The following is a 49140-nucleotide window of genomic DNA, read 5'->3' as shown; positions in this document are numbered from 1 at the left end:
CGCCCAGATTGTGAGACTCAGGGGCATTGAACCCCTTCGTCTCACCGCCTATCCTCCAGCCCGCCAAGCTGCGCTGTGGCGGGAGTACCCCGGAGGTTCTGATGGAGAATATAGCCTCGAGGAGCAGCGACTTATCGAAGATCTCATCCGCTTCGACTGGCCGGAAGACCAGGGGAAAGATCTCGCTCCCCTCTCCCCTGAGAGGAGCTGGCGGCCCAGCTGCAGCGGGAGTTGCGGGAAGATTTCCTGCGCACGGCGGTGATGACAGCCGTTGCCGACGGGGTATATTCCGAGCCGGAGGACCGTCTGTTGCACCAATTGGCCGCTGCCTTCGGACTGGAGCTTCCCCAGCTCCACCTGCTCGGGGCCACGCTGGTCAATAAGGGCGCCACCTCGCCATTGCCGGCAGAGGCTCAGGCCGAGAGCGGCTATACCGACCTTTTGGCTCCCTTGCAGAAGTGGCTGGACGGCATCCAAGTCTGCGACGCGAAGGTAGCCCGCTTCTTGTGCCGTATGATCCCCGGCCAGTGCCCCTTTGAGCGGGAGGTGGTGCTGTTTGGCCGCAAGGTGATGCACATCCCCCCATGTGCAAGCTCAACCCTCTCTACGACCAGGTGGTGGCCTTGCGCTGCCGTGCCCTCTCCTTCCTGGCAGAAGCCGGGGAAGACATCAGCCAGTACACAAAAGGATAGCTTGGTAGCCCCGCACTTTAGTGCAGGGCGGAAAAGCCCGCTAGCCACTTTAGTCGCTTACCCATGATGTGGGCCGTTGATATAGTTTTGAATTACCTCAGCCCTAGCATTCCCCGCGGTACAGAAACAATAACTTCTGCTCCAAACGCTAGGCAGTTTTCGCAGGTTAGCAAACTCCTGCCTTAAATATTTAGAAGCTCTACTTTTGAATGCTTTACGAAGCGATGGGCAAGCTATGGTGAGCTTTGCGCTGAGATGGCGAGAACCCAAAACAAGCACTTTATCGCAATGTATGTTTCCGCCGCACAACAGACCTGTAAGTCTGTAGCTGGAGTGGAGCTATGCTAAGCCTGCCCAGCCCCAATCGCTGGATCCGGGAAAAGCTCTAGCAATTGACCACGGAGTCAACAACTGGCTTACGTGCGTTAGCAACTTAGGACATAGCTTCATCATTGGTGGCCGCAAAGTCAAGTCCTTCAACCAGTGGCACAACAAGGAGCTGGCTAGGCTCAAGACTCACAAGCTGCGAGGGTTTTGGTTGCAAAAGCTTCGTCGAATTACGGAAACCGGAGAATGCGGTCCACAAAGCTGCGGGCAAGGTCATTGACTTCTGTTTACACCACTCAATTGGGAGAATCCTCTTCGGTTGGAACAAAGAACAAAAATAAGAATGCGGTTTTAACCAAAACTTTGTTTTCATTCCAACAGGTCGGTTCAAGGAGCGTATCGCGCAATTATGTTGGCATTATGGCATGGAGTTTATTGAGGTAGAGGAAGCGTACAGCTCGCAGGCAAGCTTCCTAGATGGAGATGAGCTACCTAATTATGGTGAAAAACCCGACGGGTGGAGACCCTCTGGAAAGCGTATCAAGCGGGGCCTGTACCAAACGGCAAAGGGGTGGTTGGTCAACGCTGATGCGAATGCTGCCGCCAACCTGCTTAAGAAAGTCAGCAGAACCTTGGGGCTTTGCCTTCAGGAACTGTCTAGAGGCGCTTTGACAACGCCGTTGCGGGTTCTTTTGTGGACTGCGTAAGAATCCCCCGCCTTTAGGCGGTGGGAGTCTCAATTGATAGTTCGCACTCAAGCATGGCGAAGCCGAACGCCGTCTCCACCTCTAGCTCCTCTCTCCCTCTGGGAGAAGAGCTGGGGGTGAGGGGTGCCTCTAGGAGTGCGTCTGATTGGCAGCCAGCCCCTCAAGAATAGGTGATGTCCGTCTGTCCCAAAGGGATTGCCTCCATCCCTGCCTCGGCCTCTTCCGCGCGCACCTCCTGCAAAAAGGCTTCGAGAGAAGCGTGGGCTTCCGCCTCCAGATCTGCTCCCCCTTCCGGCAGCCAGCCCAAAAGCGGCAGGGGCAAGAGGGTGGACAGGTTGGTCAATAGCAGCAGCAGCCCCAGATGGCTGAAATCGCTCTCGGTTACCCCCAGCGCGTGCATGAGCAGGGATCCCAACTCTTGAGAGAGAAACCCCGCCAGGTTAAAAGCCGACATCAGCAAGGCGAAGAGGGTAGCTTCGATTCCCGGCGGGCAGAGGCGGGCAGCCAAGACCAACACCGGCATAAAGGCAATCTGCCCTGCCACCGTCAGCACCAGGCTATCCCCCAGACTAAACCAGTGATCGTCGATGCCCCAGGCCCGGTTGAGGTGATAGACCAAAATGAGGCTGGTTAGGCCCAGCCCTGCCGAGAGAACCGTCATCCAGCCAAATAGAGGCCGCAGCGGGATCCGCCGCAGATACACCTGAAAGATCGCCACCCCCACCAAGCTGGCGACGCTGGTAACCAGCCGCACCTGGCCTAAAAACCCCGGCCCAAAGCCGAGATCGCTGGTAAAAAAATAAAACAGGGCCACGTCGGCGCTGGGGGTTGCCTGCCAGATAAAGACAAACAACACCGGCAAGAGAATGCTGGGTTGCCGCAGCGCCCGCCACACCTGTCCCACCTGCTGCCGCAAGGGATCCCAGCCAAAGGAGCAGGCCACCGGCTGATCCACAATCACCCAAGCCGCCAGGGCGATCAGCAGCGGCAACAAGGCCGTCAGCCCAAACACCACCTGGGGGGGATAGTGGGCTAGGAGTGCCCCTCCGGCATAGGCCGTGAGCAGAGATCCCAGCGCCGTCGCCCCCCAGGACAAAGACTGCAGCGTGCCCGTCCCCGCCCAGTCGCTGCCGTGAACCCGCTCCACCACCAGCGAATCCACAATGACATCCCCCACCGCCACCGCCAGGGATCCCAAAACCATCCACAGCATCGCCAACTCAGCCGTTGGCGCCCACAGGGCCATCCCTAGCCAAGCCCCACACCCCAGCAGCCCGGAGAGCAAGAGGTAGGGACGGCGGCGGTAGCCTGCCAGCGGCAGCGTATCGGAGAGGAGGCCGTAAAGAGGCTTGAGGGTCCAGGGAATGACGGCAAAGCCCATCAGCGCCGCCGTCTGCGCCGGCCCCAGGCCCAGGCTATCCTTCAAGTAAAAACTGGTGGCCAGCCGCGCCAGCCCCACCGCCCCCTGCACAAAGTACACCAGCAGGATCCCGATCAGTTCCGGCGTCCAGCAGATCTCTTGCAGGGGATCCAAAGTGGATCGGCGCAGCTGTTGCAGCAGGAGGTGAAGCATGGGCAATCTTGTCCTTGTCGCTTCCTGTCTTGGCCGTTGTCCCGTAGGACTGCTCTTGCAGCATTGTCTTGCCGCAACAATAGCAACAGCAGGAAATGAGAGTTAAGAACTTCTTTACACTGTAACCTGCTCAACTGTAACCTGCCCAACCGGCCCACGGCTGCGATCCTCCAGACCCCCGCCTGTCAAGGCGCCGGCGGCACTTCTGTAGAGATTCCAAGCCGTGAGCTGCCTCGGGCGAACATGACTGACAATGCGAGGGATCCTTTTTTGAACTGCTCATGAGCTGGCAACGCCCCGATGGTCGCACGGCTGCCCAATTGCGCCCGATTTCCTTTCAGCGCCACTTCACCCGCTACGCTCCGGGCTCAGTGCTGGTGAAGTTTGGCGATACCCATGTCCTCTGCACCGCCAGTGTGGCCGAAGAAGTCCCCCCCTTTTTGCAGAACACCGGCCAAGGCTGGCTGACAGCAGAGTACCGCATGCTGCCCACCGCCACCCAACAGCGCCAGCCGCGAGAGACGCTAAAAGTCTCAGGCCGCACCGCCGAGATCCAACGGCTCATCGGGCGTAGCCTGCGCGCCGCCTTGGATTTCCACAAGCTGGGATCCCGCACCATCACTGTCGATGCCGACGTCCTGCAGGCCGATGGCAGCACGCGCACCGCCGCCATCACCGGTGGCTATGTGGCCCTGCACGACGCCATCACTTGGCTTTACAAACAGGGGCTGCTGGATCCGGCGCAGGGATCCCCCTTGCGGCAGCAGGTGGCAGCCCTTTCGGTGGGGATCGTGCGAGGCGAGGTGCTGGTGGATTTGTGCTACGAGGAGGACAGCCAAGCGGAAGTGGACATGAACATTGTCATGAACGAGCAGGGAGCCTTGATCGAGATTCAGGGCACCGCCGAAGCCGGCTGCTTCGACCGCTCGCAACTGTTGCAAATGTTGGATATGGCCCAGGCCGGCATCCAAGAATTGCTCCGGGCCCAGCGAGAGACTCTAAACTTGTAGCCGACGGGATTGTTGCAGCCGCGAGCCCAGCCTGAGCCTTGCAGCGGTTCCGGTCGGGCGGCTGCTGGTAGGGTTCCCAGAGTTCTGCCTTTGACACTCCCACCCAGGGGATTCTTACGCAGCCCAAAATGGACTCGCGAAGGCGCTGTCAAGACACCCCTAGACAGTCCTTTGAGGCATAACCTCAAAGTTCTGCTTACTTCGGACTGAAGTTCCTCCAGGTTAGTTATTGCCGCGCCGGTTTTGCACCGCAGTAGGTTGTTTTCCTGGAGAAGCTCTATATAACAAAGAAGCAACTAAAGTGGCTCAAGGGCTTTTTCGCCCCGCACTCAAGTACCGGGCTACCAAGCTATCCTCTTGTGTTTCTTTTTGGTAAAGAGACGATAATGAGATGAAGCAGCCGTGAATCACGGCTGCCTCTGCAAGCTTGGGTGTGTGGCCGAGGTGAATCCCTGCGCATTTGGACTGCAGAGGCTGGCCGGGAGGATGTCCCATGTCCCATTTTGTGTTTGCAGCGGGGGAACTGGCGCCCCTGCTCCGGCAGCAAGGTCGGCAGTTTAGCACCGGCTATCTGCACCTCCACCTCAAAGGGGGGGATCCCGCCGAGGGCACGGAGCCTTGGGTGCTGACCTACTACTACGGCAGACTGCTCTTTTCCGCCGATCAGCCCCTCAACCCTCAGATCCTGCTAAAGCGCCTATCCCGCTTTATTCCCCGCCTCAACTTGGAATGGTCGCAGCGGGCTATCCGAGTGCTGCAGGAGCGGCTGATAAAAGACAACTCCCTGCCGGAACTGCTAGAGGCCATCGCCCAGTTGGGCCTGATCAAGCCAGGTGAGCTGGAAGACGCGCTCTGGCTCAACCTGCTCACCGATTTCGATCGCTATCTCTTTGAGCGGGCAGGCACCTGTTCCTTTGAAGTGCAGGAACGGGTTGCCCAAGAGGCCCCCATTGGCGGGTTTGAGTTGGAGCCGCTGCTACAAGAAGCGGCTCGCCGCCACGATCGCTGGGCGGAGTTGCGGCTGGCTGTTCCCACCATGCTGGCGGTGCCGGTGGTCAACTGGGATCGGGTCAACCGCTATCGCCTTACCGACGAACAGCGGCAAAAGCTACACGCCCTCACCAAAGATGGCCAGTCGCTAGAGGCCATTGCCAAGAAGCTGTGTCGGGATCGGCTGGAGGTGGCCGGCCTTTTCGCTGCCTGGGCCAAAAAAGGTCTGGTGAGCCTGCAAACGCCCCCAGAACTGCTGCAGGCTAAGCGCCACGCTCCCACAACTCTCTTGGCGGTGGACGACAGTGTCGTGATGCAAGAAATCCTGCGGCAGTACCTATCCAAATATCACGTGATCACAACGGGCAACCCCGCCGAGGTGCTCCCCCTTTTGTTTCAGCACCGGCCTCACCTGTTGTTGATGGACATCGCCATGCCCGGGATCGACGGCATAGAACTCTGCCGCATTGTGCGTAGCCTGGAAGAGTTCAAGTCTCTCCCTATCCTGATGGTTACCTCGCGGGATAGTTTGCTGGATCGCATCCGCGGCAAGTGGTCGGGAGCAACCGGCTACCTGACCAAGCCTTTTAGCGAAAGCCAGCTCGTCGCCGAGGTGGAGCGGCTTTTGGCCCAGGCCCAGCAGCAAGAGCACACCCCCTACTCTCCCCGAGGAGCCAAAACCAACCCGCCCAGCCCATGGCGGGGATCCCCTGCCCCCCTTGGGGATCAGGCCAAAGCTTAGAAAGCGGGCCAAGGAGGCCGAAACTATGTTTACGGGTCTGGTGCGCAGTTTGGGTACAGCTCAGTTGATCTCCTCTTCCCAAATACGGGTTATCTGTCCAGAGCTACAGCCGCAGTTGGCTTATGGCGACAGCGTGGCAGTGGACGGCCTCTGCCTGACGGTGGTGGAGATCCTGCCCGATGGCTTTTTGGCCGATGTCTCGCCGGAAACGCTGCGGCGCTCGGTCTGGGGCCAGGGATCCGGCCCGCGCACCGTTAACCTCGAGCCGTCCCTGCGGGTGGGAGACAAGCTGGGGGGGCATTTCGTCAGCGGCCATATCGATGGGGTGGGACAACTGTGGGAGCAAGCGGCCACCGGCAACGCCTGGGAGCTGAGCTTCAAGGTGCCGGCGGAGATCGGTCGCTACATCGTGCCCAAAGGCAGCGTGGCCGTCAACGGGGTCAGCCTGACCGTTGCCGAGGTGCGCCAGGGGGGCTGCTGGTTCAAGGTGGCGGTGATCCCGCAGACCTACCGCGAGACCAACCTCTCCTTGCTGCAGGTGGGGGATCCGGTGAACGTGGAGGCGGACATGCTGGGCAAGTATGTGGAAAAATTGTTGGGCCTGGCTCCGCCGGAGAGCGGCCTTTCTCTGGAGTTTCTGGCCGAGCACGGATACGTTTAAGTCCCTAGCGGATCTTTGCCCATCTCATGATTCAGCCGGAAGAAGCCGAACGCCTGCGTGGCGTGACCGTCTATTTGATTGGCATGATGGCCAGCGGCAAGTCCACCCTGGGAGCTGAGCTGGCCGCCCAGTTGCGCCGCCCCTTCTTCGATACCGATGCCCTGGTGGAGCAGGTGGCGGGCTGCTCGATTGCCCAGATCTTTGCCGAGCAGGGGGAGGCCCACTTCCGGGAGCTGGAAACCCAGGTGCTGGCTCAGCTCAGCGGCTACACCCGCCTGGTGGTTGCTACGGGGGGCGGCATCGTGCTGCGGCCCAAAAATTGGAGCTACCTGCACCACGGCCTCACCGTTTGGCTGGATGCGGCCCCTGAGCTCATTTGGCAACGCCTAAAGCGGGATCCTGGCCAACGGCCCCTCTTGCAAACCCCCGATCCCCAAGCTGCCCTGCAGAGGCTGATGCAGGAGCGAGAACCCTTCTACGCCCAGGCCGACGTGCGGGTGCCCATCCATTCAGAAGCCAGCCCGTCCCAGTTGGCGGAACAGGTTTGGCAGGCCATTTGCGCCCGCCTGCGAGCCCAGCCGCCTTGCAACCGATAAAAAAAGGGATCCGCAAACCTCTGGGATCCCTAGACTTGCCAGGAGCGGATCCCTGGCAAGGGGCAGGCAACGATTCCTTAGAGCGCGTTGCCGCGGGGCAGGACTTCCTCGGGGAACTCAAAGCGCTCGTGCGGCTGGTCCTGCGGCGCCATCCAGGCCCGAATCCCCTCGTTGAGCAAAATGTTCTTCGTGTAGAACGTCTCAAACTCAGGGTCTTCCGCCGCCCGCGTCTCCTGACTGATAAAGTCATACGCCCGCAGGTTCAGCGCCAACCCCACCACACCAATGCTCGACATCCACAATCCCGTTACCGGCACAAACAACATGAAAAAGTGCAGCCACCGCTTGTTGGAAAACGCTATCCCAAAAATCTGGCTCCAGTAGCGGTTCGCCGTCACCATCGAGTACGTCTCTTCCGCCTGCGTCGGCTCAAATGCCCGGAACGTGCTCGCCGCTTCCCCATCCTTGTAGAGCGTGTTCTCCACCGTCGCCCCATGGATGGCACACAGCAGCGCTCCACCCAACACGCCGGCCACCCCCATCATGTGGAACGGGTTCAGCGTCCAGTTGTGGAACCCCTGGAAAAACAGCAAAAACCGGAAAATCGCCGCCACCCCAAAGCTGGGCGCAAAAAACCAACTGCTCTGCCCCAGCGGGTAAATCAAAAACACGCTCACAAACACGGCAATCGGCGCGCTGAAGGCAATGGCGTTGTAGGGCCGCACCCCCACCAGCCGGGCAATCTCAAACTGCCGCAGCATAAAGCCAATCAGGCCCAGCGCCCCATGGAAGGCCACAAAGGTCCACAGCCCGCCAATCTGGCACCAGCGGGTAAAGTCCCCCTGGGCTTCCGGGCCCCACAGCAGCAGCAGGCTGTGCCCCATGCTGTCGGCGGGGGTGGACACGGCCACCGTCAAAAAGTTGCACCCCTCCAGGTAGGAGCTGGCCAACCCGTGGGTGTACCAAGAGGTTACAAACGTGGTGCCGGTCAGCCAGCCGCCCAGGGCCAAATAGGCGCAAGGAAACAGCAGCAGCCCCGACCAGCCGATAAACACGAATCTGTCGCGCTTGAGCCAGTCGTCGACGATGTCGAACCATCCTCGCTCCTGGCGCGCGCGCCCTACTGCGATGGTCATAGGACAATTTTCTCCAGAAAAAGACAACCAACCAAAAATGCAGTGCAGCACCGCCCCCAGCATTTCTGAGCGGCACCGCCCTTCTATCTTACGAAAAATTAATAAATTGCAACACTTCTCAGGATGAGGCTCTGCCCCAGCTTGGCCGGCACAGGGATCCCTTGTGTTTTAGGATGGGAAGGGTTTTGCCGGGATCCGCTTGCCTCAGCAGGACGAGGGTCATCGCAACACGGAGGGCATTGTGGTGCAAGCCAGGATTTTGTTTGCAGCGGCGGAGGCTGCCCCCATTGCCAAGGTGGGGGGTATGGCGGATGTGGTGGGATCCCTGCCCGTCGTTTTGCGCAAGCTGGGGCAGGATGTGCGCATCATCATGCCCCTGTACGGGTTTCTCTGGGACAAGTTCGGCCCGGAACCGGGGCAATACCCCCGCTCCAAGGATCCCATCTGGTCTAAACAGGTCATGGGGCAGGTGGCCGATATTTACGAAAGCGTTTTGCCCGGCACCGATGTGCCCCTCTACTTGGTCAGCCACTATTGTTTTGCTCCCCACCGCATCTACTACGGCGAGGACGAGTTCTGGCGCTTTACTTTTTTTGCCAACGCCGTGGCTGAATTTGCCTGGACCTACTACCCTTGGAAACCCAACATCATCCACTGCCACGACTGGCACACCGGCATGATCCCGGCCTGGATGCACCAGGCTCCCGATATCGGCACCGTCTTTACCATCCACAACCTGGCCTATCAGGGGCCTTGGCGTTGGCAACTGGAACGCATGACCTGGCTGCCCTGGTATTTTTCCGCCCACAACACCATGGCTGCCGGGATCCTCTACGCCGACCAAGTGAATACGGTTTCGCCCACCTACGCCCTGGAGATCCGCACCAGCCTCCATGGAGAGGGCCTCCAGGATCTGCTGGCCTGGAAAGGGGAGCGCCTGCGGGGGATCCTGAACGGCATCGACACCGAGAAGTTCGATCCCCGCACCGATCCCGCTCTCGAGGCCAACTTCAGCATCGACGACCTCAGCGGCCGGGCGGTGAACAAGGCGGCGCTCCAGTCTCGCTTGGGTTTGACCGTTAACCCCGACGTGTTCTTGATGGGCATGGTAGCGCGTTTGGTGGAACAAAAGGGGATCGATCTGCTTATCCAAACCCTGGATCGCTTTTTGGCCTATAGCGATTCACAATTTGTCTTGCTGGGCAGCGGGGAAGCCTACTACGAGGGGCGGATCCGGGAGATGGCCGAGCGGCACCCGGGCAGAATGGCCTATCAACAGGGTTACCAGCCGCAACTGGCTCAGTTGATCTATGGAGGAGCAGACGTCTTTTTGATGCCCAGCCGCTTTGAGCCCTGTGGCATCAGCCAGATGATCGCCATGCGCTACGGCTGTGTGCCCATTGCCCGCCGCACGGGAGGGCTGGTGGATACGGTCAGCCATCACATTCCCAGCAAGGGGATCGGTACGGGCTACTGCTTTGATCGCTACGAAGCCCTGGACTTCTACACCTGCTTGGCGCGGGCTTGGGAGGCCTTTCAGCACAAAGACACTTGGCAGGCGCTGCAAAAGCGGGGCATGGCCACCGACTTCAGTTGGCAGCGCTCGGCGCTGGAATACCTGCGCCTGTACGAGCTGATTATGAACTTGCCGCTGAGGCCGGAAAAGACCTCCTCTGAGAATCAGCCCGCCCCCACTTAGCTCTACTCCGTCCAAACAGCCAGCCTCCCAGCAACTTCTGGCTGAGGGGATCCCTGAGCTGCGGCGGAGGCACCCAGAGTGAGATAAAGTAGAACGGGTTAACGAGGTTTTGAGGACTGCCTGCCAATGTTCGGACGACGTCCCGCTGTTATTGGCCAAGGTCGGCGCCAAGACGCCACTGTCCAAGGGCTCAACTTTCTGCGCCGTTCTTGGGCGCGGTTGGCTTTCGGCTTGTTGCTTGGCCTTGTCCTGGGCGTCGGCTCGACTCTCTGGGCCACGGCTCAAGAGCTGCCCCCTGGCCAGCAGCTCATTCCCAACCCGCAGCAGTTTCGGGCCCTAGAACAGCCCAACAATGCCCTCAGCGTGTTGCGGGCTGAACAACTGGCCGCCGAAGCCGATGCCGCCATCCAAGCGCAAAACTACGACCGGGCCATCGAGCTGCTGCAACAGGTGTTCAACGCCTACAACCAGCGCTCCAACTACCACCAAGATCTCTCCCGGGCTTTTGCCGGGATCCAAAACCGCATCTCCGAAGAGCAGCGGGAGCTGGCCCGCGTTGCCGCCCAGGCCCGAGATGAGGCTGCCTACGATCTGGCCGTGGTCTATCGGGCTGCCGGGCGCCCCGAGGAGGCCGTAGCCTGGCTGATTCAGGTCATCAAGAGCCAGACCCCAACCCGGGAGCTAGGCACCCAGGCCTACCAGCAGCTTCTGGAGATCGGCTTCGTCAGCACCCCCTTCCCCTAGCGCTCCTCTCCCAGATGCCGGTAGAAAGCCAGCGCTGTTTGCCCGTAGGCCCGCTGGTCAAAGCGCAGCAGGGATCCCACCTGGTCGGGCAGCTCGTGGCTGCTGCGGTGCTCGACGATCAAAGTTCCGCCTGGCTTGAGGAGGGGCGGGATCAGCGGCAGCAGGGGGGCATACAGACCCGCCTCGTAGGGGGGAGCAAAGTAGACGTAATCAAAGGGATCCAAACCCAAGCCTCGGCTGAGCAGCTTGCGGGCATCTCCCTGGATGACCTGGAAAGATTGCCCCGGCTGCGCCACCTTGGCCCAGTTGGCTCGGATGATGCGACAGGCAGGGGCGGCGATCTCGATCCCGGCCACAAAGGCCGCCCCATGGCACAGGGCCTCTGCCCCCACTGTGCCGGCTCCACAGCAGAGATCCAGCCAGCGACAGCCCTCCACCTGCCCCCGCAAGATGTTGAACAGGGCCTGCCTCACCCGCCCAGGGGTGGGTCGAGTGCCCAGGCCGGCAGGGGTCTGCAGCGCTCGTTTGCCGCTGATACGCAGGCCCATTAGTGTTAGGGGGAGGGAGTCGGTGTAGGCAACTGGCCGGTTAACCCGCTGCGCTGGGCGGCACGATCCCGTTCCATCTGGATCTGCTCCACCAAAGCTTCAGGCAACTGGGCAGCAGCCTGCAGGGCTTGGTCGAAAAGGGGAACTGCCTCCCGGTCTTGGCCCTTGGCAACCAAAATTTGCGCCTTGAGGTAGTAGAGCTCAGGGTTGTTGCAGGAAGCAGCAATGGCCCGCTCCACCGCCTCCAGCGCCTCGTCAAAGCGTTTCATATCCCGATAGGCCAGGGCTTGGCCGCGGTAGGACAAATAGTCAGGCGCTGCCAGGCGAAATTGATTCAACGCTTTCTCCCGATAGGTCAGCAGCAAATCCATATAGCCGTTGAGGAGATTCAGCTCTGGGTCGCTGCTGTCCACGGCCTGGGCGGCCCGGATGGACGCAAACAATTGATTGAGGGTGGGCAATGCCTTGGGCAGCCCGATCACCACCCCCTCCCGCACCACAGTGTTGGCCGCCTCCAGCCCATAGCCCACGCCCTCATACAGGTTGCCGCGCAAGGGATCCGTCTTTTTCAGCTCGGCAGCCACTTGTCGGGTTTGGGTGGCCAACTGGGCAAAAGCATCCAGATCCCCCTCCTGGTAGGCCAGCGCCGCCAACAGGGCATAGACCATTGGCTCGTCGGGGGAAGCTTTCTTGGCTATTTCCAGCTTCTCTCGGCTCTGGGTGTAGCGGCCTGCGCAGAAAAACTCCTCAAACGCCGCAGCCACCTCAGGGCTGATGGGGCGGGCATTGGCCCCGCTGCGAAAAGGATCCTGCGCCCAAACCGGCAAGGCGGATCCCCACACCCAACACAGGATCCCTGCGAGCTTGGCCCCTCTGCCGAACTTGTCGCTTCTCATCCCCTGGCCTCAGCACCCACTACGAACTTTTAGCGAATCGACGCGTCCTTGACCTGCTCTTCAGCGCAGCATTTGCGCAATCGCAGCAATGGCTGCGTCCTGAACCAACTCATTGGTCTCGTGGGCCAGGAGAGCGTGCAAGGGATCCAGGGCGCGCGGATCCCCGATTTGGCCGAGGGCGCGGGCTGCCGCCTCCCGCACCGCCGGTTCGCCGTCAGAAAGCTTGGTCAGCAAAGCCGGCACCGCCTCAACTGCACGCATTTGACCCAACTGATAGATGGTTTGCAGTTGGGCCTCAAGAGGGGTTGTCGCAGCTGTAGGAACAGAGCCGTACACAGAGATGCCAGGAGAGTAGCCGTAGGAGCCCCGGCCCGCCATGGCGATGGCCGAAAGGGCCTGCAACGCCTCTAGGGCATGATACCGCTCTGCCTCGTTCATATGCGGCAATTGGGCCACCAGGTTGTCAAAGGCTTGCTGTACAGGGTCAGCAGCCGCAGCCTGTTGGACAATGCGAGCAAGGTTTTGGTCGGCCCGCATCTGTTGCCAAGACTGGAGCATCGCCAAGCCGGCAACCACCAAAGCAGCATCGGCCAAAACAGCCAGCAGTGCCATCCCGCCCCAAATCTTGCTGCGACGGCTGAGCTTTCGCATCTGCTTATCCAGGTAGACGAAAGCCTGGTGCTGCCGCTCCCAAAAGTCAGGGGCCACCTGCAGAGTTTGGGCGCTCAGATCAGGAGACAGAAGGTTTTCCTCGCGGGCCACCTCCAAGCTTTGCAGCCTCTGGTTTAGGCGAGAAAAGTGTTTCGTCCAGAGCCAAGTAAACATCAGATCCCATCCTCTCTCCGAGCCTGCCAATGGAGCCAAATCTCCCTGACACAGCAATCTAGGGACTCGTGCTTGCATCCGTTAAGCGACAGGATAACAAAAGCCTCGGCCCCCCACCACCCGCTCTCGAGCGAAAAAGCGCAGCGCGGAAGCAAGCCATGGCTGCGGTGAAGCGCTCGGTGGTGACCCCCCCATAGACAGCCGCCCGCACCTTAGGCAGGCGGGAGCATAATCCGCTCCGAAAGACCTAGGAACACCGGGTACTGAGCACAGCCGAGCACCGTTCAGCGCTGCATCGAGATCGTCATCCTTCTCTAAGCGATCTTTCTGGCAACGAAGCAATTTTCGGCCCGGCGGCATTTCCCGCCGGAGCAGCATCGCGTTTGCGCCAGCAGACTGTGGGCCCTACGCAGTTGGCTGGACGGACAAAACAACCTGTCTTGTCCACTTCCAGTTCCCCAAACAGAGGATTCCCAGGGGCAACCGAATCCTGGCAGATTCCTTACAATCTACGCTCAGATCAGCTCGCTTACCGGGAAGCGATCCAGCAGTTTTTGGGCTTCGCGAGCGTTTTCCCGCAACTCGGCTGGCAGATGGGGTATGTAGGGAATCTGGGAGAGCAAATCCAGCGTGCGGCGAATCAGGCGCACAATATCCCCAGCATCCAGGTTGGTGCTGGCCTCTAGCTGTTCCCAAGGGATCCCTTGCGCCCAGTGTTCCACGATCCCGGCCAAGCCAGGCTCAAACCCAATCGGCACGTGAAACACCTGGTGTTGCCGCTGGCTGCGGAACAGTTGCCGCCGCAAGCCTCGTAAGCCATGCAGCACATCCTCGACTAGCCCGGAAGTACGCAGCCGGCTGTAGGTACCCGAACGGGGAGGCTCGGCCACCAGGGCAGCGATCACCCCAGCGAAGTGATGGGGAGCACAGCCTAGACATTCGCCAGATAGCAAAGCCAGCGCCAGCCAGAGCTCGTTATCTCCCCGCAGAGCGGCTACCACCTCTCCGCTGGCGGTAGGTTGATACTCCCGCAAACAGTCGAACTCCTGCAACACCCCCACCAAGGCCATAAATTGCTGCCAGCGCAACTCCTGTACCGAGTCGCTTTGCCGCTCCAGGTGCTGCAGACGCTTGCGCAGGCGCTGGCGCTTTTCCTGTAAACCCAGCAGCTTTTTCCCAACCCTGTGGGCAGGGTTGACGCGGATGCGGGCTTCTAGGGCGCGGATTTTCTCCTCTTGGGCTTGGATGTGGGGAAAGGCCAATAGGCGCAGGGTGGGATCCGGCTCGGCTTCTCGCTGTTTGAGCAGGTAGCGCAAAAGGCGCCGCTCTTCCCGCCGTTGCGCCTGCATTTTCTCGTAGCGGGCGATATCTTCGTCGGAAATCCCCTCCAGGAGGCGGTCAATTTCCTCCAGCTCGGCGCGAGTGCGCTGGAGCTCCTGTTGTTCGGGCAGCTTTTGCAGCGAGAGCAAATACTGGCCAAAGCTGCGGTTGATGAGATCCCGCGCCGCCTCCAGAGAATGCTTTTGCAGCAGGTTCAGCACCATGCCATAGGTGGGAGTAAACTGGCTCACCAGGGGATCTGCTCCTGCCGTGGCCAGCCGCGCCGCCTCTTGCGCCCCTTCAAAGGGAGATTGCAAGGTCACCACATGCCCGATCACATCTTTGCCCCGTCGTCCGGCCCGGCCCGACATTTGCATAAACTCAGAGGCAGTCAGGAGGCGATGGCCGTCGTCGGTGCGCTTGGAGAGGGAGGAAATCACCGTCGTGCGGGCGGGCATGTTGATCCCGGCAGCCAGCGTCTCGGTGGCAAAAACTAGCTTCACCAGCCCCTGCTGAAACAGGTGCTCGACCAGGCCCTTCCAGGCGGGCAACAGGCCGGCATGGTGGGCGGCAATCCCCCGGTAGAGGGCATCCAGTTGATCCCGGCGCACTGCCTCTGGCATTTCCTGGCAGAAACGGTCGATCTGCTCGGCCAACTGCCGCCGCTCTTCTTCAGAGCTAATTAAGTCCAAGTTTCCCAAACTGGCCACCGCCAGGTCACAGCCCTTGCGGCTGAAGATGAAATAGATGGCCGGCAGCATATCCCGTCGGCGCAGGTTTTCCACCACCTGGGCCATATCCGGTACTTCTCCGTAGGGAGCCTGGCCTGACTTGGAGGGCTTGCTTCTCAGGCGGCGATTGCAAACCCACTGGCCTGACTCGGTTTGCTCCAGCAGGGGGAACAGCCCTTTGCGATTGGCAAAGTGAAATTGCAGCGGCACTGGGCGATGGCTGGAATCGACCAGTCGCGTGGGGCCATGCACCTGGTTCATCCAGTCGGTAAGCTGGTCGCTGTTGGCCAGGGTGGCCGAGAGGGCAACAAGCTGGATGTGGGCAGGGCAGTAGATAATTGCCTCTTCCCAGACAGTGCCCCGCTGTTGGTCGTTCATGTAGTGGCATTCGTCCAGGATCACCGCCTGCACGTCCCGCAAGGGATCCCGGCTTAGAGCCTCCGCCTCTTCCCACGCATCCCTCTCGCTGCCGTAGGGCCCGCGCTGGACAGCCAGAGAGAGCGGCGTGCCGTAGAGCATATTGCGGAAGATCTCGGTGGTCATCACCAAGATCGGCGCTTCCCGGTTGATGGAGATGTCGCCGGTGAGGAGGCCAACCCGCTCCGGGCCGAATTGCTGGCTGAAATCGCGAAACTTTTGGTTGGAAAGAGCCTTCAGAGGGGTTGTGTAGAAAACCCGCTTGCCTTGGGACAAGGCCCGGTGGATGGCATACTCTCCAATCAGGGTCTTGCCGGATCCTGTAGGCGCACAGACCACCACCGATTCCCCAGCGGCCAGAGCTTGAATCGCTTGGATCTGAAACTCATCCAGCTCAAAAGGGAAAAGCCTGCGCAACTCGTCCAGCAAGTCGGTCGCCGGAGAGAGAAGCAAGTTCATGGGATCTGAAAAATCAAAAACAACCTAAAAGCTAGCCACCTTGCTGCTGCTTGTGTGCTATACCTCCCAGGATACAAGCTTGACTTGGGTGTTGGCTCCGGGTTGCGGGCCCTGAAGCCTGGGCAATGCTAAAATGGGGTGCCGTTGCCGGGTACCATCGTGCTGGTTGTTATCGACAACTACGACAGCTTCACCTACAACCTGGTGCAATACCTGGGGGAGCTAGGCGCAGGGGTACGAGTTTTTCGCAATGACGAGATTTCAGTGGCCCAGCTGCGCCAGATGCGTCCCCAGGCGGTTGTCATTTCTCCAGGGCCAGGACGGCCCGAAGATGCCGGCATCTCGCTGGAGTTGATCCGCGAGCTGGGGCCGGAGCTGCCGATTTTGGGCGTCTGTCTGGGTCACCAGTGCATTGGACAGGTCTACGGCGGTCGGATCGTGCGCGCACCTGAGCTGATGCACGGCAAGACTTCCCTCATCTATCATCGAGGGGTGGGAGTGTTTGAGGGGCTGAGCCAGCCTTTTGTTGCAACCCGCTACCACAGCTTGGTGATTGAGGCTTCCACCTGTCCTGACGAACTAGAGGTGACGGCCCAAACTCAGGACGGCATCATTATGGGGATCCGCCACCGCCGCTATCTTCATGTACAGGGCGTGCAGTTCCACCCGGAGAGCATTTTGACCGCGGAGGGCAAACGCCTGCTGAGCAACTTCCTGCGCTTGGCCCAGATCCCTACCTCGGGATTGCTCCAGCCGGCGGCTGCCGGGGTTGTGTCAAGGATCCCCACCCGATGAAGCGTCGCCAACTTTTGCAAGCCAGCGCCAGCTTGCTGGGATCCCTTGCCGCAGGGGGTCAATGGGCAAGGGCGCAAACTGATCCTTCTCCAGGGGGATCCCTGGAGTTTACCCCCGGCTCCAGCGCCCAGGGCCTGCAGCTGACCTGGCTGCACCACAGTTGCGTTTTGTTTGAGGGGGAGGGCAAGCGCTTTCTGGTCAACCCCTTCCGCCCGGCGGGCTGTACAGCCGGCTACCCTGCTCCCAGCGTTGCTGCCGATCTGGTGCTGCTCAGCAGCCGTCTCCTGGACGAAGGGGCTTTGGACGTGGTGCCGGGCAACCCCAGGGTGCTGTTTCAGCCGGGGGACTACTTCATCGACGGGATCCGCGTGCAGGGGGTGCGCATGCCGCGGGGCCCCCGCTTTGGCCTCAACGTGGGCTGGCGCTGGCGCATGGCCGGGATCGACATTGTCCATTTGGGAGGGGCACTGCAGCCCATTGGCCGGGAACAGTCCATCCTGCTGGCTCGCCCTGACCTGTTGCTGGTGCCGGTGGGGGGTGGGCCGAAAAACTACGATCCCGCCGCGGCCAAGGCGGCCATCGAAGCGCTGCAGCCCAAGTTGGTCATCCCGACTATGTACCGCACCGCCGCCGCCGAGGAGTCCCAGTGCGAGCTGCAGCCTCTAGAAGCGTTTTTGCGCCTCTTTCCCGCCGCTGCCGCGCAACCTGCCCTCAGCAACCCCTTGCTGCTCTCGGCCCAGGCCCTGCCCAGCCAAGGGATCGCCATCCTGTTCTTTGAGGAGTAGGGCCATGAGGCGCAGGCGGTGGGCTGTAGGTGTCGGGTTGGGATCCCTGCTGCTAGGCGGTCTGGGGCTCTATGGGTACAGCTTGCCGGCAGATCCCCAGGCTCTGGCCACTGCCAACCCGCTGCGGCTGCAGTTGGCCCTCTGGCTGGGGAAAGACGCCAACGCCGTTGAGGAGCGGGGCAAGACGGCTCTGTTCTTCGTAGAAAGCGGCCTCAACACCCGCCTTTTGCTGGCTGCCGGGGCGGATCCCAATCAACTAGACCATGGGGGAGCTAGCCCACTGCACCAAGCCGCTCGCCTGGGCAACCCTGAGGTTACGAAAGCCCTGCTCCAGGGAGGGGCGGAGGTGAACGCTCGTTTTGGCGCCGGTGGCCTTCCCCTGCATTTTGCCGCTTGGTCCGGCAACCCCGAGGTCGTTCGGCTGCTGCTGGAACATGGCTCCGAGATCGACGAGCCGGACGGCTACGGCCTCACGCCCCTGCGCATCGCCCAGGATCTGCGCCGCTGGGAAGCTGCAACCCTGTTGTCCCGCTGGCCCCGCTCCGCCTCAACCGACGGGCATACAGATTGATTCCCCTTCTCTACCACCCCAGCACCCAGGCGAAGATCAAAGGCGCCACGATGGTGGCATCCGACTCGATGACAAATTTGGGGGTGTCGATCCCCAATTTGCCCCAGGTGATCTTCTCATTGGGCACTGCCCCCGAGTAGGAACCGTAGCTGGTGGTGGAGTCGCTGATCTGGCAGAAATAGCCCCACAGGGGTACGCCCTGGCGACCCAGATCTTGATGGAGCATGGGCACCACACAAATGGGGAAATCCCCAGCAATGCCGCCGCCAATTTGAAAGAAGCCAATGGAGCACTCCGCCGAGGTGTGCGTGTACCAGTCCGCCAGGTGGATCATGTACTCGATCCCTGTGCGGACGGTATGCACATTGCGGATCTCACCCGTGATGCAGTGGGCGGCATACATGTTGCCGGTGGTGGAGTCCTCCCATCCCGGCACATAGATGGGCAAGTCGGCCTCCATGGCCGCATAGACCCAAGAATCCCGCGGATTGATCTGGTAGTAGGGCTCCAGCCGGCCGCTGCGCAGGATGCGGTAGATGAACTCGTGCGGGAAGTAGCGCTCCCCCGCCTGATCGGCAGCCGTCCACTCTTCCAGCAGAGCTTTTTCCAGGCGCCGCATCGCCTCTTCTTCGGGAATGCAGGTATCGGTTACCCGGTTCAGGTGCCGCTCCAGCAGCTCCTGCTCCTGCTGCGGGCTGAGATCGCGGTAGTGGGGCACCCGCTCGTAGAAGTCGTGGGCGATGAGGTTAAAGATGTCTTCCTCCAGGTTGGCGCCGGTGCAGGAGATGGCGTGCACCTTGTTCTGCCGAATCATCTCGGCCAGAGAAAGGCCCAGCTCTGCCGTGCTCATGGCGCCGGCCAGGGTCACCATCATCTTGCCGCCTTTCTCCAGGTGAGCAGCGTAGCCCTTGGCGGCATCCACCAGGGCGGCGGCGTTGAAGTGGCGAAAGTGATGCTTAAGAAATTGGCTGATAGGACCTTTGGCCACTGCTTCTGCGGTTATCATGGTTGGGTTTCTAAGCAAGGCGGGTTCGCCTTCCCAAGGCACAGACTTCGTATCATAGCCAAACCTAAGAGCGCTGGCAAGCTTTTAGGGATCCCTTCAACCTTTTGTTTTGGACATTGCCGGCATGGCCATTGCTCTAGAGTACGTTCGCGAGATCTACTATCGGCCGCTGCTGCAGTTGGTGTACGAGGCGCAAACGGTGCATCGGCAGCACCATCCGCCTGGCCGGGTTCAACTCTGCGCCCTGGTCAACATCAAGTCGGGCCGCTGCCCGGAAGACTGCGCCTATTGCCCCCAAAGCGCCCGCTACTCGACAGGGATCGAGACCTACCCCTTGATCTCGCTGGAGTCGCTGCGTCAGCAGGCCATGGCCGCCCAAAGGGCCGGCGCCACCCGGCTGTGTATGGGCGCTGCCTGGCGGTCGGCCCCGGCAGGGGAGGCGTTCGAGCGGGTGTTGGAGATGGTGCGCCTGGTGCGCAAGCTGGGGATGGAAGCCTGTGTCACCCTGGGGATGGTGTCGGCTGCCCAGGCGCAGCAATTGGCGGCGGCGGGTCTGACGGCCTACAACCACAATCTGGACACCTCGCCGGCGTTCTACCCCCGCATCATCACGACGCGCACCTATCGGGATCGCCTGGAGACACTGGCCCATGTGGCGGCAGCCGGCCTGCAGATCTGCTGTGGCGGCATTGTCGGCCTTGGGGAAAGCGACGAAGACCGCATCGGCCTGCTGCACGTTCTGGCCAACCTGACGCCGCCCCCCACTTCAGTGCCCATCAACGCTTTGGTTCCCGTGGCCGGCACGCCCCTAGGCCAGCTTCCCCCGCCCGATCCGCTGCTGCTGGTGCGCACCATCGCCACGGCCCGCCTGCTGCTGCCCACCGCCCAGATCCGGCTCTCGGCAGGGCGAAAAAACCTGTCCGAGAGCGAGCAGGCGTTGTGCTTCTTGGCGGGGGCCAACTCCATCTTCACCGGGGAAAGGTTGCTGACCACGCCCAATCCGGGCCAGGCTGCCGATGCGGCTTTGCTCGAGAAGCTGGGCCTGCAACCTCTGTAGAGGCATCTCCCCTTGCCCTTTCGGGATCCCTGCTTGTAACAATCTTTGCAGAAAATCGAACCCTCTTAACCCTGTCGGCAGCCATGCCAGAATGGTGGCGACAGTGTTCTTCAGGGTTGTCACGTCGGGTTCATGTCTCCTGTCAGCACTGCCGAGCCCCTTGCCGAAGTCCAATCCCCTGAGGCGGCTGCTGCTTCTCCTCCCCAGCCCTTGCCGGAGGAGACTGGGGAGCCGTCAAGGGGGGGGTTCTTTTGGGGATCCCTGCGGCGCTGGTGGTCTCGCTGGAAACAAAAGCTGCGCCTGGAGACCCAGTTGCTCTTTGTGGCCACGCTGGTGGTCTCGCTGGTGGTGAGCAGCTTCACCTTCTGGGCCGTCAGCACCGTGCAGCAGGATGCGCGCTTTAACGAAGCCCGCTTTGGCCGGGATCTGGGGCTGCTGTTGGCGGCCAATGTCGCCCCCCTGATCGCAGAAGATCGCATTGGCGAAGTGGCCCAGCTGTCGCGGCAATATTTTGAGAGCACCAGCAGCATTCGCTATTTGCTCTATGCCGACCCGGAGGGGAACATCTACTACGGGATCCCGTTTTCCAACCAGGAGGTGAAAACCTCCCTCAGCCTTACCCGTCGCATCCAACTGCCGGACAACCGCCCGCCTGCCGAGGGTCAGCCGCTGGTGCGCACCCACCTCACCCCTGCCGGGCGGGTGACGGACATTTTTGTCGGCATCTATCATCAGGGCCGCTTTTTGGGCACCCTCGGCCTTGGCATCAACCCCAACCCCGCCCTCGTGCGCTCGACGCAACTGGCGCGGGAGGTCGCGATTGGAGTGTTCTTGGCGGTGTGGGTTCTGGCCATCCTGGGAGCCGTGGTCAACGCCCTCACCATTACTTACCCCATCAAAGCACTGGTCAAGGGCGTCCAGGAGATCACCAAGGGCAACTTCAAGCAGCGCATCGACCTGCCCTTTGGGGGAGAGCTGGCCCAGCTCATCGACAGCTTTAACGAGATGGCGGAGCGGCTGCAGAGCTACGAGGAGCAGAACATCGAAGAACTGGCCGCCGCCAAGGCCAAGCTGGAGACTTTGGTTTTCTCCATCGTCGATGCCGCCATTTTGCTGGACGCTGAGTTTCGCGTACTCTTGCTCAACCCGGCGGCTTCCCGCATGTTCGGCTGGGAGGGCGAGCCTGTTTTGGGCAAGCCCTTGCCGGAGCTGTTGCCCGAGGATCTGCGGCAGCAGTTGGCCCGCCCCCTGATGCAAATTGCCCGCGGGGATCAAGAGGCAGAGGAAATTCGCGTCAACCTCAGCGGCCCCACCAAGCGCGTCATCCGCATCCTGCTGTCGCCGGTGTCGGATCCGCGGCGGCAAAACCTCAAGGGGATCGTGATGACGGTGCAGGACATCACCCGCGAGGTGGAGCTCAACGAGGCCAAGGCCCAGTTCATCAGCAACATCAGCCACGAGCTGCGCACCCCACTCTTTAGCATCAAGTCCTTCATCGAGACCCTCTACGAGTACGGCGAGCAGATGTCGCCAGAGGAGCGGCTGGACTATCTGGAAATTGCCAACCGCGAAACCGATCGCCTCACCCGCCTGGTCAACGATGTGTTGGATTTGTCCCGTCTGGAGTCGGGGAAACAGTACCACTTCGAGGCTGTCGATATTGCAGCGGTGATCGAGCAAACCCTGCGCACCCACCACCTGCAAGCCCGCGACAAAGGGATCCAGTTGCGCAAATTCGTTGATCCCGATCTGCCTTTGGTGTGGGGCAACTACGATCTGCTCTTGCAGGTGATGACCAATCTCCTGGGCAATGCCCTCAAGTTCACCCCCTCAGGGGGCCTGGTGACAGTACATGCCCACCTGGTGGTTCAGGCGGATGGATCCCCGCAGGCAGTGCGGGTGGCGGTGGCCGATACGGGCATCGGCATTGCCCCGGAGGATCAGGAGCGGATCTTCGACCGCTTTTTCCGGGTGGAGAACCGCGTCCACACCCTGGAGGGCACCGGCCTGGGCCTGGCCATCGTGCGCAACATCCTGGAGAAACACCACACCCGCATCTGCCTGGAAAGCAAGCTGGAACAGGGATCCACCTTCTGGTTCGACCTGCACCTCTACACCGAAAACGGGCCGCTGGAGTTTGCCGCCCAGCCAGGCGAAACGGATCCCCCCAGTTGCCGCTGGCGGGAGGACTCCCGTCACACCCATCAATCTTGAGGAGCAGAAATGGACAGCCTACCGGCAATTTTTTGGGATTGGGCCTCAGCGCTGCCTGCGGCTTTCGCATTTTTGTGCCGCTGTTGGTGATGAACCTGGCAGCTCGCTCCGGGCATCTGCCGTTGGCTCCCGATCTGCAGTGGATTGGGTCGGAAGAGGCGCTGTCGGTTTTTGCGGTGGCTACCTTTTTCGAGGTTGCTGCCTACTGTGTACCCTGGGTGGATAACCTGCTGGACGTGGTGGCAACGCCGGTGGCGGTAGCGGCCGGGATCCTGGTGATGTCGGCGGCAAGGGATCCCTCTACACTGGAGAAGGTTTTGAGTTGTGAGGGGTTGCTGCCATGCCGCCTCGCTGGCCCCGGAAGCCCTCCCGTCGGGATCCTGAGTTTCGCAAGCTGGATGACCGCTACACCTACGCGGCGCATCTGGCTGTTTTTCTCTGCAGCGCGTCGGGGCTGGTGTTTTTCCAGCAGCTGTATCGGGCGGATTGGCCGTGGCTGCTGCCGCTGTTGGGCGGGTGGGGCCTAGGCCTGGGGATCCACAGCTTCTGGATCTTTTTTGTGGCCCGCTATCCTGCCGATCCGGGTTTGGTGGAGCTCCCCCCCGAAGCCAACGAAGACTCTGCAGAAGCCGGCTAGCGGCCTCCTTCAAGGGGAGCCAGAAGAGAAGAGGCGCTGTCGTCGTTGCCGCTGCAGCAGCAGGGGGGAAAGGTCGCTCTCGTCGTAGATATCCCCCACCAGCTCTTCCAAAATGTCCTCCAGCGTAATGAGGCCGGTGGTGCCGCCAAACTCATCCACCACGATCCCCAGGTGTTGGCGGGAGCGCAGCATCTCTTTGAGCAGCAGGCTGACGCGCTTGGTCTCGGGCACAAAAAAAGGCGGGGACATGGCCTTGGTCACCTCGGCATTGCCCTTTTGCTCCAGGTAGCGCAGGGCCTGCTTGAGGTGGATGACGCCGACGATCTCGTCCTTGGATTCCCCCTGCACGGGGATGCGGGAGTAGCCCGTCTCCAGGCAGAGCTTCACCACATCCTGCAGCGTTTTGTCGTGGGAAATGGTCTCCATTTTTACCCTTGGCTTGGCCACATCCCCAGCCTGGAGCAAATCCAACGCCAGCGCCCCGCGAAACAGGCGCCGTTTTTGCCAATCCAGTAGCCCTCGCTGCCCCAGCACATCGATCAACAGCTCCAAATCCTTGAGGGAAGCGGTGGCTGTCAGCGGCGAGAGCTCCAACAGGTTGAACAGTCTCCTGACAACCCACTCAGAGGCAGCGGTAAAAGGGCGCAGCAGCACCGAGAGGACATGGACAGGCCGCACCACCCAGCGGAACACTGCCAGCGGATGGCTCACCGCCAAAGACTTGGGCGCCACTTCCCCCACCAGGAGCACCAGGATCGTGGTGGGCACGGTGGCGGCCAAAGCTCCAAACTGGGATCCCAGCAGCTCAATAGAGATGGTGGTGGCCAGGGCGGCAATGCCGATGTTGACAAAGTTGTTCACCAACAACAGGGTGGTGATCATCCGTGAGCGCTGTTGTTGAGCCAGTCGATAGAGGCCTTGCGGATCCCCTTGTTCTTCGATCAGGGACTCCAAGCGCAGGTTGTCCATAGCCGTGATGGCGGTTTCCGCTCCGGAGCAGGCCCCTGAGAGGAGAAGCAGAAAAGCCAGGAGGAGGACATTACCCATAGTGCTCGCGGCTACCCAGAGCCGGATACGAGTGATTTGGGCCGAGGGGGAGCAGGGCAGGCCAGTATCTCTTCGTCAACAGGATTCCTACCTTAGCGGTTCTGGCCAAGCGCATCGCCCCCCCAAGGCTCAACACCTCAGAATTGAATTGGCCCCATCTCGCAAGCTTGAGAAAATCTTCAGGGTTCAGATAACTTCAGATAATATCGAAATGGGCTGCCCCGGATCGCTCCAAAAGCTGCCGGTACAGCCTCACAATTTTGTCTTCCACCTCAGCTTGGCTCAGGTGATCCGTGTCGATCAGAATGGCATCGGGGGCAGGCCGCAAGGGAGAGATAAGCCGCTCGCTGTCGCGGCGATCCCGCTGCTCGATCTGAGCTTTTAACTCTTCGAGGGACACCACTTGTCCTTGGGCTTGCAGTTGGTGTTGCCGGCGCTGGGCCCGCTCCCCCACCGAGGCGGTCAAAAAGACTTTCAGCTCGGCATCAGGAAAAACATGGGTGCCGATATCTCGCCCCTCCAGGACGGCCCCCCCATCCCGTCCAATGAGGCGTTGCCGCTTCACCAGCTCCTGCCGTACCCCCGGCACTGCCGCCACCTGAGAAACCCAGCGGGTCACCTCTGGGGAACGAATGGCCTGGGTAACTTCCTCACCGTCGGCCCAGATGCGGGTGGGTTCGTCGGCCGAGGGGCCACTTTGTAGGGTTAGTTGGGTTTGGGCAGCCAGTTGGGTCAGTTGCTCGGCGTCGTCCAACGGGATCCCCCGCTGCAGCGCCAGCCAGGTGATGGCCCGGTACATCGCCCCCGTATCCAGGTACAAGAGCTGCAGTTGAGCGGCCACTGCCCGCGCTACGCTGGACTTCCCGGCCCCTGCCGGGCCGTCGATGGCAATCAGCGGGCGACGCCCCCTTTTCGGGGAAGGAGGCACTGCACTCTGCTGTTCTTGGGGCAAGGGATCCACCCCTTCCGGGGAAAGGAGCAGGTTGTCGATGAGGCGAGTTTGCCCTACATAGGCGGCGATGGCCAGTAGCCCCTTATCTTTCACCTCCGATAGGGGCTGGAGGGTTTGCGGATCCACCAATTCCAGATATTGCACGCGCAGCTCGGGGGTGCGCTCCAGCTCAGCACGGGCGGCGGCCAGGATCCCTTCGGCGGAGGGATCCCCGGCTTGCCAGTGGTCGTAACCTCGGCGCAGGGCGCGGTACAGGCTGGCGGCCACCTGCCGCTCCACTGCCGAAAGGTAGCGGTTGCGGGAGCTGTAGGCAAGGCCGTCGGCTTCTCGCACGGTGGGGCAAGGGACAATGGTGGTGGGAATTTGCAGATCTTGAACCAGCCGCTGGATAATTGCCAGTTGCTGGGCATCCTTTTGGCCAAAATAGGCCCGCTGCGGCTGCACCAGGTTTAGCAGTTGCAGCACAATGGTGGCCACGCCGCGAAAATGCCCCGGTCGGTGGGGGGCGCAGAGGGTCTGCAAAAGGGACTCAGGAGGCATGACCCAGGTGCGATCGCCGGCAGTGGCCGGGTCGGCCCCCATCTCCTGCGGGTCGGGGGCAAACACCACATCCACGCCCGCGGCTTCACACAGAGCCCGATCCCCTTCCTCGTCGCGGGGGTAGCGATCCCAGTCTTCGTTGGGGCCAAATTGGAGGGGGTTGACAAAGATGCTGACCACCGTGTGGTCACACTCTTGGCGGCAGCGGCGAATTAGGCTGAGATGTCCTTCGTGCAGGGATCCCATCGTTGGCACCAGGCCTATGGTAGATCCCCGCCAGCTCGCTACCTGCTCCCGCAAAGCCGCCACCGTGCGCAGCCACTGCATCGCCATGCCACCTCACCTGCTGAGCCACTCTCTTGCCGACGGTTTGGTGCCAGCTTTTTCCTCCCTGGCTTTCACAGACCCATCTTATTGCCGCGCTGATACTGTCTGTAGGCGGCCACAAACAGGCCTGCCAAGGTAACCAGCACCATCCCCAAAACGATCCCCAGCAAAATTGGCTCGATCACAACCTAGGCCTCCTACTTCAAACCTAGATCATGATAAGCCAAGCCCAAACTCTTCCTCACCTTGCCCGGGGGGATCCCTGCCAAAAGTCAAAACAACGAAGGTACAGGGGACGCCCCCAATTGCCTCGGTGGAGGGTCAAGTCTCCACGGCTATGGCTTGCTCTTTGATCGCTTTGATCGCTTCGTTGAACCTGCAACTGTCCCGCCCGAACTTGCCGAAAGATGTTTCCCAACCACAACTGCTCTCCCGCTTTGAAGGAGTGTCTGGCTGGGCTGGAAGAGCAACTGCGCCCTCTGGCAGACAAGGCCGTTCCCCTGTTGGTGGCAGACTCGGATCCGCTGCAAGTGTGGGCTGCCGTTTTGGCCTGCCAACACCTGGGGATCCCCCTCTTCTTGGCCAATCCCCACTGGGGAGGACGAGAGTGGGGGCAGGCTCTGGCCAGCCTGGGATCCGCTTGGCGCTGGCGGCGAGGGCAGTTGCAGGAGGGTTCTGCCTCCTCCCACCCCCCTCTGCAGCATTGGCAACAGATCCTACCCAGCGCCGATTGGCCAGTAATCGGGATCCCTACCGGTGGCTCCGGCGGCCAGGTGAAATGGGCAGTGCACTCCTGGCGTACCCTCAGCGCCTCTGCCAGAGCCCACCAGCAGCACTTCAGCGTGGATTGCGTCCATAGCTATTGTGTCCTGCCCCTGTACCACGTCAGCGGCCTGATGCAAGCTGTTCGTTCCTGGCTGAGCGGCGGCCAGTGGATTGTCTGGGATTGGAAACGACAGCAGCAGGCCGAGGCCTGGGATCCGCCTTTGCCGGGCAGCTTTCTGTCGCTGGTGCCCACACAGTTGCAGCGGCTGTTGCTCAACGCCCAGCCGGGAGTCTTGGAGAGCCTGCGCCAGTTTCGAGCCATTCTGGTTGGCGGCGGCCCCACCTGGCCCAGTTTGCGGCAACAGGCCCGGCAACTGCACCTGCCCTTGGCCCTCACCTATGGCATGACCGAAAGCGCCTCCCAGGTGTGTACGCTCCTGCCGGAAGCCTTTTTGCAGGGGAGCGATAGCCTGGGGCGGCCCCTGCCCCACGCCACCCTGGAGATCCGCGGCGAAGCAGGGGATCCCTTGCCCGCCCAGACGGCGGGCCACATCCACGTGTGGGCGGAATCCCTGGCGCTGGGCTACTACCCTTTGGCGAGGGAGGCTGATGGCCTGGGCAAGTGGCAACAGCGGGGCTTCACCCCTGGAGATTGGGGCTATCTGGACTCAGACGGCTATCTCTACTGGCTGGGCCGCGCCGACGACCTGATCCTGACCGGCGGGGAAAAGGTGATGGCGGCCGAGGTAGAAGGGGAGATCCGGGCCAGCGGCTGGGTGGAGGATGTGTGCGTGCTCGGCCTGCCCGACGGCGAGTGGGGCCAGCAGGTGGTGGCGGTGGCCGTGCCCAAGGCTGGGATCCCTGCCCTCCCCGTAGAGCTGGAGAGGCACCTAAAGCAACACCTGAGCCAACAACTGAGCCCCTTCAAGCACCCTAAGCAATGGCTATGGTGTGCCGGGATCCCGCGCAACGCCCAGGGCAAAGTCAGCCGCCAACAGCTGCGGCAGTGGGCGGCCCAGCAGTTGAGACTGGCAACGCCAGGCAGCTAGCCGGATCCCTCCCGGATGCCCAGACGGGCCAAGTCTCGCCAGATTTCAAAGGCCAACTCGCGGTTGTGTGGCTCTGTGGCCAAAGCTTTTCTCAAGTAAGCCTCTGCCTGCTGGTAGCGACCCTCGCAGATTAAATGATTGCCGAAGCGCTGATAGGCCAAAGCCAAGATGTGGATGGCTTCCTTGGAGTTGGGAAACCGCTTCAGCAGCGCCTCCGCCAGAGCCACTGCCGTGGGCAACTTACGCTCGCGCCAAGCCGCCTTGACGCGGGCAATCCCTGCCTCAAGGGATTCCCGAGCCGGTGGTTCTGCTGAGATGGAGCCTGACCCAGTGGTGCGTACAACCACGCGCCTTTCCCCCCTCACAGAACTGGGTGGAGAGTGTCGTTGGGCGTCGTAGCGCCGCCGCTCTTCAGGGTTGCTCAGCACTTGGTAGGCCTGGTAGATCTGCTCAAATCGTTCTCGGGATCCCTCTCCTGCCACATCGGGGTGAAACTGCCGCGCCAACCGGCGAAAGGCTCGCTTGATATCTTCGCTGTTCGCTTGGGGAGAGAGGTTCAGGATTGCATAGTAGTCCATGAGCGGCAGCAGAAGAGAGGGTGAGGGGCTGCTGAACCTGGGCGAAGAGTCAGCTCTGGCTCGGAGCTACGCCGATCATGCCATGCCAACCTGGGCTGAACCAAGGGATCCCCTCGGCGCTCATGCAATTTAGATCCAATCTAGTAGAGAATCATTCTCATGTTGAGGCATGGTGCTGCATTGACCATTCTGACTGAGCGCTAAGAGGCATCTCTTCGCACAGCTACCTCAGAGGCAGGGATCCAGTGCTAGACTTTGCCCAAGTTGTAAATTCCAGACTTTGCCTAACTCTACTCCTAACTGTTCTCAAAGTACTTTTAGCTGTCTCTAAGTCCTATTTCTGAGTGACTATGAGCGAAGCACTGCACCGCGCCCTTGCCAATGAAGACCCGCAAGGATTGCTGGCTTACTTGCAGCAAGGGGGAGATGTGAATGCTCCCGATTCGCAGGGGTTCACCCCGCTTCACAAAGCAGTACTCATCGGCAATCTGGAGCTGTTGGACTTGCTTTTGGCTTATGGCGCTTCCGTCGACTCGATGGATTCCACAGGGGCTACGCCGCTCCATTTGGCTGCTGCCAGCGGCCAGGTGGAAGTGGTGGAGCGGCTTCTCAAGGCAGGCAGCGATATCGATCTGCTAGATCGCTATGGATACACTCCTCTCCATCGGGCTGCCCTAACCGATCAGGCAGAAGTTATTGGTCTGCTGATCCAAAAAGGGGCAAAAACCTGTGGCGTTCTCCACTGGGCTACAGCTACGGGTAGGAAAAGCGTTCTCGCCCGCTTGCTCTCCAAGGGGGCACCGGTGGATGCCGTTGATGAGACGGGGCGAACTCCTCTGCACGAGGCGGCCACACAAGGACACTTGGGCATCGCTCGCTTTCTCATTTTGTACGGGGCCGATGTCAACGCGCGCAACCGCTTCGGGGCGACACCCATGCACTGGGCTGCCTGGGAAGGGCATATCCAGATCCTAGAGCTGCTGTTGGAAAATGGGGCCGAATTAAACCCCCGCAATCACGATGGACACACTCCCCTCGCCTATGCCCAGAAACGTCAGCACAGGCTAGCTGCCCAATGGCTGCAAGACCGAGGCGCAACCCTTTAGTTTGGCTTAAGGGATCCCTACTTCTTGGGAGACGGGAGATAGAGTTGGAAGGAATTCCACAGAAAAAGGAGAGAGGATGTTAGATTTCCCCTCTCCGATCTCTTCGTCGCGGTTAGCGTTAACGCCATCTAGATTCTAATCGATAACTCGCATCTGGTTCAATTCCTTTCTCCAGATTTTAATCTTCTTCCAACATCATTTTTTAGAGAACAAAACAAAGACGGAACAGCTAGCTTGTTCCGAAAACATCCGTTTATCTCCTTACTTTCTAGAGGATTGGTAGCCATTCCAAATAGCTCAAGATACTTCCCCAGCGCTTCACGCCGCTTTCGCTTGCTGGCCCGCCGACGCAAGCGCGATCACCCTCGACTGCTACCTCCTACTTCAACACGATGTTGGCGGAAAACCTCCCCCTCTCCCATTAATTGATATTTAGTCTCATTAACTTTGTGGAGAAAAAGGGATCCCTGCCAAGCGCAGGATGGCCAGTTCCGCCGGCGCGGGATCCCTGCTGCGTCCAAGACAAGAGAGGAAGACTGATGGATATGACTCCACCACTCAACCGGGTGACAGTATAGCACTATTGAGATTAAGTTGCAATATATCCCCATGGCACATCGGTTCCTCTTTGATAAAGACTTGCATCAAACCGAGTGAGTCTGGTAGAGTACCTAGCTAAAGTAGTTGGAAAAATTTGCAGCTAGGTCTTCGCAGGTTGCGGAGTGGTGAGCATGACATGGCAACAGGTTCAGGCGGGCGTGTGGTGTCGGCAGTTGGGGCAATTGGCGCCCCAGTGGTGGCTGGGGTGGAGTCCTGAGCAGGGCTTCCGGCTCTATCGCCAAGAGTCCCTACCTTCTCTCTCTGCTTTGCGGATTCGCTGCCAAGAGCGAGATGGCTGGCTGGATGTGTTTTTGGGAGAAGCGGAGCAACATCTCCAGCGGCGGCGCAGTCTCTTAGACGCAACGGCGCGGGTGGCTTTGCACTACTTGCCGGAAGAGCTGGTTCAGATTCGGTCTCTTCCACGTCCTCATGAGCGCATTCCTCTGGAGCTTTGGCAGCGGCTAACCCAGCAACGGAGTTGAGGTCTACCCAAGAATTCTTAAAAAACCATTAAAACCCTTACTGAGCTGCATTCAAAGTCACTTCACCCCGCGGGGATCCGAGGCGACCGGGAAGGCGGAAGTTCTCTTCCCTTCCAGCCTTTCTTGCTCTGGGGAGCGATAGCCCCTCTGCTCTTTTTCTCTCCGCCTGGCCAGGCTTAAGCTGGGAAGGGAAGTGCAGCGGCTGAAGCCATGACCGTTTCTGAGCACCAACCCAAGCCACGCTTTGAGCAGCAAGCCGGTGGGCTGACTGCTCGCCGCCTTTTGAAGGGATCCATCATCGGCGCCGGGCAGGTGGGCATGGCCTGCGCCTACGCGATGCTTATCCAGAACACCCTCGATGAGCTGGTGATCCACGACATCGACCGCGCCAAGCTGGAAGGGGAAGTGATGGATCTGGTGCATGGGATCCCTTTTGTGGAGCCGACGCGGATCTGGGCAGGGGAGCTGGCCGATTGTGCCGGGTCAGACGTGGTGATTGTGACGGCGGGGGCCAAGCAGCGGCCTGGAGAAACCCGTTTGGATTTGGTTCACCGCAACGTCGAGATCTTCAAAAGCTTGATCCCGGCCCTGATGGAGCATTGCCCCAGCGCCATTTTCCTGGTGGTGAGCAACCCCGTTGACGTCATGACCTATGTTTCCCTGAAGTTAGCGGGGCTGCCGGCGGGGCAGGTGCTGGGGTCGGGAACGGTTTTGGATACGGCTCGCTTTCGCTATCTGTTGGCCCAGAGGCTGGGGGTGGATCCGCGCAGCCTGCACGCCTACATCATCGGCGAACATGGGGATAGCGAGGTGGCCGTCTGGAGCAAGGTGAACATCGCCGGCACGCCGATTGGCCAGCTCTCGCCGGAATGGGATCCCGCCCATTTGGGCGATATCTTCGAGCAGGTGCGCAATGCCGCCTATGAGATCATCCGCCGCAAAGGGGCCACCAGCTATGCCATTGGTCTGGGGGTGGCACAAATTGTCCAGGCCCTGGTACGGGATCAGCGGCGCGTTTTAACCGTGAGCAGCCTCACCCAGGGAGAATATGACCTGCCGGAGGTCTGCCTTAGTTTGCCGAGAGTGGTCGGTCGGCAAGGGGTGGAGCGCACGCTGGCCATGTCCCTCACCGAGAGCGAGCGGCAGCAACTGCACCGCTCTGCCCACATCTTGCGGCAAGTCATCGACAGCATCCGGTGGTAGAGCTGGGCTGCCGGATCCCGTTTGTTTTGGATCCACCGTTGGGTTCGCTACGGCTGTGGCTGACGGCAGGAGGTGGTCTGTGGAAGCGGACGTGCAGCGAGCACAGCAGGCCCAACTTGAGAAAGGCTCCTCTGTTCCCCCCTGGACAGGGATCCCGCTGCAGAAGGGTCTCGGCCAGCGACTGCGGCAACACGTCAACCCCCTGCAGGCTCAGTACCAACAACCCACCCCCCCACCCCACTGGGAACGGGTGTATCGGCGACTGGGGCAGCCCTTGCATTTGGATATCGGCTCAGGGAGCGGACGCTTTTTGCTGCGCATGGCCCAGGAGCAGCCCGACTGGAACTTTTTGGGGGTAGAGATTCGACAGCCGCTGGTGGAGCGGGCCAATGCTTGGCGGGACGAGCTGGGGCTGGATAACGTCCATTTTCTGTTTGCCAACATCAACGTCTCCCTGCGGCATCTGTTTGCGCCGGGAGATCTCAGCCGGGTCACCATCCAATTTCCGGATCCCTGGTTTAAAAAGCGCCATCACAAGCGGCGGATCGTCCAACCGCGACTGGTGGCGGATCTGGCCCTGCTGCTGCAACCGGGCAGCCCCGTCTTCCTGCAGTCGGACGTGCGGGAAGTGGCCGAGGAGATGGTCGATCGTTTCCTAGAGCATCCGCAGTTTTGGAATCCCTACCAGGGGCCCATCGATGACAACCCCTTCGGCATTCCCACCGAGCGGGAGTGGCAGTGCCTGCAGTTGGGTCTGCCCATCTACCGTTATTGGCTAGAGCGACGCTGACCCCTTTATCCGGCTGAAGCCAATAGAAGCTAGGATATAACCCGCTGGAGTTGCCTCGGTTGCTGCCATGTCTCCCTCTGAAGCCACGGCCTCTGTCGATCCCTTTTCCGCTTGGCTTTCTGTTCGCCGAGGGATCCTCAACCTGCTGAGCCTATTGGCCCTTTTGATTGTCGGGCTTTCGCTTTCCAGCAGTTGGTTTCAGCCGCCGCCGCAAACGCAGTTGGATCTGTTGCAAACCAATCTCGCCCTGCAGGCTGCCCGCACCCTCGACGATCCCCGCTATCAGGACCTGGCGCGGGCTCTGCTGGGGCAGAACGTTTTCGAGCTGGCCCACAATCGCTACCAGCAGGTGGCCGACAACTACGCCGAACGCCTGCAGCGCCTCAAACGGATGGCACGGCTGGAAAGGGCGACTTCCTCGGCAGGGGGCAAACCCGAATTGGCCAGGGTATCAGATGCGGTGGGGCCGGCCTCAACCCCAGAAGAAGTGGATCCCGTCCTCCTGGCTTCTGTCCAGGATCTGCAGGCGGAGCTGGACGCCCTGCGGCTGCGCCTGGGTCTGCTCTACGTCTACCAGGAGGATCTGGAGGCAGCCCAGCAGCAGTGGCAAGAGGTAGTCGATCCAGAACGTCCCTTGGAGCTGGAATCCGGCCAGAAGAGGGTGGCACAGGTTTTACAAGGGCTGTGGGGAACGCCACGGCGCATCTTGCCAGAGGCCGAGGTGCAAATCCGCAACCACCTGGACGGTTGGTTTGAGGCGGTGGCCCTGCAGCAGCTCTACCGGCTGCAACAGCGCAGCGACAGCCTCAATGCCCTCAACCAGCAGCAGGAAAAATTGGCCTTGGCAGCCCTGTTCCGGCTGGCGGTGGTGGGCGGGATCCCGCTGCTGGGGGCGCTGCTGGGGCTGGTGCTCTTGTTGGGCTGGCTGGGCTGGAGCTTCTGGCGCCAACGTCCTCTTGTGGGCCCGCCGTGGGAGGTGCCTTGGCCGGGGATCGGGGCGCAGGCGGTCCTGACCGGTTGGTTTTTGGGTTTCATTCTCCTCAATGCGCTGGTGCCTCGCCTTTACACGGTCGGGCTCGGCCTGGGGACGCAGCAGCTCAGCCCTTGGCATCAGGCGGTGGCCCTGTTTCTCACCTACAATGCGGGCGCTCTGCTGGGGGCGGCGCTGTTGTACCGGCTTCTTCGGCTCTATCCCGGTTGGCAGAAGGTGCTGCAGGTGCGGCTGTGGGGCCCTTGGATCCTCTGGGGCCTGGGCGGCTACTGGGCGGCCCTGCCTTTGGTGGTGCTGGCAGCGGCGCTGTCGCAGTTGCTGCTGCCCCAGGCAGGGGGCGGGAACCCCATCTTGCCTCTGCTGCTGGAGAGCCATGGCTGGGGGGCGCGCTTGGTGTTTTTGGCCGTGGTGTCTGTCTGTGCCCCTGTTTTTGAGGAGGTGCTGTTCCGGGGCTTTTGGCTGCCGACGCTGAGCCGCTACTTGCCGATGGGGGCTGCCATCTTGCTCAGCGCCTTCACCTTTGCCCTTGCCCACCTCAACCTTTCCGATCTGTTGCCTTTGACCATGCTGGGGGTGGTGCTGGGGGTGGTGTACAGCCACAGCCGCAACCTGCTGGCCCCCATCCTGTTGCACAGCCTCTGGAATACGGGATCCCTGGTCACGCTGCTGGTGTTGGGGGGCGCTTCCTGAGGGGAGTTTGGCCTACTTTTTCTTGCCGAAGAGGCGGCTCCAGAAGCCGCCGCTATCCTCTTTGCGCGGCGGTGGCACGATTTTCTGGGCCTGGGAGGTCTGACGGCTGGCCGAGGGAACGGGAACCGGCTGTTGGGTGGTGACCTGCTGCAGCCAGCGGCGCACCTCGGCCATCAACTCGGCGTTGGCCGGCTCGAGGCGGCTCGCCTGCAGGAAGTCGGCCTTGGCCATGCCAGCGTTGCCCTGCTTGAGGTGGGCGATACCTCGGTGCAGATAGTAACGGGCCACGTTGGGCTGGGCGCTGATGGCGAAGTTTAAATACTGGATGGCAACCCGGTACTGCTTGCGCTCGATCATGTCCAGCGCCTGCAGGAAGCGGGTCTCAGCGGGGCTAAGTTGCGGGGTTGGGGGCGAAGGAGGGGCGGGCTGGACAGGGGGAGCGGTGGGTGGAGCAGCCGGGATCCCGCCCAAGGTGGTGCGGCTGGGGGAAGGGGTTGGGATCCCCGTCGGGGTGGTGGTTTTGGCAGCAGGGGCGGGGATCCCTTTGTAGCCGGCCTTGAGCAGCAGGTAGGCTAGGTTGAGCTCGCTCAACTGCTCGGTTTTCTCCAGCAGGGTGGCCATAGAGCTGTATTGCTCTTTGGCCAGCTTCTCCACCCGCCGGACATATTCTTCCTGCCAATCGGCGCGCTCGGCCAGGTCTTTGACAGCTTCTCCAGTGGGCCACAGATCGGGGGGTGGCGACTCCAGCAGGCGTTGGACACGCAGCTTGAGCACAGTCTCATATTCTGACCGCTCTCGCTCCTTGGCCAGCACCTCGTTGGCCGGGCTGACCAGCTTGGCGAAGAGGACGTTGGCCCGCTCTGCCCCTTCCGGATCCCCGACAAAGCGATCCGGGTGCAGAGCCTTGGCCGCCTGCAGGTAGCCGCGTCGGATCCCTTTGGCATCGGCGGTGAGGGGCACGCCCAAGATGGCGAAATGGTCGGTCTCGTAGCGGGCTAGCCCTCGGGTGAGGCGGGGGACATCAGAGTTGGATCCCATAGTTGCCACTTCTCCAAGATGCGTTGCAAAGTTCCGTTTTCGGTCAGGACTGCGATCGCCCCATCCACGGCTTCCTTCAGGGAAGGATGCTGTGAGGATACCACGCCCACCAAAGGAATCGGGAACAGAGGCGGCCCCGCCAGGCGCAGCCGGGATCCCGCCTGGCGCAGGCTCAGGGCGGCAACGGGCTGATCGACGAGCACCGCATCCAACTGGCCAGCCTGGAGCTGGGCAAACAAGCGATCCGGGTTGCTGGTGGCAAAAAGACGAATGGCGTTGCCCCGCCTCTCGTTGTACGCCTCCAACAGAGCGGCTCCCGTACTGTTAACTACAATGCCCACTTTGCGGCCAAAGAGTTGCGACAGCGCCTCAATGGGAGCTTCCTCTGGCCCGGGATCCCGTACCACCAAGCGCTGCGGGCTGAGGTAGTAGGGTCGGGTGGCGAGAAACTGCTGCGGATCCAAGCCCAAAGCTTCCCGCGCCCCCCAGATGAGATCCACCTCATCCGCTTGCAAAGCCGCCAACTGCTCGCTCCAAGCCACATAGACGGGCTCCACTCGCACCTGCAGCGTCTGGGCAAGCGCCTCCAGGATATCCCACTCGAAGCCGGCGTAGGTTTGCCGCTCCAGGTCGGTGTAGAGGTAAGCCGGGCCCAGGCTGGGATCCAGGCCAACCCGGATGCGCCCCCGCGCCTGAATCTCGGCCCAACGGGAATCGGGAACCTGTGCTCGCTCGCTGGCAGGAGCGGGCAGGGTCGGCTTTGGGGCAGGCTGAGGGTAGGCCGGGATCCCCAAGAGCAGCGCCAGGCCAAACCCTGCCGCCCAACAACGACGCCGGAGCTTTTTCCCGGCCAAGTTATCTCCCTTGCCTTGCGAAAGAGCCATGAGGGCCTTTGCGTAAACCTTACCCAATTTTCGCCTGATCTTTACCTGATCTTTAAACTTTGGCCGTTTTGCTCCCCAGACCGGCGATCCCGCCGCATGGGGAAGGAGACCGGCAGAGGGCTGACCTGGGCCAGTTCTTCCTGAAGAGCAGCGTGTAGCCAGCCGTTGCTGGCCAGCAGGCGGCCACTGTACACATCCACCGGGCTGCCATCGTAGGCGGTGACCTTGCCGCCCGCCTCTCGCACCAAGACAATCCCGGCGGCAATGTCCCAGGGGGAGAGGCCCCGCTCCCAATAGCCGTCCAACTGGCCGGTGGCCACGTAGGCCAAGTCCAGGGCAGCCGATCCACCTCGCCGCACTCCCTGGGTGAGGTGGGTGAAGTGGCAGAACTCGGCGTAGTTGTTGTCGGGGGTTTCGCGGCGGTCGTAGGCAAAGCCGGTAACCAGGAGACTGCGGGAGAGTTCGGTAGTAGAGGAGACGCGGATGGGTTTGCGGTTGCGGGTGGCGCCCATCCCTTGTACGGCGCGAAAGAGATCCCCGCGAAAGATGTCGTAGATCACCCCCAGCACCGGCTCCCGCCCCTCCAGCAGACCAATAGAGACGGCAGCAAAGGGATAGCCATGGGCAAAGTTGGTGGTGCCATCGAGGGGATCGATCATCCAGGCGTAGGCGCCCTGCGGGGATCCCTGCTGGCCGGATTCTTCCGTCAAGATCACATCTTCGGGGAAGTGCCGCCTTAAGATTTTCAAGATAAGCTCCTCGGAAGCGCGATCCGCTGCTGTTACCAAGTCGCCCGGACGTTTCTCCTCAATGGCAAGGGTGCCCCCCACGTAACTGCGCAGCAAAGCCCCTGCCTCCAGGGCCGCCTCTGTGGCCACATCTAACCGACGCAACAGGGCCTCCGTCACACCCACACCTCAAGGCTACAAACCTGCTACCCAGAATAGCCCGCCCGCGGCCAAGGCTGTGGCTCCCAAGGGATCCCTTAAAACGGGAATAGCTCCGACCTGAACCCAAACCCAATTTTTCCAATTTTTTTTAGGAAAAGGGAGTATCTCCAAGGCTGCCTGTGGTGTATAGTAGTGTACATTAAGGCCTATGAGTTTTCCACTAGCCCGCCAACGCCGGGGGGATGTTGGGTGTCTCCTAGTTTCTGGGAACTCTAGGGTTCAGGGAGTTGGACTGGAAGAGCCAGGCTGCCGGGCAGGTAGTTGAGCGTCGAGGAGGAAACGCTGTTGCCCCAGAGCTACGACGATTTTTTTACCTCTACTACGGCAGTGGGCAGAGGCCATCTGTCCGGCAGTCAGGACTTCGATCTGCCGTTGGATCTGTTCGACCAAGTCCCGCAGCAGCCGGTGTCTCACCCGGAGTTCACCCTGTCCGTCTGCCATCCTGTGCGGCCCTGCAGCTACATCCTGCGGGAGAGCATTTACACGATCGGACGGGATCCCTCCAATGCCATCCAGATTGTCAACCGCTTCGTCTCCCGCCGCCACGCCTATTTGGTGCGAGTGCCCACCAAGTCCAATCGCACAGGATTTACGTATTGTCTAGTCGACGGCAACCGCAAGGGGCAGTCCAGCACCAATGGGGTGTTCGTCAACGGCACGCGGGTAGCTACCCACTACTTGAGGAGTGGCGATGTTATCTACTTTGGGCCGGAGATCCGCGCCTACTTCTTCGAGGTGGCCCGCATTCCCCCTCTGCCCAACCCTTTTGAGGTCAACCCTGACCTCGGCAAAGGATCCAACTTGGTTCCTGAGGAGATGAGAGGTGGCCGCAGCCCGTTGACAGATCCAAGGTTGCATCGCTAAAGTAGTCAAGCAGTGTAAATTGGGGCATCGCCAAGCGGTAAGGCAGCGGGTTTTGGTCCCGCCATTCGGTGGTTCGAATCCATCTGCCCCAGTCTTAAGCTGGGCTAGGTCTGCTTGAGACAGCAGAAGGCTTTTTTGGGCAGTTCCCCTTCGCTGATTCGGGAACTTCCCGCTAGGCGCAAGGGTACGCTTTTTGCATTGCTGGCGCGAAGACTTTGGCCAGCAGAGGGCCAATCCGTCAACCTAGCGCAGTCGGCTTAGGGGAGAGGGTGGACAATCGGCCTGGGAGGGAAAGGGAGCCGAATGAGCAGTGCTTGCCGATCCTTGATGGTCGTGGGGACTTCTTCCCACGTGGGCAAAACCCTTTTGGTAGCTGCCCTCTGTCGCCTTCTCAAAAAGGCGGGGAAGAAGGTTGCCCCTTTCAAGGCCCAGAACATGTCGCTGAATGCCTACGTCACCCCGGAGGGCCATGAGATTGCCTATGCGCAGGCTCTGCAGGCTTGGGCCGCCGGGATCCCGCCCGCGGTGGAGATGAACCCGATTTTGCTCAAGCCGCAGGGCAACCTGACTTCCCAGGTCGTCCTCAACGGCGTGGCAGTAGATACCTGTCGCGCCGGCGAGTACTACGAGCGCTGGTTTGCGCCGGCCTGGGAGGCGGTGAAAACGGCCCTGGCCCGCTTGCAACAGCAGTACGAGTGGATTATCTGCGAGGGGGCAGGCAGCCCGGCGGAGGTAAACCTCAAACACCGGGATCTGGCCAACACGCGGGTGGCTTTGCATCTGGGATCTCCCACCTGGCTGGTGGCGGACATCGACCGGGGTGGGGCGCTGGCCCATGTGGTGGGCACCCTGCAGTTGCTGGAGCCGGCCGAGCGGGCCCTGATTCGCGGCATTGTCATCAACAAGTTTCGCGGCGCACGGGAGCTGCTGCAGCCCGGCCTGGATTGGCTGGAGAACTACACCGGGATCCCCGTGGTTGGAGTTCTGCCCTGGCTGGACTGGACGCTGCCGCAAGAGGATTCGATGGGCCTTGAGGCGGGCCCTCAACTCTGGGAAAATCGCCGCGAACGTGCCGGGCGGGGGAGCTGCCTGGAGATTGCCGTGATCCGCCTGCCCCAGGTGGCCAATTTTTCCGATTTCGACCCCTTGCTGGCCGAGCCCAGCGTCCATCTGCGCTGGGTTCACCCCGGCCAGAGCCTGGGATCCCCCGATGTGGTCATCCTGCCCGGCAGCAAAACCACCCTCAAGGATCTGTTGGCATTGCAAAAGACCGGCCTGGCCGACCAACTGCGCCTCTATTCCGGCCACATCGTCGGCATCTGCGGCGGGCTGCAGATGTTGGGGCAAACCATCGCCGATCCCGCCGGCCTAGAGGGAGTTGCCGGCACCTACCCCGGGCTGGGCTTCCTGCCGCTGACTACTGTCTTGCAACCCACCAAGGTTACCCAGCAGGTGCAGACGCAAAGCCGCTGGCCCGCCCCCGCTCCCGTCCAGGGGTACGAAATCCATCAGGGATCCACCCAGGCCGATCCCGCTGGCTGCCTGCCGATCTTCGAGCAAGAAGGCCTGGGCTGGCGGGATCCCACAGGCCGGGTCTGGGGCAGCTATCTGCACGGCCTCTTCGACAACCACCGCTGGCGGCGCCACTGGCTAAACGAGCTGCGCCGCCAAAAAGGCTGGGATCCCTTGCCGGAGTTGGACGGCCACTATGCCCAGCAACGCGAAGAACTGCTGGATCGTCTGGCAGAGGCCTGGCGGCCTCATCTGGATTGGCATCAGCTCCTGGAATAGGCCGGGGCCATTGCCAAGGTCTGCAAGAGTAGCTGTATTCTAGACAGGAATTTCCTTCCCCCTGACCTATGCGGCTTCTGGTTACCGGCGGCGCGGGCTATATCGGCAGCCACACCTGTAAGGCCCTGGCGGCCCATGGCCACCTGCCAATTGCCTACGACAACCTGGTTTACGGCCACCCTTGGGCCGTTCGCTGGGGGCCTTTGGAAATCGGCGACATTGCCGACCGCCAGCGGCTGGATCAGGTCATTCGGCAGTATCGGCCCGAAGGGGTGATTCACTTTGCCGCCTATGCCTACGTGGGCGAGTCGGTCAAGGATCCGGGCAAATACTACCGCAACAACGTGGCCGGATCCCTGACCTTGCTGGAGGCCATGCGGGATCACGGGATCCCCTACCTTGTCTTCTCCAGCACCTGTGCCACCTACGGCGTGCCGGAGCAGATCCCGATCCCGGAAACCCACCCCCAGCGCCCCATCAACCCCTACGGCCAGAGCAAGCTGGTGGTGGAGCAGATGCTGCGGGACTTCCAGACCGCCCACGGGATCCGGTTTATCAGCCTGCGCTACTTCAACGCCGCCGGCGCCGATCCCGACGGAGAAATCGGCGAAGCCCACGACCCCGAAACCCACCTCATCCCCCTGGTGCTGGAAGTCGCCGCCGGCCAACGCCCCCACATCACTGTTTTTGGCGACGACTACGACACCCTCGATGGCACCTGTATCCGCGACTACATCCATGTCGCCGACCTGGCGCAGGCCCATGTGTTGGCCTTAGAAGCGCTGGCGTCTGGCCAGCCTGTGCAGGCAGCCTACAACCTGGGCAATGGCCAGGGCTTCTCTGTTCAGGAGGTGATCGCCACGGCAGCAGCGGTAACTGGAAGACAGATCCCGGTGCAAGTTGGAGCCCGTCGACCGGGGGATCCCCCCTGCTTGGTGGGCGATGCCACGGCCATCCAGCGGGATCTCAACTGGCAGCCCCGCTATGCCGACTTGGCCGAGATCCTGCAGACAGCTTGGCGCTGGCACCAAAGGCGGCCCTATTTTGCCAAGGCCACACCGCCGCTCCGGGGGGCTTGACCCAACTGGGATGGCGATCCGAGGATCCAGCGGTACGATCAGGGGAGGTCGACGCCTAGAGCTTGCTTCCGATGGAGGAAAAGACCGCCCCCGATACCCTGGCGGTTGTCATGACCACCGTGGGATCCGAAGCCGACGCCCATCGTTTGGCACACACTCTGGTGGCCGAGCGCTATGTGGCCTGTGCCCAGGTGCTGCCGCCGATCACCTCCTACTACCGCTGGCAGGGATCCCTGCAGAGGGAGGCCGAGTTTTTGCTGTTGCTCAAATTGCCCTCCACTGCTTATCCCCGCCTGGAACAGCGGCTGCGGGAGCTCCACCCCTACCAGGAGCCGGAGATCCTGGCTCTGCCGGCTGCTCAGGTAAGCGCTACCTATCTGGCGTGGGCCCGAGAGCAGGTAGGCTAAGAAGAGCGGTACCCTCTCTAGCATGATTGCCCTCTACCCCGGCAGCTTCGACCCCATCACCTTTGGGCACCTCGACATCATCGAGCGGGCCAGCCGTCTGTTTTCCAAAGTCATCGTTGCAGTCCTGAAAAACCCCAACAAGACCCCTCTGTTCAGCCCGGAGCAGCGGCAGGCTCAGATTAGCCTTTCTGTTGCCCACCTAAAAAACGTTGAGGTCGATACTTTTTCCGGCTTGACAGTGGCTTATGCCCGCCAACGGGGGGCAAAAGTTATCGTGCGCGGCTTGCGCGTCTTGTCCGACTTTGACGTGGAGCTGCAGATGGCCCACACCAACAAGCTCCTGGCTCCTGAGTTGGAAACCCTTTTCCTTGCTACTGCTAGCGAGCACAGCTTTGTCAGTAGCAGCTTAGTTAAGGAAGTGGCCAAGCTAGGCGGCCCCATTGACCACCTGGTACCCCCGCCGGTGGCTCAAGATCTGCGGGAGCGTTTCCCCTTAACTTGATCCGCTCTGTCCCCAACTACGAAAACAGGGCCTTGAGCTCTTGCAACGTCTTTCTCACCTTGGCCTGGGCAGCTTCCACCTCTGGTTGGTCGTAGGCTTTGGCGGCAAAGTCCAGTTCTTCCAAGCTGCGGCCCATTTCCTTGGCCAAGCGCAGCATCTCCCGCTTTTGCTGCTGGGGCAAGGTGTTTGCCAGGCTGGTTAGGGTCTTGCGGGTCAGGCCCATCGGCCCATGGATGTAGGAGCGGATCTCGAGCCAGTCCTCGGCATCCACCAGGCTCTGCAGCTGCTCCACCTGTTGCTCCAGCTGCTGCAGCTCTCGGGGCAAGGCGGCAGCCGCCTGGACGGGAAGGGATCCCAGCCACAGACCCAATGTGAGGATGGCAATCAGCAGCAGATTGGGCCAACGACGCATCATCTTACACCTCCCATCCGCCTTCACAGGCTTGCTTTCTGGCCGTTACTTCCTTGGCCAGCCATAGGCAATCAATAGTGTACCTGGTAACTGCCCTCCAGGCCGCTGTGGGCAGAGGGGCAAATCGGTTAGCCTAGAGCTGTAAAAGAACGTAAAGAGCGCTCCCATGCAACGCATCATCCTCATGACCGGCAAAGGTGGGGTCGGCAAGACCTCGATGGCGGCAGCAACCGGCTGGCGTTGTGCCGAGCTCGGCCTGAAGACCCTGGTGTTGAGCACGGATCCGGCCCACTCCTTGGCCGACAGTTTCGACCAGCCCCTGGGCCACGAGCCGGTGGAGGTCAAACCCAACCTCTGGGGAGCGGAGCTGGATGCCCTGCAGGAGCTGGAACTGAACTGGGGATCCGTCAAGGCCTACATCACGCAGGTGTTGCAGGCCCGCGGGCTGGACGGCGTGCAGGCGCAGGAGCTGGCGGTGCTGCCGGGGATGGACGAGATCTTCGCCCTGGTGCGGGTCAACCGCCACTACGACGAGGGCAAGTTTGATGTGCTGATTATCGACTCGGCTCCCACCGGTACGGCCTTGCGCCTTTTGAGCCTGCCCGATGTTTCCGGCTGGTACATGCGCAAGTTCTACAAACCTTTGCAGGGGTTGGCGCGGGTGCTGCGCCCCATTGCCGAGCCGATTGTTAAAGGGCTAACCGGGATCCCCCTGCCAGATGACCAGGTGCTGGATGCCCCCTACGAGTTCTACCAGAAGATCGAGCGGCTGGAGCGCATCCTCACCGACAACCGCATCACCTCGGTGCGCCTAGTCACCAACCCCGAAAAGATGGTGATCAAGGAGTCGCTGCGGGCCCATGCCTACCTCAGCCTCTACGGCGTCGCCACCGATTTGGTGATTGCCAACCGCATTTTGCCGGAAGGGGTGGTGGATCCCTACTTTGCCGCCTGGAAGGCCGCCCAGCAGAAATATCGCCAGGAGATCCACGAGAACTTTGCCCCCCTGCCGGTGGTGGAGATCCCGCTTTACCCAGAGGAGCTGGTGGGGTGGGACGCCCTGGCCCGCCTGAAAAAGGATCTCTGGGGGGATCGCAACCCGGCGGAGGTGTTCTACGCCGAGCAGACGATGAACGTGGCTAGCGACAACGGCCAGTACCGCCTGGATCTGTACTTGCCCGGGATCCCAAAAGAGCAGGTGGAGCTGAGCAAAACTGGCGACGAGCTCAACATCCGCATTGGCAACCACCGCCGCAACCTGGTGTTGCCCCAGACCCTGGCCGCCATGAAGCCGGCCCGTGCCAAGATGGAGGAAGATTACCTGCGCATCCATTTTGCCGCCTAAAGCCGCAGGGCAGTGTCCTGCTTGCCGTTTGCCAAAAAGTAGGCTTGTTGGAGTTGTTCCTGGTCGAGAGTGGGCATATTTGCAGGACGGGAGGAACTCTGGCTGGAAGAGAGCCCACGGAGGGGTGGGGAAGCGCCTTCATCTAGCTGTAGCCCTCTTCGGGCAAGGAGTTGGGCAGCAGCCTGGTTGGCCTCCATCGGTGGGGCCTATTCTCCAACCGCTTGCCCTACACCGTCCAGCTTGAGCCATGCTGATCATCAAGGTCACCTCCTTGGGAGGTTGCTCTTCTGGCCCAGCGAGGGCCCCTTTTTCGCTTCCTGAGGACTGTTGCGGGAGGTCATGATGCCCCATTCCATGAGCCGAGCAGAGACCCTAGCTCCCATCCATGTGGTGGGTGGGGGGCTGGCGGGGACAGAAGCCGCCTGGCAGATTGCCCAGTTGGGGGTGCCCGTCATCCTGTCGGAGATGCGCCCTGTGCGGCAGAGCCCGGCCCACCACACGGATCAACTGGGAGAGCTGGTGTGCAGCAATTCCTTCGGGGCCCTAGCCAGCGACCGGGCGGCAGGCCTGCTCAAGGAAGAGCTGCGCCAACTGGGATCCCTGGTCATCGCCACCGCCGATCGCCACGCCGTGCCGGCAGGGGGAGCCCTGGCCGTGGATCGGGCCCGCTTTAGCCAGGCCCTAACGGAAGCCATCGCCAACCATCCCCTCATCACCCTGCGCCGGGAGGAGGTGACCGGGATCCCGGAAGGGATAGCCGTCCTCTGCACGGGCCCGCTGACCAGCGAGCCCTTAGCTAAGGCGCTGCAAGCTTTTACGGGCCTGGAATACCTGAGCTTTTTTGACGCTTCCAGCCCCATTGTTACCGGGGATTCCCTCAACCGGGCGGTGGTGTTTCAGGCTTCCCGCTACGACAAGGGGGAAGCGGCCTACCTCAACTGCCCCATGACCGAGGCGGAGTACGAGCGCTTCTGCCAGGCGCTGGTGGAGGCCGAGCAGGTGCCCCTCAAAGACTTTGAAAAGGAGGAGCGCAAGTTTTTCGAGGGCTGCCTGCCCATTGAAGAAATGGCCCGCCGCGGCAAAGATACTCTCCGCTTTGGGCCCCTGAAGCCGGTGGGGCTGGTGGATCCGCGCACGGGATCGCGGCCCTATGCGGTGGTGCAGTTGCGCCAGGAGGACAAAGCGGGCAAGCTGTGGAACCTGGTGGGCTTTCAAACCAATTTGAAGTGGGGAGAACAGCAGCGGGTCTTTCGCCTCATCCCTGGCCTGGAGGCGGCGGAGTTTGTCCGCTTTGGCGTGATGCACCGCAACACCTTTTTGAATTCGCCGCAGCTTCTGTTGCCTACGTTGCAATTTCGCCGCCGGCCAACGCTGTTGGCTGCCGGCCAGTTGGTGGGCACCGAAGGCTACGCCTGTGCCGTGGCAGGAGGGTGGCTGGCCGGACAGAACGCCGCCCGCCTGGCCCTGGGGCTGCCTTTGATCACGCTGCCGCCGGAGACGATGATGGGATCCCTATTCCAGTTCATCAGCAGCGCCGATCCCAAGCACTTCCAGCCCATGCCGGCCAATTTTGGCCTCCTGCCGGAGCTGGAGGGGCAAAAAGTTCGCAGCAAACAAGAGCGCTACGCCCGCTACCGGGATCGCGCCTTGGCTGCTCTGGCGGCCACAGGCCTGGTGCGCCAGGCGCAAACTGCCTGAGTTCCCAACCCTGCAGGCGCAAACGGCCAGCTAGCCTGGAATAAAAGGAGGGATCCCGTGCCCATCCTGGTCGTCAACGCCGGCTCCAGCAGCCTCAAGTCCTCTCTCTTTGCAACCGTTGAGGGCAAGGTGGAGGCCACCCCCCTCTGGCAGGCGCAGGTGGACTTTGCCTACCAGTCCGGCCAAGTCTTGATTCAAACTCGGCGGCGGGGCGGCCCCTGGGAATCTTTTCCCCCCCTTGCCCCAGAAGCCGGCATTAGCGGTTTGGCTCCCCTCTTTCAAAGCCTCTGGCAGGGGGAGGGATCCCCGTTGGCCACAGCGGCTGAGATCAAGGCCATTGGCCACCGGGTGGTGCATGGGGGATCCCTCTATCGCCAGCCCACCTTGATTACGCCCGAGGTGGAACAGGCCATCGAGCAACTAAGCCCCCTGGCACCGGCTCACAATCCCCCTGCTCTTGAGGGCATTCGCCTCCTGCGCCAACTGTTGCCTGGGATCCCGCAGGTGGCTGTCTTCGACACCGCTTTTCACCAGCAGATGCCTGCGGCAGCCGCCCTCTATCCTCTTCCCTACGCCTGGGCCGAGCAAGGGATCCGCCGCTACGGCTTCCACGGCATCAACCACGAGCACTGCGCCCGCCGCGCCGCTGAGATCCTGGGCCGGCCCCTGGAAGAGCTGCAGCTCATCACCTGCCACCTGGGCAATGGCTGTTCTCTGGCGGCCATTCGCGGGGGCCACAGCGTCGACACCACCATGGGCTACACCCCCCTGGAGGGCCTGATGATGGGATCCCGCTCCGGCTCGGTGGATCCGGGGATCCTCATCCACCAGTTGCGCCGGGGCATGGACGTAGAGGAGCTGGATCGGATCTTGAACCGGGAATCGGGCTTGCAGGGCGTGTCCGGCCTCAGCAGCGACATGCGAGTGATCCTGGAAGCCATGCAGGCAGGCCATGCCCGCGCCGAGCTGGCCTTTAACCTCTTCATCCACCGCCTGCGCAGCCAGATTGGGGCCATGCTCATGAGCCTGGATCGGCTGGATGCTTTGGTCTTCTCCGGCGGCATCGGGGAAAACGCGGCGCCGGTACGGGCCGCAGCCTGTGCCAACCTAGGCTTTTTGGGGATCCAGATCGACCCAGTTCTCAACGCCGGATCCCCGCGCAACTGCGACATCAGCACCTCTGATGCTCCGGTGCGGGTGTTGGTCATCTCAGCCCAGGAAGACTGGGCCATTGCCAATGCCTGCCAAAAGCTCCTGCAAGAGGAATAGGCGAAGGAGCTCAGGCTGCTTCTAGCCAGGTTTTCTCCTTTCCAAGGACTGGCTCCGTCGAGACCCTCCCGCCACAATGGAGCCAAAGCCCTGGGCAGGGGAGGATAGGAGGAACCCTCCCTTTCTGCCAAGAGAAGACTTGCAACCCAGCTCATTTGAAGGTAACGGAAACCTATGCAGCCTGCCCAACTCCTGAACAGACGGATCCCCCTGCTGTGGCTCCTGGGCGTCGTTTTGGCGGGATGCGGGGAGACGACCAGCAGCAGCCCCCTGCCCCTGCCGACGCCCCTCCCTCCTCCTTCTCTCACCATCACCGATCTCTCGCCCCGCACCGTCCCCGTAGGGCAAACCCCCACCTTTGTCGTCTCCTTCCGCGTCGAGGCTCCTGCCGGGATCCGCGGATCCAACGCTTTCTTGGCTGCCGTCACCACTCCCCTGGGCAACTTTGTAACCCTAGGGGCTTTCGACGCTTCCCAATTGCCCGGCTGCTTCGTTGGAGCCACCGCCTGTACCGTAACAGGGCTTACCCTGCCCCAGAGCCGCTTTACCGTCACCCAGACGGGATCCCATCAACTCACCATCAGCGTTTTCGATCGCCAGGAGCGGCTGGGCAGCGGCAGCTTTACCTTCAACGGCGTGCTCTAGAGCTCAAAAGCGGAATCCAGCCTTGCTAAGCAAAACGCCACCGAGAATTTGCAAACGCAAGGGGCCTCCTCGTCGCCAGCGCAGACGTTGACAAGGCTTTGCTTCTCTGAGGAGAAAGCCATTTCCAGTAGCCATAGAACGGCTTGCTGCCTAATACCTGCACTTTCTTGGGAAAAAGGGTAAACTACCCGGCTCCAACCGCCCTCCACACCCCCCGTATACGGGGGGATGGACCTACATACCTGCACAGCCAAGTTGCTGGACAGCCCAAACCGTGCATGGATTTCGCGGTCGCTCAGAGACTGAAGCTGAAGAGCGTTGGTTATCTTCTCTGGCGTGTTTTGGTTGGCAGGCCTGGGCAAAGGCATCCAAAGTTGCATCCAGCTTTGTGGCTTGCGAGGCAGATACCTTGAGCTTGCAGAAGATAGTCAGGACTTGGGTCATGCTGGTTATATTAGGCGCTATCGCTCCCCACCGTATAGACGGTGGGGTGTCCCGCGCATTCAGATGAAGGCTGCTGGCCGGACAGGCGCTAGATTGGCTGATTAACCATGGATACTCGCCTAATCAACATCGGCTTTGGCAATATCGTCGCCGCCGGGCGCGTTATCGCCATTGTCAGTCCTGAGTCAGCTCCCATCAAACGCATCATTAGCGACGCCCGCGAAAGAGGCCAGTTGGTGGACGCGACCTACGGTCGCCGCACCCGCGCCGTAATCATCACCGATTCCGGGCACGTCATCCTCTCGGCCATTCAGCCGGAAACCGTTGCCAACCGCTTCCTTACTGCCAAAGTCGGTGCGCCGGAGGAACCTGAGTAAGGGCCTCACAAGCAGCCTGCGAGGCCGAGAGTGAGATATCCTAAAACAAACCAAACCAGCCAACTGTCCAGCCGTCCTTTGTCGCTCTCCGCCTATGGCAGTTTCTTCCACTACGCTCTCCTCGCCAACTCCCCCTGAGTGCCTGCAGCAACAGGAAGCCCCTCGGCCTCCTGCCACTCGCGGTCGCCTGGTGGTTTTGACAGGGCCCAGTGGGGTGGGCAAAGGCACTCTGGTCAGCCAATTGCGCCAGCGCCACCCTGAGCTGTACTTTTCTGTCTCGGTAACCACCCGCCCCCCCCGCCCTGGGGAACAGGAAGGCGTCAACTACTACTTCCGCACTCGCGAGGAGTTCCTCAACCTGATTGAAGCCGATGAGTTGTTGGAATGGGCCCAGTACGCAGGTAACTTTTACGGCACTCCCCGCGAGATCGTGTTCCAAAAACTCAGCCAGGGTCAGGATGTGCTTCTGGAAATTGAACTGGCCGGGGCCCGCCAGGTGAGACAACAGTGTCCCGATGCCATTCGCATCTTCCTGTCTCCTCCCTCGCTAGAAGAGCTCGAACGCCGCATTCGCGAACGCGGACAAGACTCTGAAGCCAGCATCCAACGCCGTCTGCAACAGGCTCGCAAAGAATTGGATGCCAAAGACGAATTCGACTACGTGATCGTCAACGACAATCTAGAGCAGGCTCTACAGGAGCTGGAAGCCTTGCTTTATCCTCCCTCTCCAGGGAAGGGGCAATCCTAGGAGCTCTGCGACTCTACGCGCTTTTTTCCGAGAGCTCGCGTCTTTTTCTTAACTAAAAAACGGCGACACAAGCCTCGGCATCCACGCCAAGTGCTTTTTGACACTCCCCCGACTCAAGTCGGGGAATTCTCACGCAGTCCACAACCGGAATCGCGAAGGCGCTGTCAAGACGCCCCTACACACAAAGGGATAGCTTGGTAGCCCCGCACTTGAGTGCGGGGCGGAAAAGCCCGCTAGCCACTTTAGTCGCTTACCCATGATGGGGGTCGTTGATATAGTTTCATAGCTCAAACAACCTCTTCCTGACTTCTCCCACCAAGACCTCTTTCCTTACTCTTTGGCCAAAAAATAAGATAAACAACCGCTAGCCCCACAGCATGGTTGTAGTGATTGTACCGTTGACTTTCCTCTCGCATTATCGCTTGCCCA

The 49140-nt window shown here is 61.1% G+C and carries 46 protein-coding genes, 1 tRNA gene and 4 pseudogenes; 33 read left to right on the top strand and 18 right to left on the bottom strand.

Annotation, left to right across the window (positions count from 1 at the left end):
• Positions 1 to 261: 261 nt before the first annotated feature.
• Together SYN60AY4M2_RS14460 and SYN60AY4M2_RS14455 are read left to right on the top strand one after the other, a co-directional pair.
• Positions 262 to 528: pseudogene (locus SYN60AY4M2_RS14460) on the top strand (nitrogenase); the annotation flags it as partial.
• Between the two features lie 56 nt (positions 529 to 584).
• Complete coding sequence (locus tag SYN60AY4M2_RS14455; protein WP_240527316.1) at positions 585 to 692, top strand: Mo-dependent nitrogenase C-terminal domain-containing protein; 108 nt, start codon at positions 585 to 587, stop codon at positions 690 to 692.
• Positions 693 to 749: 57 nt separating this feature from the next.
• Here the strand turns inward: SYN60AY4M2_RS14455 and SYN60AY4M2_RS08985 are convergent.
• A pseudogene (locus tag SYN60AY4M2_RS08985) lies at positions 750 to 908 on the bottom strand (transposase); the annotation flags it as partial.
• A 112-nt stretch (positions 909 to 1020) separates the two neighbouring features.
• Between SYN60AY4M2_RS08985 and SYN60AY4M2_RS14770 the strand changes: the two are divergent.
• Positions 1021 to 1299, top strand: a complete 279-nt coding sequence (locus tag SYN60AY4M2_RS14770; RefSeq protein ID WP_143597029.1) for a transposase — start codon at positions 1021 to 1023, stop codon at positions 1297 to 1299.
• A gap of 587 nt (positions 1300 to 1886) precedes the next feature.
• Here SYN60AY4M2_RS14770 and SYN60AY4M2_RS08970 read toward each other — a convergent pair.
• Positions 1887 to 3299, bottom strand: coding sequence for a folate/biopterin family MFS transporter (locus SYN60AY4M2_RS08970; protein WP_099812741.1), 1413 nt, complete (start codon positions 3297 to 3299; stop codon positions 1887 to 1889).
• A 281-nt stretch (positions 3300 to 3580) separates the two neighbouring features.
• On the opposite strand from SYN60AY4M2_RS08970, the gene rph reads away from it, so the two are divergent.
• The 4 genes from rph to SYN60AY4M2_RS08950 all read left to right on the top strand — a co-directional run bounded on the left by rph (position 3581) and on the right by SYN60AY4M2_RS08950 (position 7298).
• Positions 3581 to 4309: a ribonuclease PH gene (gene rph / locus SYN60AY4M2_RS08965; protein WP_011431427.1), complete on the top strand. Its 729-nt coding sequence runs from the start codon at positions 3581 to 3583 to the stop codon at positions 4307 to 4309.
• A 493-nt stretch (positions 4310 to 4802) separates the two neighbouring features.
• Positions 4803 to 6041, top strand: coding sequence for a response regulator (locus SYN60AY4M2_RS08960; RefSeq protein WP_099812740.1), 1239 nt, complete (start codon positions 4803 to 4805; stop codon positions 6039 to 6041).
• Positions 6042 to 6066: 25 nt separating this feature from the next.
• Positions 6067 to 6702 carry a riboflavin synthase gene (locus tag SYN60AY4M2_RS08955; RefSeq protein WP_011431429.1) on the top strand — a complete coding sequence of 212 codons (636 nt, stop codon included), beginning with the start codon at positions 6067 to 6069 and terminating at the stop codon, positions 6700 to 6702.
• Between the two features lie 26 nt (positions 6703 to 6728).
• Complete coding sequence (locus tag SYN60AY4M2_RS08950; RefSeq protein WP_011431430.1) at positions 6729 to 7298, top strand: shikimate kinase; 570 nt, start codon at positions 6729 to 6731, stop codon at positions 7296 to 7298.
• A gap of 77 nt (positions 7299 to 7375) precedes the next feature.
• On the opposite strand, the gene psbD is transcribed toward SYN60AY4M2_RS08950, so the two are convergent.
• Entirely contained in the window at positions 7376 to 8434 is a 1059-nt protein-coding gene (gene psbD, locus SYN60AY4M2_RS08945) for a photosystem II D2 protein (photosystem q(a) protein) (RefSeq protein WP_011431157.1), read from the bottom strand.
• Positions 8435 to 8738: 304 nt separating this feature from the next.
• On the opposite strand from psbD, the gene glgA reads away from it, so the two are divergent.
• Both glgA and SYN60AY4M2_RS08935 read left to right on the top strand, forming a co-directional pair.
• Positions 8739 to 10133: a glycogen synthase GlgA gene (gene glgA, locus SYN60AY4M2_RS08940; RefSeq protein WP_240527885.1), complete on the top strand. Its 1395-nt coding sequence runs from the start codon at positions 8739 to 8741 to the stop codon at positions 10131 to 10133.
• Positions 10134 to 10259: 126 nt separating this feature from the next.
• Positions 10260 to 10877: a hypothetical protein gene (locus SYN60AY4M2_RS08935; protein ID WP_011431432.1), complete on the top strand. Its 618-nt coding sequence runs from the start codon at positions 10260 to 10262 to the stop codon at positions 10875 to 10877.
• Here the strand turns inward: SYN60AY4M2_RS08935 and rsmD are convergent.
• From rsmD to SYN60AY4M2_RS08915, 4 genes are all read right to left on the bottom strand, one after another.
• Positions 10874 to 11425, bottom strand: coding sequence for a 16S rRNA (guanine(966)-N(2))-methyltransferase RsmD (gene rsmD, locus SYN60AY4M2_RS08930; RefSeq protein WP_011431433.1), 552 nt, complete (start codon positions 11423 to 11425; stop codon positions 10874 to 10876). The genes SYN60AY4M2_RS08935 and rsmD overlap by 4 nt on opposite strands.
• Positions 11426 to 11430: 5 nt before the next feature.
• Positions 11431 to 12321: a Sll0314/Alr1548 family TPR repeat-containing protein gene (locus tag SYN60AY4M2_RS08925; protein WP_011431434.1), complete on the bottom strand. Its 891-nt coding sequence runs from the start codon at positions 12319 to 12321 to the stop codon at positions 11431 to 11433.
• A 60-nt stretch (positions 12322 to 12381) separates the two neighbouring features.
• A complete protein-coding gene (locus SYN60AY4M2_RS08920) occupies positions 12382 to 13146 on the bottom strand; it encodes a HEAT repeat domain-containing protein (RefSeq protein ID WP_228375357.1) in 765 nt (254 codons plus the stop codon).
• Positions 13147 to 13661: 515 nt separating this feature from the next.
• On the bottom strand, positions 13662 to 16073 hold the full coding sequence (locus tag SYN60AY4M2_RS08915; RefSeq protein WP_099812739.1) for a DEAD/DEAH box helicase: 2412 nt from the start codon (positions 16071 to 16073) through the stop codon (positions 13662 to 13664).
• 159 nt (positions 16074 to 16232) lie between these two features.
• Between SYN60AY4M2_RS08915 and SYN60AY4M2_RS08910 the strand changes: the two genes are divergently transcribed.
• The 3 genes from SYN60AY4M2_RS08910 to SYN60AY4M2_RS08900 are packed head-to-tail and all read left to right on the top strand — an operon-like array spanning position 16233 to position 18224.
• The gene (locus SYN60AY4M2_RS08910) at positions 16233 to 16868 is read left to right on the top strand and encodes an aminodeoxychorismate/anthranilate synthase component II (protein ID WP_099813308.1); all 636 of its coding nucleotides are present in this window, start codon (positions 16233 to 16235) and stop codon (positions 16866 to 16868) included.
• The gene (locus SYN60AY4M2_RS08905; protein ID WP_099812738.1) at positions 16865 to 17653 is read left to right on the top strand and encodes an MBL fold metallo-hydrolase; all 789 of its coding nucleotides are present in this window, start codon (positions 16865 to 16867) and stop codon (positions 17651 to 17653) included. Before SYN60AY4M2_RS08910 ends, SYN60AY4M2_RS08905 begins: the two co-directional genes overlap by 4 nt.
• A gap of 4 nt (positions 17654 to 17657) precedes the next feature.
• Positions 17658 to 18224, top strand: coding sequence for an ankyrin repeat domain-containing protein (locus SYN60AY4M2_RS08900; protein WP_099812737.1), 567 nt, complete (start codon positions 17658 to 17660; stop codon positions 18222 to 18224).
• A gap of 10 nt (positions 18225 to 18234) precedes the next feature.
• Here SYN60AY4M2_RS08900 and SYN60AY4M2_RS08895 read toward each other — a convergent pair whose 3' ends face one another.
• A complete protein-coding gene (locus SYN60AY4M2_RS08895; protein ID WP_206336824.1) occupies positions 18235 to 19230 on the bottom strand; it encodes a deoxyhypusine synthase family protein in 996 nt (331 codons plus the stop codon).
• Positions 19231 to 19354: 124 nt separating this feature from the next.
• Here SYN60AY4M2_RS08895 and bioB point away from each other — a divergent pair, with 124 nt between their 5' ends.
• The 3 genes from bioB (at position 19355) to SYN60AY4M2_RS08875 (ending at position 23138) form a co-directional block, all read left to right on the top strand.
• On the top strand, positions 19355 to 20287 hold the full coding sequence (bioB, locus tag SYN60AY4M2_RS08890; protein ID WP_011431441.1) for a biotin synthase BioB: 933 nt from the start codon (positions 19355 to 19357) through the stop codon (positions 20285 to 20287).
• Positions 20288 to 20419: 132 nt separating this feature from the next.
• Positions 20420 to 22501, top strand: coding sequence for an ATP-binding protein (locus SYN60AY4M2_RS08885; protein ID WP_240527796.1), 2082 nt, complete (start codon positions 20420 to 20422; stop codon positions 22499 to 22501).
• 340 nt (positions 22502 to 22841) lie between these two features.
• Positions 22842 to 23138 (top strand): 2TM domain-containing protein, encoded by a 297-nt coding sequence (locus SYN60AY4M2_RS08875; protein ID WP_099812735.1) that lies wholly within the window; start codon positions 22842 to 22844, stop codon positions 23136 to 23138.
• 9 nt (positions 23139 to 23147) lie between these two features.
• On the opposite strand, the gene SYN60AY4M2_RS08870 is transcribed toward SYN60AY4M2_RS08875, so the two are convergent.
• From SYN60AY4M2_RS08870 to petG, 3 genes are all read right to left on the bottom strand, one after another.
• Entirely contained in the window at positions 23148 to 24185 is a 1038-nt protein-coding gene (locus tag SYN60AY4M2_RS08870; RefSeq protein WP_099812734.1) for a hemolysin family protein, read from the bottom strand.
• A gap of 196 nt (positions 24186 to 24381) precedes the next feature.
• Positions 24382 to 26004 (bottom strand): bifunctional pantoate--beta-alanine ligase/(d)CMP kinase, encoded by a 1623-nt coding sequence (locus tag SYN60AY4M2_RS08865; protein WP_011431446.1) that lies wholly within the window; start codon positions 26002 to 26004, stop codon positions 24382 to 24384.
• A gap of 71 nt (positions 26005 to 26075) precedes the next feature.
• Positions 26076 to 26189, bottom strand: coding sequence for a cytochrome b6-f complex subunit V (gene petG, locus SYN60AY4M2_RS08860; protein WP_011431447.1), 114 nt, complete (start codon positions 26187 to 26189; stop codon positions 26076 to 26078).
• A gap of 222 nt (positions 26190 to 26411) precedes the next feature.
• On the opposite strand from petG, the gene SYN60AY4M2_RS08855 reads away from it, so the two are divergent.
• Positions 26412 to 27818, top strand: coding sequence for a 2-succinylbenzoate--CoA ligase (locus tag SYN60AY4M2_RS08855; RefSeq protein ID WP_011431448.1), 1407 nt, complete (start codon positions 26412 to 26414; stop codon positions 27816 to 27818).
• Here SYN60AY4M2_RS08855 and SYN60AY4M2_RS08850 read toward each other — a convergent pair.
• Complete coding sequence (locus SYN60AY4M2_RS08850) at positions 27815 to 28396, bottom strand: DnaJ domain-containing protein (protein ID WP_011431449.1); 582 nt, start codon at positions 28394 to 28396, stop codon at positions 27815 to 27817. The genes SYN60AY4M2_RS08855 and SYN60AY4M2_RS08850 overlap by 4 nt on opposite strands.
• 350 nt (positions 28397 to 28746) lie before the next feature.
• Between SYN60AY4M2_RS08850 and SYN60AY4M2_RS08845 the strand changes: the two genes are divergently transcribed.
• The 5 genes from SYN60AY4M2_RS08845 (at position 28747) to SYN60AY4M2_RS08825 (ending at position 34258) form a co-directional block, all read left to right on the top strand.
• The gene (locus SYN60AY4M2_RS08845; RefSeq protein ID WP_099812733.1) at positions 28747 to 29502 is read left to right on the top strand and encodes an ankyrin repeat domain-containing protein; all 756 of its coding nucleotides are present in this window, start codon (positions 28747 to 28749) and stop codon (positions 29500 to 29502) included.
• Between the two features lie 731 nt (positions 29503 to 30233).
• Positions 30234 to 30584: a hypothetical protein gene (locus tag SYN60AY4M2_RS08840; protein WP_011431451.1), complete on the top strand. Its 351-nt coding sequence runs from the start codon at positions 30234 to 30236 to the stop codon at positions 30582 to 30584.
• Between the two features lie 282 nt (positions 30585 to 30866).
• Positions 30867 to 31787: an L-lactate dehydrogenase gene (locus tag SYN60AY4M2_RS08835; RefSeq protein ID WP_011431453.1), complete on the top strand. Its 921-nt coding sequence runs from the start codon at positions 30867 to 30869 to the stop codon at positions 31785 to 31787.
• Positions 31788 to 31944: 157 nt separating this feature from the next.
• Entirely contained in the window at positions 31945 to 32577 is a 633-nt protein-coding gene (gene trmB / locus SYN60AY4M2_RS08830) for a tRNA (guanosine(46)-N7)-methyltransferase TrmB (protein ID WP_041439245.1), read from the top strand.
• 67 nt (positions 32578 to 32644) lie between these two features.
• Positions 32645 to 34258, top strand: a complete 1614-nt coding sequence (locus SYN60AY4M2_RS08825) for a CPBP family intramembrane glutamic endopeptidase (RefSeq protein ID WP_011431455.1) — start codon at positions 32645 to 32647, stop codon at positions 34256 to 34258.
• 12 nt (positions 34259 to 34270) lie between these two features.
• Here the strand turns inward: SYN60AY4M2_RS08825 and SYN60AY4M2_RS08820 are convergent, their stop codons facing one another.
• The 3 genes from SYN60AY4M2_RS08820 to SYN60AY4M2_RS08810 are packed head-to-tail and all read right to left on the bottom strand — an operon-like array spanning position 34271 to position 37088.
• Entirely contained in the window at positions 34271 to 35296 is a 1026-nt protein-coding gene (locus tag SYN60AY4M2_RS08820) for a J domain-containing protein (RefSeq protein WP_011431456.1), read from the bottom strand.
• A complete protein-coding gene (locus tag SYN60AY4M2_RS08815; RefSeq protein ID WP_228375358.1) occupies positions 35254 to 36180 on the bottom strand; it encodes an ABC transporter substrate-binding protein in 927 nt (308 codons plus the stop codon). The genes SYN60AY4M2_RS08820 and SYN60AY4M2_RS08815 overlap by 43 nt, the downstream gene beginning before the upstream one ends.
• Before the next feature lie 41 nt (positions 36181 to 36221).
• On the bottom strand, positions 36222 to 37088 hold the full coding sequence (locus SYN60AY4M2_RS08810) for an inositol monophosphatase family protein (protein ID WP_206336918.1): 867 nt from the start codon (positions 37086 to 37088) through the stop codon (positions 36222 to 36224).
• Between the two features lie 303 nt (positions 37089 to 37391).
• Between SYN60AY4M2_RS08810 and SYN60AY4M2_RS08805 the strand changes: the two genes are divergently transcribed.
• The 6 genes from SYN60AY4M2_RS08805 (at position 37392) to coaD (ending at position 41773) form a co-directional block, all read left to right on the top strand.
• Complete coding sequence (locus tag SYN60AY4M2_RS08805; protein WP_228375359.1) at positions 37392 to 37994, top strand: FHA domain-containing protein; 603 nt, start codon at positions 37392 to 37394, stop codon at positions 37992 to 37994.
• A 20-nt stretch (positions 37995 to 38014) separates the two neighbouring features.
• A tRNA-Gln gene (locus SYN60AY4M2_RS08800) sits at positions 38015 to 38086 on the top strand.
• 211 nt (positions 38087 to 38297) lie between these two features.
• Entirely contained in the window at positions 38298 to 39785 is a 1488-nt protein-coding gene (locus SYN60AY4M2_RS08795; protein WP_099812732.1) for a cobyric acid synthase, read from the top strand.
• Between the two features lie 68 nt (positions 39786 to 39853).
• Positions 39854 to 40864: a UDP-glucose 4-epimerase GalE gene (gene galE / locus SYN60AY4M2_RS08790; RefSeq protein WP_011431461.1), complete on the top strand. Its 1011-nt coding sequence runs from the start codon at positions 39854 to 39856 to the stop codon at positions 40862 to 40864.
• A 71-nt stretch (positions 40865 to 40935) separates the two neighbouring features.
• On the top strand, positions 40936 to 41271 hold the full coding sequence (gene cutA, locus SYN60AY4M2_RS08785; protein WP_099812731.1) for a divalent-cation tolerance protein CutA: 336 nt from the start codon (positions 40936 to 40938) through the stop codon (positions 41269 to 41271).
• Between the two features lie 22 nt (positions 41272 to 41293).
• A complete protein-coding gene (gene coaD, locus SYN60AY4M2_RS08780; RefSeq protein ID WP_099812730.1) occupies positions 41294 to 41773 on the top strand; it encodes a pantetheine-phosphate adenylyltransferase in 480 nt (159 codons plus the stop codon).
• A gap of 16 nt (positions 41774 to 41789) precedes the next feature.
• On the opposite strand, the gene psbQ is transcribed toward coaD, so the two are convergent.
• Positions 41790 to 42188 carry a photosystem II protein PsbQ gene (gene psbQ, locus SYN60AY4M2_RS08775; protein WP_099812729.1) on the bottom strand — a complete coding sequence of 133 codons (399 nt, stop codon included), beginning with the start codon at positions 42186 to 42188 and terminating at the stop codon, positions 41790 to 41792.
• Between the two features lie 163 nt (positions 42189 to 42351).
• Here psbQ and SYN60AY4M2_RS08770 point away from each other — a divergent pair, with 163 nt between their 5' ends.
• The 4 genes from SYN60AY4M2_RS08770 to SYN60AY4M2_RS08755 all read left to right on the top strand — a co-directional run bounded on the left by SYN60AY4M2_RS08770 (position 42352) and on the right by SYN60AY4M2_RS08755 (position 47142).
• Positions 42352 to 43530 carry a TRC40/GET3/ArsA family transport-energizing ATPase gene (locus SYN60AY4M2_RS08770; protein WP_099812728.1) on the top strand — a complete coding sequence of 393 codons (1179 nt, stop codon included), beginning with the start codon at positions 42352 to 42354 and terminating at the stop codon, positions 43528 to 43530.
• A 342-nt stretch (positions 43531 to 43872) separates the two neighbouring features.
• Positions 43873 to 45228, top strand: a complete 1356-nt coding sequence (gene trmFO, locus SYN60AY4M2_RS08765) for an FADH(2)-oxidizing methylenetetrahydrofolate--tRNA-(uracil(54)-C(5))-methyltransferase TrmFO (RefSeq protein WP_099812727.1) — start codon at positions 43873 to 43875, stop codon at positions 45226 to 45228.
• A 57-nt stretch (positions 45229 to 45285) separates the two neighbouring features.
• Positions 45286 to 46497: an acetate kinase gene (locus SYN60AY4M2_RS08760; protein WP_099812726.1), complete on the top strand. Its 1212-nt coding sequence runs from the start codon at positions 45286 to 45288 to the stop codon at positions 46495 to 46497.
• 174 nt (positions 46498 to 46671) lie between these two features.
• Positions 46672 to 47142 (top strand): hypothetical protein, encoded by a 471-nt coding sequence (locus tag SYN60AY4M2_RS08755; RefSeq protein ID WP_099812725.1) that lies wholly within the window; start codon positions 46672 to 46674, stop codon positions 47140 to 47142.
• Between the two features lie 227 nt (positions 47143 to 47369).
• Here SYN60AY4M2_RS08755 and SYN60AY4M2_RS14450 read toward each other — a convergent pair.
• Positions 47370 to 47586: pseudogene (locus SYN60AY4M2_RS14450) on the bottom strand (RNA-guided endonuclease TnpB family protein); the annotation flags it as partial.
• A gap of 107 nt (positions 47587 to 47693) precedes the next feature.
• Between SYN60AY4M2_RS14450 and SYN60AY4M2_RS08745 the strand changes: the two are divergent.
• Positions 47694 to 47963 (top strand): DUF370 domain-containing protein, encoded by a 270-nt coding sequence (locus tag SYN60AY4M2_RS08745; RefSeq protein WP_011431477.1) that lies wholly within the window; start codon positions 47694 to 47696, stop codon positions 47961 to 47963.
• A gap of 94 nt (positions 47964 to 48057) precedes the next feature.
• A complete protein-coding gene (gene gmk, locus SYN60AY4M2_RS08740; RefSeq protein WP_011431478.1) occupies positions 48058 to 48711 on the top strand; it encodes a guanylate kinase in 654 nt (217 codons plus the stop codon).
• Positions 48712 to 48994: 283 nt separating this feature from the next.
• Here gmk and SYN60AY4M2_RS08735 read toward each other — a convergent pair.
• Positions 48995 to 49127: pseudogene (locus SYN60AY4M2_RS08735) on the bottom strand (IS200/IS605 family transposase); the annotation flags it as partial.
• Positions 49128 to 49140 lie beyond the last annotated feature (13 nt).

The sequence above is a fragment of the Synechococcus sp. 60AY4M2 genome (assembly GCF_002760375.1).
Taxonomy (GTDB): domain Bacteria; phylum Cyanobacteriota; class Cyanobacteriia; order Thermostichales; family Thermostichaceae; genus Thermostichus.
The sequence above is the reverse complement of the archived record's forward strand: the minus strand, read 5'-3'. Positions and strand labels throughout refer to the sequence as shown.

Excerpts from the sequence above, each read along its gene's own strand:
- cutA (WP_099812731.1), top strand. The coding sequence starts at position 40,936 with ATGGAGGAAAAGACCGCCCCCGATACCCTGGCGGTTGTCATGACCACC.
- SYN60AY4M2_RS08755 (WP_099812725.1), top strand. The coding sequence starts at position 46,672 with ATGCAGCCTGCCCAACTCCTGAACAGACGGATCCCCCTGCTGTGGCTC.
- SYN60AY4M2_RS08900 (WP_099812737.1), top strand. The coding sequence starts at position 17,658 with ATGAGGCGCAGGCGGTGGGCTGTAGGTGTCGGGTTGGGATCCCTGCTG.
- SYN60AY4M2_RS08840 (WP_011431451.1), top strand. The coding sequence starts at position 30,234 with ATGACATGGCAACAGGTTCAGGCGGGCGTGTGGTGTCGGCAGTTGGGG.
- SYN60AY4M2_RS08855 (WP_011431448.1), top strand. The coding sequence starts at position 26,412 with ATGTTTCCCAACCACAACTGCTCTCCCGCTTTGAAGGAGTGTCTGGCT.
- SYN60AY4M2_RS08795 (WP_099812732.1), top strand. The coding sequence starts at position 38,298 with ATGAGCAGTGCTTGCCGATCCTTGATGGTCGTGGGGACTTCTTCCCAC.
- SYN60AY4M2_RS08870 (WP_099812734.1), bottom strand. The coding sequence starts at position 24,185 with ATGGGTAATGTCCTCCTCCTGGCTTTTCTGCTTCTCCTCTCAGGGGCC.
- SYN60AY4M2_RS08845 (WP_099812733.1), top strand. The coding sequence starts at position 28,747 with ATGAGCGAAGCACTGCACCGCGCCCTTGCCAATGAAGACCCGCAAGGA.
- SYN60AY4M2_RS08935 (WP_011431432.1), top strand. The coding sequence starts at position 10,260 with ATGTTCGGACGACGTCCCGCTGTTATTGGCCAAGGTCGGCGCCAAGAC.
- SYN60AY4M2_RS08955 (WP_011431429.1), top strand. The coding sequence starts at position 6,067 with ATGTTTACGGGTCTGGTGCGCAGTTTGGGTACAGCTCAGTTGATCTCC.
- coaD (WP_099812730.1), top strand. The coding sequence starts at position 41,294 with ATGATTGCCCTCTACCCCGGCAGCTTCGACCCCATCACCTTTGGGCAC.
- SYN60AY4M2_RS08865 (WP_011431446.1), bottom strand. The coding sequence starts at position 26,004 with ATGCAGTGGCTGCGCACGGTGGCGGCTTTGCGGGAGCAGGTAGCGAGC.
- glgA (WP_240527885.1), top strand. The coding sequence starts at position 8,739 with ATGGCGGATGTGGTGGGATCCCTGCCCGTCGTTTTGCGCAAGCTGGGG.
- trmFO (WP_099812727.1), top strand. The coding sequence starts at position 43,873 with ATGCCCCATTCCATGAGCCGAGCAGAGACCCTAGCTCCCATCCATGTG.
- SYN60AY4M2_RS08820 (WP_011431456.1), bottom strand. The coding sequence starts at position 35,296 with ATGGGATCCAACTCTGATGTCCCCCGCCTCACCCGAGGGCTAGCCCGC.
- SYN60AY4M2_RS08875 (WP_099812735.1), top strand. The coding sequence starts at position 22,842 with ATGCCGCCTCGCTGGCCCCGGAAGCCCTCCCGTCGGGATCCTGAGTTT.
- galE (WP_011431461.1), top strand. The coding sequence starts at position 39,854 with ATGCGGCTTCTGGTTACCGGCGGCGCGGGCTATATCGGCAGCCACACC.
- SYN60AY4M2_RS08825 (WP_011431455.1), top strand. The coding sequence starts at position 32,645 with ATGTCTCCCTCTGAAGCCACGGCCTCTGTCGATCCCTTTTCCGCTTGG.
- rph (WP_011431427.1), top strand. The coding sequence starts at position 3,581 with ATGAGCTGGCAACGCCCCGATGGTCGCACGGCTGCCCAATTGCGCCCG.
- SYN60AY4M2_RS08770 (WP_099812728.1), top strand. The coding sequence starts at position 42,352 with ATGCAACGCATCATCCTCATGACCGGCAAAGGTGGGGTCGGCAAGACC.
- SYN60AY4M2_RS08960 (WP_099812740.1), top strand. The coding sequence starts at position 4,803 with ATGTCCCATTTTGTGTTTGCAGCGGGGGAACTGGCGCCCCTGCTCCGG.
- SYN60AY4M2_RS08925 (WP_011431434.1), bottom strand. The coding sequence starts at position 12,321 with ATGAGAAGCGACAAGTTCGGCAGAGGGGCCAAGCTCGCAGGGATCCTG.
- psbD (WP_011431157.1), bottom strand. The coding sequence starts at position 8,434 with ATGACCATCGCAGTAGGGCGCGCGCGCCAGGAGCGAGGATGGTTCGAC.
- bioB (WP_011431441.1), top strand. The coding sequence starts at position 19,355 with ATGGCCATTGCTCTAGAGTACGTTCGCGAGATCTACTATCGGCCGCTG.
- SYN60AY4M2_RS08915 (WP_099812739.1), bottom strand. The coding sequence starts at position 16,073 with ATGAACTTGCTTCTCTCTCCGGCGACCGACTTGCTGGACGAGTTGCGC.
- SYN60AY4M2_RS08895 (WP_206336824.1), bottom strand. The coding sequence starts at position 19,230 with ATGATAACCGCAGAAGCAGTGGCCAAAGGTCCTATCAGCCAATTTCTT.
- SYN60AY4M2_RS08920 (WP_228375357.1), bottom strand. The coding sequence starts at position 13,146 with ATGTTTACTTGGCTCTGGACGAAACACTTTTCTCGCCTAAACCAGAGG.
- SYN60AY4M2_RS08815 (WP_228375358.1), bottom strand. The coding sequence starts at position 36,180 with ATGGCTCTTTCGCAAGGCAAGGGAGATAACTTGGCCGGGAAAAAGCTC.
- SYN60AY4M2_RS14455 (WP_240527316.1), top strand. The coding sequence starts at position 585 with ATGTGCAAGCTCAACCCTCTCTACGACCAGGTGGTGGCCTTGCGCTGC.
- SYN60AY4M2_RS08745 (WP_011431477.1), top strand. The coding sequence starts at position 47,694 with ATGGATACTCGCCTAATCAACATCGGCTTTGGCAATATCGTCGCCGCC.
- SYN60AY4M2_RS08970 (WP_099812741.1), bottom strand. The coding sequence starts at position 3,299 with ATGCTTCACCTCCTGCTGCAACAGCTGCGCCGATCCACTTTGGATCCC.
- SYN60AY4M2_RS08950 (WP_011431430.1), top strand. The coding sequence starts at position 6,729 with ATGATTCAGCCGGAAGAAGCCGAACGCCTGCGTGGCGTGACCGTCTAT.
- psbQ (WP_099812729.1), bottom strand. The coding sequence starts at position 42,188 with ATGATGCGTCGTTGGCCCAATCTGCTGCTGATTGCCATCCTCACATTG.
- SYN60AY4M2_RS08850 (WP_011431449.1), bottom strand. The coding sequence starts at position 28,396 with ATGGACTACTATGCAATCCTGAACCTCTCTCCCCAAGCGAACAGCGAA.
- gmk (WP_011431478.1), top strand. The coding sequence starts at position 48,058 with ATGGCAGTTTCTTCCACTACGCTCTCCTCGCCAACTCCCCCTGAGTGC.
- SYN60AY4M2_RS08905 (WP_099812738.1), top strand. The coding sequence starts at position 16,865 with ATGAAGCGTCGCCAACTTTTGCAAGCCAGCGCCAGCTTGCTGGGATCC.
- rsmD (WP_011431433.1), bottom strand. The coding sequence starts at position 11,425 with ATGGGCCTGCGTATCAGCGGCAAACGAGCGCTGCAGACCCCTGCCGGC.
- SYN60AY4M2_RS08885 (WP_240527796.1), top strand. The coding sequence starts at position 20,420 with ATGTCTCCTGTCAGCACTGCCGAGCCCCTTGCCGAAGTCCAATCCCCT.